Origin of the sequence: Fructobacillus sp. CRL 2054 (assembly GCF_028764065.1) — a bacterium.
Taxonomy (GTDB): domain Bacteria; phylum Bacillota; class Bacilli; order Lactobacillales; family Lactobacillaceae; genus Fructobacillus.
Genome location: NZ_JACOFN010000006.1, coordinates 1 through 57,510, shown reverse-complemented (window position 1 = coordinate 57,510; position 57,510 = coordinate 1). Strand labels below are relative to the sequence as shown.

The 57,510-nt window shown below is 44.7% G+C and carries 57 protein-coding genes (1 of these 57 only partly in view); 49 read left to right on the top strand and 8 right to left on the bottom strand.

The window, feature by feature from the left end; all coding sequences use genetic code 11:
• The 4 genes in view from aroC to aroE are tightly spaced (at most 23 nt apart) and all read right to left on the bottom strand, a layout consistent with a single transcriptional unit that may run on beyond the window.
• On the bottom strand, positions 1-588 hold the 5' portion of the coding sequence (aroC, locus tag H7198_RS03880) for a chorismate synthase (protein WP_274458471.1). The gene continues 582 nt to the left of window position 1, outside the view; 588 of the gene's 1,170 nt are visible here — the first part of the coding sequence; the start codon lies at positions 586-588; its stop codon lies off the left edge, out of view.
• Between the two features lie 23 nt (positions 589-611).
• Positions 612-2,051: an MFS transporter gene (locus H7198_RS03875; protein ID WP_274458470.1), complete on the bottom strand. Its 1,440-nt coding sequence runs from the start codon at positions 2,049-2,051 to the stop codon at positions 612-614.
• On the bottom strand, positions 2,051-2,815 hold the full coding sequence (aroD, locus tag H7198_RS03870) for a type I 3-dehydroquinate dehydratase (protein WP_274458469.1): 765 nt from the start codon (positions 2,813-2,815) through the stop codon (positions 2,051-2,053). Before aroD ends, H7198_RS03875 begins: the two co-directional genes overlap by 1 nt.
• Positions 2,812-3,693 carry a shikimate dehydrogenase gene (gene aroE, locus H7198_RS03865; RefSeq protein WP_274458468.1) on the bottom strand — a complete coding sequence of 294 codons (882 nt, stop codon included), beginning with the start codon at positions 3,691-3,693 and terminating at the stop codon, positions 2,812-2,814. The genes aroD and aroE overlap by 4 nt, the downstream gene beginning before the upstream one ends.
• A gap of 846 nt (positions 3,694-4,539) precedes the next feature.
• Here aroE and H7198_RS03860 point away from each other — a divergent pair.
• The 8 genes from H7198_RS03860 to H7198_RS03825 all read left to right on the top strand — a co-directional run bounded on the left by H7198_RS03860 (position 4,540) and on the right by H7198_RS03825 (position 12,045).
• On the top strand, positions 4,540-6,006 hold the full coding sequence (locus H7198_RS03860; RefSeq protein ID WP_274458466.1) for an anthranilate synthase component I family protein: 1,467 nt from the start codon (positions 4,540-4,542) through the stop codon (positions 6,004-6,006).
• On the top strand, positions 5,990-6,589 hold the full coding sequence (locus H7198_RS03855) for an anthranilate synthase component II (RefSeq protein WP_274458465.1): 600 nt from the start codon (positions 5,990-5,992) through the stop codon (positions 6,587-6,589). The genes H7198_RS03860 and H7198_RS03855 overlap by 17 nt, the downstream gene beginning before the upstream one ends.
• Entirely contained in the window at positions 6,586-7,587 is a 1,002-nt protein-coding gene (gene trpD, locus H7198_RS03850; RefSeq protein ID WP_274458464.1) for an anthranilate phosphoribosyltransferase, read from the top strand. The genes H7198_RS03855 and trpD overlap by 4 nt, the downstream gene beginning before the upstream one ends.
• Before the next feature lie 4 nt (positions 7,588-7,591).
• Positions 7,592-8,389 (top strand): indole-3-glycerol phosphate synthase TrpC, encoded by a 798-nt coding sequence (gene trpC, locus H7198_RS03845; RefSeq protein WP_274458463.1) that lies wholly within the window; start codon positions 7,592-7,594, stop codon positions 8,387-8,389.
• Positions 8,376-8,987, top strand: a complete 612-nt coding sequence (locus H7198_RS03840) for a phosphoribosylanthranilate isomerase (protein WP_274458462.1) — start codon at positions 8,376-8,378, stop codon at positions 8,985-8,987. Before trpC ends, H7198_RS03840 begins: the two co-directional genes overlap by 14 nt.
• Positions 8,977-10,173: a tryptophan synthase subunit beta gene (gene trpB / locus H7198_RS03835; RefSeq protein ID WP_441316742.1), complete on the top strand. Its 1,197-nt coding sequence runs from the start codon at positions 8,977-8,979 to the stop codon at positions 10,171-10,173. Before H7198_RS03840 ends, trpB begins: the two co-directional genes overlap by 11 nt.
• Entirely contained in the window at positions 10,166-10,942 is a 777-nt protein-coding gene (trpA, locus tag H7198_RS03830; protein ID WP_274458460.1) for a tryptophan synthase subunit alpha, read from the top strand. The genes trpB and trpA overlap by 8 nt, the downstream gene beginning before the upstream one ends.
• Before the next feature lie 305 nt (positions 10,943-11,247).
• Positions 11,248-12,045 carry a 2-keto-4-pentenoate hydratase gene (locus tag H7198_RS03825; protein WP_274458459.1) on the top strand — a complete coding sequence of 266 codons (798 nt, stop codon included), beginning with the start codon at positions 11,248-11,250 and terminating at the stop codon, positions 12,043-12,045.
• Positions 12,046-12,085: 40 nt separating this feature from the next.
• On the opposite strand, the gene H7198_RS03820 is transcribed toward H7198_RS03825, so the two are convergent.
• Positions 12,086-12,826, bottom strand: coding sequence for a sulfite exporter TauE/SafE family protein (locus tag H7198_RS03820; RefSeq protein WP_274458458.1), 741 nt, complete (start codon positions 12,824-12,826; stop codon positions 12,086-12,088).
• Positions 12,827-13,337: 511 nt separating this feature from the next.
• Positions 13,338-13,853, bottom strand: a complete 516-nt coding sequence (locus H7198_RS03815; RefSeq protein WP_091502367.1) for an NUDIX domain-containing protein — start codon at positions 13,851-13,853, stop codon at positions 13,338-13,340.
• Positions 13,854-13,991: 138 nt separating this feature from the next.
• On the opposite strand from H7198_RS03815, the gene tgt reads away from it, so the two are divergent.
• From tgt to H7198_RS03655, 32 genes are all read left to right on the top strand, one after another.
• Positions 13,992-15,209: a tRNA guanosine(34) transglycosylase Tgt gene (gene tgt, locus H7198_RS03810; RefSeq protein WP_274458457.1), complete on the top strand. Its 1,218-nt coding sequence runs from the start codon at positions 13,992-13,994 to the stop codon at positions 15,207-15,209.
• Between the two features lie 43 nt (positions 15,210-15,252).
• On the top strand, positions 15,253-15,582 hold the full coding sequence (gene yajC / locus H7198_RS03805) for a preprotein translocase subunit YajC (protein WP_276057344.1): 330 nt from the start codon (positions 15,253-15,255) through the stop codon (positions 15,580-15,582).
• Positions 15,583-15,828: 246 nt separating this feature from the next.
• Complete coding sequence (locus H7198_RS03800) at positions 15,829-17,565, top strand: ABC transporter ATP-binding protein (RefSeq protein ID WP_274458456.1); 1,737 nt, start codon at positions 15,829-15,831, stop codon at positions 17,563-17,565.
• Entirely contained in the window at positions 17,558-19,330 is a 1,773-nt protein-coding gene (locus H7198_RS03795; RefSeq protein WP_274458455.1) for an ABC transporter ATP-binding protein, read from the top strand. Before H7198_RS03800 ends, H7198_RS03795 begins: the two co-directional genes overlap by 8 nt.
• A gap of 83 nt (positions 19,331-19,413) precedes the next feature.
• Positions 19,414-20,649 (top strand): glycosyltransferase family 4 protein, encoded by a 1,236-nt coding sequence (locus H7198_RS03790; RefSeq protein WP_274458454.1) that lies wholly within the window; start codon positions 19,414-19,416, stop codon positions 20,647-20,649.
• A 1-nt stretch (position 20,650) separates the two neighbouring features.
• Complete coding sequence (locus H7198_RS03785) at positions 20,651-21,718, top strand: glycosyltransferase (RefSeq protein WP_274458453.1); 1,068 nt, start codon at positions 20,651-20,653, stop codon at positions 21,716-21,718.
• A gap of 15 nt (positions 21,719-21,733) precedes the next feature.
• Complete coding sequence (locus tag H7198_RS03780; protein WP_274458452.1) at positions 21,734-22,771, top strand: lysylphosphatidylglycerol synthase transmembrane domain-containing protein; 1,038 nt, start codon at positions 21,734-21,736, stop codon at positions 22,769-22,771.
• On the top strand, positions 22,764-23,018 hold the full coding sequence (locus H7198_RS03775; protein ID WP_091502378.1) for a DUF1797 family protein: 255 nt from the start codon (positions 22,764-22,766) through the stop codon (positions 23,016-23,018). Before H7198_RS03780 ends, H7198_RS03775 begins: the two co-directional genes overlap by 8 nt.
• Positions 23,019-23,058: 40 nt before the next feature.
• Positions 23,059-25,152 carry an LTA synthase family protein gene (locus H7198_RS03770; protein WP_274458451.1) on the top strand — a complete coding sequence of 698 codons (2,094 nt, stop codon included), beginning with the start codon at positions 23,059-23,061 and terminating at the stop codon, positions 25,150-25,152.
• Between the two features lie 102 nt (positions 25,153-25,254).
• Positions 25,255-27,267 (top strand): excinuclease ABC subunit UvrB, encoded by a 2,013-nt coding sequence (uvrB, locus tag H7198_RS03765; RefSeq protein ID WP_274458450.1) that lies wholly within the window; start codon positions 25,255-25,257, stop codon positions 27,265-27,267.
• A 61-nt stretch (positions 27,268-27,328) separates the two neighbouring features.
• The gene (gene uvrA / locus H7198_RS03760; RefSeq protein ID WP_274458449.1) at positions 27,329-30,205 is read left to right on the top strand and encodes an excinuclease ABC subunit UvrA; all 2,877 of its coding nucleotides are present in this window, start codon (positions 27,329-27,331) and stop codon (positions 30,203-30,205) included.
• 274 nt (positions 30,206-30,479) lie between these two features.
• A complete protein-coding gene (locus tag H7198_RS03755; RefSeq protein WP_274458448.1) occupies positions 30,480-31,013 on the top strand; it encodes a DUF2892 domain-containing protein in 534 nt (177 codons plus the stop codon).
• A gap of 326 nt (positions 31,014-31,339) precedes the next feature.
• Positions 31,340-32,659 (top strand): APC family permease, encoded by a 1,320-nt coding sequence (locus tag H7198_RS03750; protein ID WP_274458447.1) that lies wholly within the window; start codon positions 31,340-31,342, stop codon positions 32,657-32,659.
• A gap of 138 nt (positions 32,660-32,797) precedes the next feature.
• Complete coding sequence (locus H7198_RS03745; protein WP_274458446.1) at positions 32,798-33,439, top strand: peptidoglycan-binding protein; 642 nt, start codon at positions 32,798-32,800, stop codon at positions 33,437-33,439.
• Positions 33,440-33,547: 108 nt separating this feature from the next.
• Positions 33,548-34,099: a YqeG family HAD IIIA-type phosphatase gene (locus H7198_RS03740; protein WP_274458507.1), complete on the top strand. Its 552-nt coding sequence runs from the start codon at positions 33,548-33,550 to the stop codon at positions 34,097-34,099.
• Positions 34,100-34,106: 7 nt separating this feature from the next.
• Positions 34,107-35,273 carry a ribosome biogenesis GTPase YqeH gene (gene yqeH / locus H7198_RS03735; RefSeq protein WP_274458445.1) on the top strand — a complete coding sequence of 389 codons (1,167 nt, stop codon included), beginning with the start codon at positions 34,107-34,109 and terminating at the stop codon, positions 35,271-35,273.
• Positions 35,273-35,587, top strand: a complete 315-nt coding sequence (gene yhbY, locus H7198_RS03730; protein WP_274458444.1) for a ribosome assembly RNA-binding protein YhbY — start codon at positions 35,273-35,275, stop codon at positions 35,585-35,587. Before yqeH ends, yhbY begins: the two co-directional genes overlap by 1 nt.
• A gap of 12 nt (positions 35,588-35,599) precedes the next feature.
• Positions 35,600-36,190, top strand: a complete 591-nt coding sequence (gene yqeK / locus H7198_RS03725) for a bis(5'-nucleosyl)-tetraphosphatase (symmetrical) YqeK (RefSeq protein WP_274458443.1) — start codon at positions 35,600-35,602, stop codon at positions 36,188-36,190.
• An 11-nt stretch (positions 36,191-36,201) separates the two neighbouring features.
• Complete coding sequence (gene rsfS / locus H7198_RS03720; protein WP_274458442.1) at positions 36,202-36,567, top strand: ribosome silencing factor; 366 nt, start codon at positions 36,202-36,204, stop codon at positions 36,565-36,567.
• Positions 36,568-36,629: 62 nt separating this feature from the next.
• On the top strand, positions 36,630-37,388 hold the full coding sequence (locus H7198_RS03715; RefSeq protein ID WP_274458441.1) for a class I SAM-dependent methyltransferase: 759 nt from the start codon (positions 36,630-36,632) through the stop codon (positions 37,386-37,388).
• Positions 37,388-38,575, top strand: a complete 1,188-nt coding sequence (locus H7198_RS03710; protein ID WP_274458440.1) for a nucleotidyltransferase — start codon at positions 37,388-37,390, stop codon at positions 38,573-38,575. The genes H7198_RS03715 and H7198_RS03710 overlap by 1 nt, the downstream gene beginning before the upstream one ends.
• A gap of 3 nt (positions 38,576-38,578) precedes the next feature.
• On the top strand, positions 38,579-39,151 hold the full coding sequence (locus H7198_RS03705; protein ID WP_274458439.1) for a YceD family protein: 573 nt from the start codon (positions 38,579-38,581) through the stop codon (positions 39,149-39,151).
• Positions 39,152-39,256: 105 nt separating this feature from the next.
• A complete protein-coding gene (locus tag H7198_RS03700) occupies positions 39,257-39,946 on the top strand; it encodes a response regulator transcription factor (protein ID WP_274458438.1) in 690 nt (229 codons plus the stop codon).
• A 1-nt stretch (position 39,947) separates the two neighbouring features.
• Positions 39,948-41,081, top strand: a complete 1,134-nt coding sequence (locus tag H7198_RS03695; protein WP_274458437.1) for a sensor histidine kinase — start codon at positions 39,948-39,950, stop codon at positions 41,079-41,081.
• A 69-nt stretch (positions 41,082-41,150) separates the two neighbouring features.
• Complete coding sequence (gene yidC, locus H7198_RS03690; protein ID WP_274458436.1) at positions 41,151-42,101, top strand: membrane protein insertase YidC; 951 nt, start codon at positions 41,151-41,153, stop codon at positions 42,099-42,101.
• A gap of 27 nt (positions 42,102-42,128) precedes the next feature.
• A complete protein-coding gene (locus H7198_RS03685) occupies positions 42,129-42,902 on the top strand; it encodes a TrmH family RNA methyltransferase (RefSeq protein WP_091502403.1) in 774 nt (257 codons plus the stop codon).
• A 50-nt stretch (positions 42,903-42,952) separates the two neighbouring features.
• The gene (gene secG, locus H7198_RS03680; protein ID WP_091502405.1) at positions 42,953-43,189 is read left to right on the top strand and encodes a preprotein translocase subunit SecG; all 237 of its coding nucleotides are present in this window, start codon (positions 42,953-42,955) and stop codon (positions 43,187-43,189) included.
• Between the two features lie 71 nt (positions 43,190-43,260).
• The gene (gene rnr, locus H7198_RS03675) at positions 43,261-45,708 is read left to right on the top strand and encodes a ribonuclease R (RefSeq protein ID WP_274458435.1); all 2,448 of its coding nucleotides are present in this window, start codon (positions 43,261-43,263) and stop codon (positions 45,706-45,708) included.
• 25 nt (positions 45,709-45,733) lie between these two features.
• Positions 45,734-46,198, top strand: coding sequence for an SsrA-binding protein SmpB (gene smpB, locus H7198_RS03670; RefSeq protein WP_274458434.1), 465 nt, complete (start codon positions 45,734-45,736; stop codon positions 46,196-46,198).
• A 223-nt stretch (positions 46,199-46,421) separates the two neighbouring features.
• Positions 46,422-47,978, top strand: coding sequence for a ribonuclease Y (gene rny, locus H7198_RS03665; protein ID WP_274458433.1), 1,557 nt, complete (start codon positions 46,422-46,424; stop codon positions 47,976-47,978).
• A 117-nt stretch (positions 47,979-48,095) separates the two neighbouring features.
• Positions 48,096-48,470, top strand: a complete 375-nt coding sequence (locus tag H7198_RS03660) for a DUF948 domain-containing protein (RefSeq protein WP_274458432.1) — start codon at positions 48,096-48,098, stop codon at positions 48,468-48,470.
• 11 nt (positions 48,471-48,481) lie between these two features.
• Positions 48,482-48,781: a hypothetical protein gene (locus H7198_RS03655; RefSeq protein WP_274458431.1), complete on the top strand. Its 300-nt coding sequence runs from the start codon at positions 48,482-48,484 to the stop codon at positions 48,779-48,781.
• 64 nt (positions 48,782-48,845) lie between these two features.
• Here the strand turns inward: H7198_RS03655 and rnhC are convergent, their stop codons facing one another.
• Positions 48,846-49,811 (bottom strand): ribonuclease HIII, encoded by a 966-nt coding sequence (gene rnhC / locus H7198_RS03650; protein WP_274458430.1) that lies wholly within the window; start codon positions 49,809-49,811, stop codon positions 48,846-48,848.
• Between the two features lie 86 nt (positions 49,812-49,897).
• Between rnhC and H7198_RS03645 the strand changes: the two genes are divergently transcribed.
• The 4 genes from H7198_RS03645 to H7198_RS03630 all read left to right on the top strand — a co-directional run bounded on the left by H7198_RS03645 (position 49,898) and on the right by H7198_RS03630 (position 54,379).
• Positions 49,898-50,419, top strand: coding sequence for a CvpA family protein (locus H7198_RS03645; protein WP_274458429.1), 522 nt, complete (start codon positions 49,898-49,900; stop codon positions 50,417-50,419).
• Positions 50,420-50,434: 15 nt separating this feature from the next.
• On the top strand, positions 50,435-52,831 hold the full coding sequence (locus tag H7198_RS03640; protein WP_274458428.1) for an endonuclease MutS2: 2,397 nt from the start codon (positions 50,435-50,437) through the stop codon (positions 52,829-52,831).
• A 90-nt stretch (positions 52,832-52,921) separates the two neighbouring features.
• The gene (locus tag H7198_RS03635; RefSeq protein WP_274458427.1) at positions 52,922-53,272 is read left to right on the top strand and encodes a hypothetical protein; all 351 of its coding nucleotides are present in this window, start codon (positions 52,922-52,924) and stop codon (positions 53,270-53,272) included.
• Between the two features lie 12 nt (positions 53,273-53,284).
• Entirely contained in the window at positions 53,285-54,379 is a 1,095-nt protein-coding gene (locus tag H7198_RS03630) for a metaphase chromosome protein 1 (protein WP_274458426.1), read from the top strand.
• A 62-nt stretch (positions 54,380-54,441) separates the two neighbouring features.
• Here the strand turns inward: H7198_RS03630 and H7198_RS03625 are convergent, their stop codons facing one another.
• On the bottom strand, positions 54,442-54,762 hold the full coding sequence (locus tag H7198_RS03625) for a hypothetical protein (RefSeq protein WP_274458425.1): 321 nt from the start codon (positions 54,760-54,762) through the stop codon (positions 54,442-54,444).
• A gap of 300 nt (positions 54,763-55,062) precedes the next feature.
• On the opposite strand from H7198_RS03625, the gene gmk reads away from it, so the two are divergent.
• Genes gmk through H7198_RS03600 form a run of 5 tightly spaced genes read left to right on the top strand, consistent with a single transcriptional unit; the run spans position 55,063 to position 57,302 of the window.
• A complete protein-coding gene (gene gmk / locus H7198_RS03620) occupies positions 55,063-55,665 on the top strand; it encodes a guanylate kinase (RefSeq protein ID WP_091502427.1) in 603 nt (200 codons plus the stop codon).
• A gap of 12 nt (positions 55,666-55,677) precedes the next feature.
• Complete coding sequence (rpoZ, locus tag H7198_RS03615) at positions 55,678-55,893, top strand: DNA-directed RNA polymerase subunit omega (protein WP_091502429.1); 216 nt, start codon at positions 55,678-55,680, stop codon at positions 55,891-55,893.
• Between the two features lies 1 nt (position 55,894).
• Positions 55,895-56,470 (top strand): peptidylprolyl isomerase, encoded by a 576-nt coding sequence (locus H7198_RS03610; RefSeq protein WP_274458424.1) that lies wholly within the window; start codon positions 55,895-55,897, stop codon positions 56,468-56,470.
• Positions 56,471-56,520: 50 nt separating this feature from the next.
• The gene (locus H7198_RS03605; RefSeq protein WP_274458423.1) at positions 56,521-56,934 is read left to right on the top strand and encodes a CvfD/Ygs/GSP13 family RNA-binding post-transcriptional regulator; all 414 of its coding nucleotides are present in this window, start codon (positions 56,521-56,523) and stop codon (positions 56,932-56,934) included.
• On the top strand, positions 56,931-57,302 hold the full coding sequence (locus H7198_RS03600) for a hypothetical protein (protein ID WP_274458422.1): 372 nt from the start codon (positions 56,931-56,933) through the stop codon (positions 57,300-57,302). Before H7198_RS03605 ends, H7198_RS03600 begins: the two co-directional genes overlap by 4 nt.
• The last annotated feature ends 208 nt before the right edge of the window (positions 57,303-57,510 follow it).

Genomic DNA, 57,510 nt, shown 5'->3' with positions numbered 1-57,510 from the left:
GTTTTGGTCCAAGATGCGAAGGTCGTTTTCTTGGATACCCGCTTCGATGGTGTCAACGTTTGTTGAAAGGTCACCAGCAGCTTGGATACCACCGATTGATTCAACGTGTCCGACAATCTTGACGTCCAAGGCTTCCAAGACTTGCTTACAGATGTTTCCAATGGCCACACGCATGGCTGTTTCACGGGCTGATGAACGTTCTAAGACGTTACGCATGTCGCGGTGACCGTACTTCATACCACCGACGAGGTCGGCGTGACCAGGACGGGGACGTGAAACGGAACGCAAGGTATTTTCAGCGTTGGCTGGTGTGACCGGGTTCATGATCTTTGACCATTGGGCATGGTCACGGTTCCTAATGGTCAAAGCGATTGGTGAGCCCAAGGTTACACCGTGGCGAACACCACCGGTGATGATGACTTGGTCCTTTTCAATCTTTTGACGGTTACCACGACCGTAGCCACCCTGACGGGCCGCCAAGGCGTCGTTAATTTCATCGATGTCAAGGTGAAGGCCGGCGGGGATGCCAGTCAGAATTCCTGAAAGCTCAGGACCGTGTGATTCACCTGCTGTGTAGTAATTGATCATAATGTTTCCTCTTTTTAGTTTGATTAGTTCTTTTGTTTGGATGCTTGGTAGGCCTTTGATTCGTTCATCATGGCCTGCCAAATGGCTTGGTTGTATGGGACAAGTGCTTTGTTCTGGCTGTTCTTGGCAACCTTGTCGAGCACCTTTTGTTCTCGGGATAAATCTTCGACCGCGATGTCGTCTTGCTTCTTGAAGCGGATGACATCTTCGACCGCGTTGAAGCGTTGCTCAGATAAGCGAAGCAACTGCTTATCAATCCGGTCGATTTCCTTGCGGGCGTCCTTTAGTGACTGTGCTTCCTTTGGAAGGAGAGTGTAGACGACAAGGGCGATGGCTAAGGACATGAGGGCCATGGAAGAGTCGGCTAGGTTAATGTTGATGTTTGGATTTTTAATCAAAAGTCCGGTAATGATTGGCACCGTGAAGGAAGCCAGGGAACCGAAGATGAAGAAGGTTCCGGTCATCAACCCCTTGTTCTTAGCAGTTAATGAAAGCAAGCTGTTCAAAGCGATTTGCATCAAACCGCCGGCAGCTGAGAAACCGAAGACAAGGGCGGAGGTGTTAGCCACTGTTTCGTTTGAACTTACTGACAAAGTCACAATGGATAGGAGTGACAGGGTGTTCAACAATAGGAAGAGTTCTTTTTTAATGTTGAATCGGCGCAGGAGCGTCACGACTGTCAGCACTCCCGTGACCGATCCGATACTGTAAAGGGAGAGTAGGAAGTGGGCCACTGACTTGGAGAAGCCAACGCCCGTTGCGTAAATGGTAATCCACTGCGTGAACCAGATCATCACAGCCATTGATGAGAAACCGTAGAGGAGCAAGGATGTCATTAAGACGGCTTTGCGAATTCCATGGAGGGCAACTGATTGGTGGGCTTTCGTTTCGACTTTGGCCTGTTGAATCTTCTTGATTGGTAAGGTCCAAATGTTAATGAAGTTTAGAGCCAGGATGGCGGCAGGCACCATGAAAGAAAGACCGAACCAGAGATTGTTATCAGATAGGTAGAGAACAATCATTGGCAGGATGAACTCACCGGTTGAGATGAAGGCCTTTAGCAAAACCGTGTTCGAGGTACTCTTCTTGGAGATTTCCTCTAGCAGTGGGTAGGTTGCCGAATCCATGGCGGAGTTGGCAATACCGGCCAGAATCGTTAAGCCGTATGCCAAAGTCACCGAAGTGTTAATTGGCGTTAAGACCAAGAACAGGAAGTAAGTGGTAATCCCGATTAGAAGGGAAGTCTTACGGCCAAAGTGGTCGGAGATGAAACCCATTAAAAGGTAGGCAACTAAGCGACCGATTCCAATTCCCGATAGGACGAAGGAAGCAGCAGTTAAAGTGCTGGACCAGTTCTGAGCCAGTTGAAGTAAGTTCTGGGTCAGAATAATCATGCCAAAACCGTGAACCAGGTAGTTGGCGTATAACCCGGCTCGAAGCCGGTTAGTGGCTAGTGCGTTCATTAGCTGTCTCCTTCTAAGGTGTGTTGAATACCGCGCAGGTTATTGATTTCAATTTGACCTGGCGCTGATGCTTGTTCCTTGGTTAGGCAAGCAAAGGTAATGGCTGAGTGAGTGATGTGAGTAGCCACGCGGGTGACAGAACCAAGTTGGCCCATGGCCATAGTAACGATTGGTTCTTTGTACTTGCGTGCGGCCTGCTGACTAAAGGTCATGAGCTGAAGAACATCTTCTGTGGTGTGAGGCATCACGGCGACTTTTAAAACATCGGCCTTGGCTGCCTGCATCTTATTGAAGGTGTTCTCTAGCTGTTCAGTACTTGGTGTGTTGTTAAAGTCGTGGAAGGATGCGATGACAATTTTGTCGAGTTGATGGATGGCTTTGACTGCTTCTTCCACGATGCTTGCATCGCGGTTGATTTCAACGTCGACCATGTCGACGGGGAGTTCGGCCAAGCGCTTCAAGATACGTTCGTAGTCGGCAGGGCGAATCGTTTGTTTGCCACCCTCTTCCTTTGTTCGATAGGTTCCGATAATTGGTGTTTCAGGGAATGCTTGGCGAATGCTAGAAGAGATTTCCACTAGGGTTGCATCGTCTTGCCACTTTTCCAAGAAGTCCAAGCGCCATTCAACGATGTCGGGGTTGGCTTTTTGAATAGTAGGAAGTAACTTTGTGAGTTCATCTGGTGTGACCACCGTAATGGGTAGGGCAACCTTGGCTGCTCCGCGTCCAACTGCAATGTTTCGTGTATAAACTGCTTCTGTCATTTTTCCTTATCCTTTTCTGCCATGGCTTGTTCAACTAAATCGATGGGCATATCTTGTCCCGTCCAGAGTTTGAAGGCGGCCGCTCCTTGTTCAATCATCATGCCGAGCCCGTTGTAAACGTTTTTAACGCCGGCATCCTTGGCAACTTCCATTAACTTTGTTGTGCGTGGTGCGTAAACCGTGTCGTAAATCACGAGGTCTTCTTTCAACCAGCTTGGGTCTTCAACCAGTGACTTACCTTCCAAAGGCTTCATTCCAACACCAGTGGCATCGACGTAAATGTCCGCCCAATTCAGTGCTTCCTTGAAAGCATCTTCGTCTTCTAATGCAAAAGTCGAAGCGACTGCACCAGAGTTTTCGTTAATGCTTTTGGCAATGTCCTCGGCGTTTTCGAAGTGGCCGTCCTTACGGTTAGCGATGCGAATCTCGCTGGCACCTTCAATGGCTGACTGAGCAGCGATTGGAATGCCGGCGCCACCGGCACCAACAACCAACATCTTTTTACCAGCAACATCGTGCCCCTTCTTTTTAAGGTCGTTGACGAAACCGACACCGTCGGTTGTATATCCGGTTAAGACGCCGTCGTCGTTGACCACCGTGTTGACGGCACCAGTCATCTTTGCTGAAATGTCTAACTTATCGAGGTGGGGGATGATGGCCTGCTTGTTTGGCATGGAGACGTTTGATCCGCGCATGTCCAAAGTACGAATGGCTTTGACGCCATCGGCTAGTTGGTCACCGTCAATGTCAAAGGCTAAGTAAGCGTAGTTTAAGTTCAACGCTTCAAAAGCTGTGTTGTGCATGGTTGGTGACATGGAGTGGCGAATGGGGTATGCCATCAAGCCAATTAAAATTGTGTGTCCATCGATTCTTGTCATTTTATCTCCCTCGTAATTTCTCAAATAAAAAAGCCGACTAGGATTGACCTAGCCGGCTAATAAACGAGTTGGAAAGAATTCCGAAATAACATTTATCAATCGCTGACTAGGTGATGCACCTAGTCAGCCAAGTTAAATATGACCTTTACTACCTAGATGCGAACGTGTCGGCACGTCCGCATCTCATCCGGACGTGCTATCTAAAGTAATAAAAGCCGTAGTAACGGTTAATCGTGTTAACGTTGATTGATTTCATGTCCGGAATCCCTTTCCTTAAGTTGATTCTATTAAAACATGGAAATGAAAAGATTGCAAGAAAAAATTAGAGAATATCTCATTTTGATAGCGAATGTTGTTTTATTATTTCAATTTTTTTCGGACTTTATATGTAGAAAAGATACTTTTAGATTTTCGAAGTATTTTTAGAAGTAATCTTAATTAAAATATTCTCATCTTTTTCTTGACAGGTTCATAAATCCCAGTTAAGCTTAGAGCAATTAAATATTCGTCCAAACAAACCAAGGATGTGGAGATCAAGATTGTTGTGCACGCAAAGAGAGTTACCGATGCTGAGAAGGTAACCGAACGCAGGCAGTTAAATGGACCACGGAGGGTTCTGCTGAAAGAGTAATCAAGTACGCGAAACGTCGGGCATACGTCAGTTGCCGGGGATATGTTGGTATCTCGCTAAGGAGGATTTCGAATTCAACCAAGCTTTTTTTAGCTAGGCTCTTTTTCGAATCAATTAAGGTGGCACCGCGGAGAAAATCCGTCCTTAACAAAGCATGAACTGTTTTGTTTTGGACGGATTTTTTAATTTCTAAAAAATTACGCGAGGTGAACTTAGTGGACAATAACCAAATTAATCTAAAGCAAGAAAGCCAAGAGAATCCCAATCCCATCCTTCTTGTAAAAATCGAAGGGGCTGTCTATCAGCCTGATGTCATTATTCAGCAGTTGGCGCCAGAAGGGCAGCCAGCCATGGTCTTTGAAAAGGAGAACGTTTCAACACTAGTATTAAAGCCAAAAGAAATTCTGACTGCTCGACAGGGCAGGCTAATCAGAAAGAATACAGCCGGTGAGTTAATCGAAGAGGTTAGCCAGCCAGTTGAGTATCTAAAAAAGATTTACCAAGAAAATCAGCAAAGCTTTGATAAGACAAATGGTCAGCCAGACTTTCAAACCGGATTAATCGGTTACTTCTCCTATGACTTCGCCCGTTACGCTGATGAAGTTCGGTTGAAGGAAGTAGACGACCAGTTAGGGTTGGAGGACTTCGATCTCTTCTTGACGGACATCGTGGTGAACTTTGATCGAAATCAAGGAACCTTATACGTTAGCCAGGAGGTTAAATCAACGGACTCCAAAGAACAGGAAAATCAGCAAGCAGAATTGTTAGCTTATGGCCAGCAACTTCAAAGAATTTCATCCGAAGGTTTCAAACAGAATCATCAAGAAAAGGAAAAGTTGAATTTTACTCACCAATTTATCGTTTCTGAATTTGACCAACGGGTGAAAAAAGCCCAGGAACACATTGTGCAGGGTGATATCTTCCAGTTGATTCTATCGAATCCATTAACGGCGAAGAATGAGAAGCAAGACTTATTACTGAATCAGGTTGAAAATTCACGGTTGCAAGCAAAGAGTCCTTACCACGCTTACTTCCAAGATGGCGACTTCGCCTTTCTATCAGCCTCTCCGGAAACGCTAATTAAGAAAACCGGTGAGCAACTCTTCTCCTATCCATTGGCCGGTACGCGCAGGCGTGGGAAAGATGCCGAAGAAGAAGCGCGTTTTGAAAAGGAACTCCGAACGAGCGTGAAGGAACAGGCCGAACACAACATGTTGATTGACCTTGGCCGAAATGATTTGGGGCGGATTTCCAAGTTTGGGACAGTCGAAGTCACGGCCTATCAGAACTTATTGAAGTTTCCAAACGTGATGCACCTTGGTTCCGTTGTGGAAAGTCAGGCTTTGCCGGACTTAAATCCAATCGATGCCATCTTGGCAACTTTGCCAGCTGGAACCTTGTCTGGTGCACCTAAGATTTCAGCCATGACTATTATTAATGAGTTGGAAGGGCGCAAGCGCGGTTTGTACGGGGGCGGAATCGGAATGGTTGGCTTCGACGGCGACTTTGATCTCTGTATCGGCATTCGAACAGCCTATCAGAAGAAAGACCAATTAGTTTTGCATTCGGGTGCCGGCATTGTGGCCGATTCCGATGCGAAAGAAGAATATCAGGAATTTACCAACAAGGGTGCCTTGTTGATGAATTTGTTGAAGGGAGAGGCCGATGTTGCTGTTGATTGATAACTACGATTCGTTTACCTATAACCTCTATCAAGAAATCGGGAAGTTAACCGAGCAAGAAATTCGTGTCGTGAAAAACGATCAGGTAACGGAAGCTGATTTGAATAATCCTGAAGTAACGGGATTGATTCTATCGCCTGGGCCAGGGAGTCCTGAAAAGGCTGGTCGCATGAACGAGATGCTGGAAAAGGCTATTGGCCAGATGCCAGTCCTTGGGATTTGCCTAGGACACCAGGCCATCGGCCAGGTCTATGGCGGCAAGATAAGCTTGGCACCTTTGATGCATGGCCGGACGTCGATGGTTACAGTCGAATCGAAGGATGGGCAGACAAGCGGTATTTTTGCAGACTGCCCGGAGGAGTTTGTCGTCGGGCGTTACCATTCATTAATGATTGACCCAGAGACTTTACCAGATAATTTAGCGGTGACTGCTACTGCAGCGGACGGGACCATTCAAGCTGTCGCAGATGAAGAAAACCGGGTGTACGGACTAGAGTTCCACCCCGAATCCATCATGACCGACCAGGTCGTTGCAAAACAAATTTTTGAAAACTTTATTCAAATGACGGAGCGTACAAAATGATTACAACACTCAATGAAAAACTACAAAAGGGGCAGGACCTGTCCTTTGAAGAAAGCGAACAGGCGATTCAGGCCATTATGTCTGGCCAGGAAAGCGAAGTCGATATGGCGACTTTTCTAACGGCTTTAGCCGAAAAGGGTGAACAGCCGGTTGAAATCGCCGGGGCAGCTAATGCCATGCGAAAGATGGCGAAGCCTTTTACTAAGGTGGAAGGCGCTGTTGATATCGTTGGGACGGGTGGTGACCACTCGAATTCCTTCAACATCTCATCGACAACTTCTCTCGTATTGGCTAGCCTAGGTTACAACGTGGTCAAGCACGGTAACCGGGCGGCAACGTCTAAGTCCGGTGCCGCTGATGTATTGGAAGCCTTGGGAATTAATATTCATCAAGACCAATCAGCCAGTGAAGCCATGTTGAAAAAGCACCACTTTACCTTCCTTTTTGCACAGGATTACCATCCTGTCATGAAAGTGGTGGCACCGGTTCGATCCAGCTTAGAACGCCGAACAATCTTTAACTTGCTGGGACCTCTAGCTAACCCAGCTCGACCAGACAGCATGGTTCTCGGTGTAGCGGACGAAAAGCTCCTCCGCCCTCTGGCTGAAGTGTTGAAGGAGTTGGGGATGCAGCGGGCCAACGTTATCTTTGGAACGGACGGCTTGGATGAATCCTCCATCTCAGCGCCAACAAAGTTGTTGACGGTGCGAGACGGTCAGATTGACGAGCAAACGATTCAACCGGAAGACTTTGGATTAGAACGAGCCGATAAGGAAGAAATTATTGGTGGTACCGCTGCAGAAAACGCCGATATTACGTTATCGATTTTGAACGGTGAGCGTGGAGCCCGTCGCGATATTGTTGTCTTGAACGCCGGAATTGCGGTGAACGCAGCTAATCCAGAGTATTCAATTGAAGAAGGAATTCGCCAGGCAGAAGAAGCCATTGATTCCGGCGAGACTTTGGAATTGCTGAAGCGGATTGCAGAAGGAAACTAAGCTGATGATTTTAGACGATTTAGTAGCCGCAACGAAGAAGCGGATTGCAAAAGAAAAGCTGGAAAAGTCCGAAGAAGAGATGAAGGCAGCCATCGGTCCTGTGGATAAGAATGCACCGGAAGCCATTTATCAACAGTTTTTGCAGCCAGGCGCTCATATCATTGCTGAAGTGAAGAAGGCTTCACCATCAAAGGGTTTGATCGCCCAGAACTTTGACTACCAGGCGATTGCCAAGAGCTACGAAGAGGCTGGAGCGACGGCCATTTCTGTTTTGACTGAACCCGATTACTTCTTGGGGCAGCTTTCCTACTTGAACGAAATTGCAGCAAAGAATTCCCGTCCCATCTTACGGAAGGACTTCGTGGTCGACCCCTACATGATTTACCAGGCCAAAGTCGCTGGGGCGGGGATGGTGCTCTTGATTGTGGCCATTCTTAATCAAGAAGAATTGGAATCTTATCTGCAACTTGCCCATTCCTTAGGACTGGCTGTTTTAGTCGAAGCACATGATGAAGAAGAAATTGAACGGGCTTTGGCTGCTGGTGCCCGAATGATTGGTGTTAACAATCGAAACTTGAAGAACTTCACGGTTTCCTTTGATAACGCGAAGAACCTTCGTCACCTAGTTCCTGAAAATGTTGCGTTCATCGCTGAAAGCGGTGTTTCAGAACCCGAAGAGGTACAGCGACTGGCTGAACTGGGTGTGAACGGTGTTTTAATTGGCGAGGCCTTAATGAAGTCGACTAATAAGAAGGACTTTATTGAACGAACGAAGGGCGGAAAGGCCAATGACCAAGATTAAAATTTGTGGCTTGATGACTTCAGCTGATGCTCAATTGGTTAGCCAGGCTGGCGTTGATTATGCTGGTGTAGTCTTTGCAGAAGGACGGCACCAGGTTGATGAGGCAGCTGCGAAATTGATTCGACGGGAACTGTCAGATGAGATTCCCTTAGTTGGTGTATTCACGGATAGTCCGGTGGAAGAAATCATTGATTTATATAAGAAAGAAATCATTCAGATTGCCCAGTTGCACGGTCCAAGAAATCAAGAAGAAGTTTCCACTTTGAAGGAAGTAGGAATTCCAACGATTGGCGTTGCCCTGGGGGATGACCTGGAAGAACAACTAGCGGCTTATACAGGGGTTGGATACCTGATGGTCGATTCTGGAAAAGGTTCTGGAAAGACTCTCGACTGGCAGATGCTCCCGAAGAATTTTGAAGAACCAATCTTCTTAGCCGGAGGTTTAAGAAGAGATAACCTAAAAGAAGCGATTGAAACCGTTCAGCCCTACGCCGTTGACATTAGTTCGGGTAGTGAGACGAACGGGAAAAAAGATTTAGAAAAGATAAAGCAATTGGTGGCCATTGCTCACCAAAAAGGAGTATATGATGACAAATGAAAACGCGAAGGGCCGTTTTGGCCGCTTCGGTGGACAGTACGTTCCCGAAACCTTGATGCCTGAATTGAATAAGATGGCAGCTGCTTATGAAGAAGCGAAGAAGGATCCAGAATTCCAAAAGGAATACGCCGATTTGTTGGCTAACTATGCGAATCGTCCATCGATTCTTTACTACGCAAAGAACATGACCGAAGACCTGGGCGGTGCTCAAGTTTATCTGAAGCGTGAAGACTTAAACCATACCGGTGCCCACAAGATTAACAACGTAATTGGTCAGGTGCTCTTGGCTAAGCGCATGGGGAAGAAGCGCTTAATTGCCGAAACCGGCGCCGGACAACACGGTGTGGCGACAGCAACGATTGCGGCGCTCTTCGGCCTAGAATGTGAAGTCTTCATGGGAAAGGAAGATACAGACCGCCAGCAGCTGAACGTTTACCGTATGGAGTTACTTGGTGCCAAAGTCCACCCCGTGACATCCGGAACAATGACTCTGAAAGACGCAGTGAACGCGGCCTTGCAGGATTTTGCAGCCCATCCAGAAGAAACTTTCTACGTCATGGGATCGGCCACTGGCCCTCACCCATATCCAATGATGGTCCGTGATTTCCAATCAATCATCTCAGAAGAATCGAAAGCGCAAATCCTGAAGAAAACGGGAAAGTTACCTGATACGATTGTTGCCTGTGTTGGTGGTGGATCTAATGCTATTGGCTCCTTTGCTAACTTTATCGACGATGAAGGCGTGCAGCTGATTGGTGTGGAAGCGGCTGGAAAGGGCTTGCACAGTCAGGATACGGCCGCGACTTTGGAATTGGGACAAGTCGGTGTCTTCCACGGTATGAAGTCTGTCTTCTTACAAAACAAGTCGGGACAGATTAATCCGGTTTATTCAATTTCTGCCGGTTTGGACTACCCTGGTGTTGGACCAGAACACGCGGCCCTGGCTGAAACTAAGCGAGCAGAGTACGTCGGCATTACTGACGATGAAGCCGTTGCGGCCTTTGAATACATTGCCAAGCAAGAGGGAATCGTTGCTGCCATGGAAAGTTGCCACGCCATTGCCTACGTGCAAAAGTTGGCGCCAACCATGTCCAAGGACCAAGTAATTATCTGTACGGTTTCTGGTCGAGGTGACAAGGACGTTGCCGCGGTTGCTAAGTATCAAGGAGTTGAAATCAATGAGTAAAATACAAGACGCCCTCATGGGTAAGAAAAACTTTGTGGCCTTCGTGACGGCTAATGACCCCGATTTGGAGGCAACGGTTGAGAACGTGGTTGCCTTGGCAAAGGGTGGCGCGGATTTAGTTGAAATCGGCATTCCTTTTTCGGATCCGGTTGCCGACGGGCCGGTGATTCAGGCCGCCGATGTGCGTGCTTTGAAAGATCCAGATTTGCCAATTGAAAGAATCTTTGAAGCGGTTGGAAAAGTCCGTGAGAAAACCGATGTGCCCTTGGCTTTCCTGGTTTACTTCAATATTATTGTTCAGTACGGCTACGAACGCTTTGCCGCCGATTGTGCTAAGTACGGCATTGATGGCTTAATTATTCCGGATTTGCCAACGGAAGAGCAGGGAGAACTGCGACCATACACGGACGAAGAAAACATTGATTTGATTTCACTGGTGACCACTAATTCAGGTGAAAGAATTCCAATGATTGTCGAAAAGGCCCAGGGATTTGTTTACTTGGTTTCATCGCTTGGTGTCACTGGAGAACGTACGACTTTTGCAAAGAACTTGAAGGAAGTTGTGAGGGATGTGAAGCGGAATACGGAATTGCCCGTCTTTATTGGTTTTGGAATTCATAGTCCTGAACAAGCCAAGGAGATGGCAGCGATTGCCGATGGTGTCATTGTTGGTTCAGCATGTGTCGCCATCTGTGAGCAGTATGGTAAGGAAGCTGCGCCACATTTGGAAGCCTATGCCAAGGAAATGGTAGCTGCTATCCGTGGGTAAAAGAAGTGGGAATAACTGATTATTAAAAATAAATGATAATTTTCTATTGACTATCTCATTTAACGGTCTTATACTAATAAAAAAACAAAGGAGAAAGATTATGTTGAAATCAAATGTGAAGCAGACGAACCGTCAATTGAACATTATTGCAGCCATTATTATCACTTGATAATGCTGGCTACTTTTTACAATGCCAGTAGTTAAGATATTACTGGCGGATTTCTTCAATCTTTTTCGATTAGACGCCAGTGATGGCGTCTTTTTTATTTGAATAATACAGACTAACAATCAAAAGGAGAATTACCATGACAAAGACAGAATTGACAGCAGCAGAAAAGAACTTGGCTAACGCCCTTTACGAAGCATTCAAGACAGGCAAGGCCCTGGATGTTGCTGAGTGGCAAGACGTCGTCAAAGAAGACGACCGTTCATACTTGGTTCAAGATGAATTGTTGCGCTTGAAGAATGAAGACGTGGCCGGTTACAAGGTTTCCTTGACTAGTGAAGAAACGCAAAATATGTTTGATTCAAACGAACCCCTCTATGGTGCCCAAACTGGTTCACACTTTGTGAAGTCACCAGCGACTTTGAGTTTGTCAAAGGATTTGATGGATCCTTTGGCCGAAGTGGAATTGGTCTTCAAGGCCAAGGAAGATTTGAGCACTGATGATTCATTGGAGGACTTGGCCAAGAAGACGACGGTTGCTTCAGGTGTCGAAGTGCCTGACTGCCGTTTCTTGGACTGGTTCCCAACTTTGCCTAAGTACTTGGTGATGGCGGATGCTGCCGTTGGTGGCTTCGTCGTCTACGGTGAAGAAAAGGAAACGGCCAGCTTCAAGTTGGACGACCTTGCCCAGGTGACAACGACTCTTGAACACGACGGCGAAGAAGTGGCGACCGGTGCTTCAAGCGAAGTACTTGGTAACCCATTGAATTCTTTGCAGTGGTTGGTCAAGAAGTTGGCGAGTCAGGGCAAGACTTTGAAAGCCGGACAACGCGTCTCTGCCGGAACTTTCTTACTTCCTCCAAAGTTGACGGAAGGTACTTGGAAGGCCAGCTTTAACCATGGCTTCTCAGACGTCGAAGTTCGGGTGACAAAGTAAAAGGAAAAGCGCTCAAGTTAATTAGCTTGAGCGCTTTTTTTTAGAAGATTAAGTTCAATCCAAAGTAGATAATGACAATTCCTAGTAGTGGGGATAGGAACTTGTTTAGTTTCTTTTGATCGAAAAGTCGGAGAACGAGTGGGGTCAAAATCGATCCAATGATACCACCAATCATTAAGAAGAGACCGGCAGTCCAAGAAATTGGGGAACCGGCAACCAAATGGCTGATTAAACCAACAACGGCCAATACCCAAAGAATGTAGGTTGTGGTACCGGTTGCCTTAACAGCTGGCAGTCCAATAATGGAAAGACCGGCAACGGTGGCAGATCCTCCGGAAAGGCCACCGAACCCAACCATTATACCAGAAATGAAACCAAAGATGAGGGCAACCTTTGAATTCTTGGAAGGTTCCTTCTTTTTCTTCTTCGCAAAGACGTTCTTGTACAAAACGATGCAGCCCATCACGGTTAGTAGGATTCCAACAGCTCGTTGGTAAATGTGAGCGGGGATGAAGCGGGAGAGATAGGTTCCAATCAAGATACCGGGGATGGCTGCCAAAATCAAGCGGTTACCGATTCGAACCTCCACGTTTTTTAATTTGAGTTGGGTTAGGAAGCCAGAAAGGAGGGCGAAAACCGCAATAAAGAGTGAGGTTGGCACGGCCATTTCAGTTGACATGGCCATTGATGAGGTTAAGACACCAAGGTAAAAAGTCGCGCCGCCACCACCAATTAAGGTGACAAAGCAACCAATGATGAATCCGTAAAGAACGATGAGCATGATGATTTCCTTTTATTGATAATGATTTGTTAAATATTTAAAAAGAAAGGGTGATTATCGAATATTTAACGCAATGTTTTCATTATATATTTTGTCTGGAAAAAATTCTGATAAATTTAATGAAAAACTATCTGGAATTAAAAAGAAGAGACCAGAAAACGGTCTCTTCTTAGCTAGTGTGATAGTTGGAAAATCAAAGCATTTGAAACATGACTTAATTTGATAAAATGTGAAATTTTAAGGAAGAAATTTTAAGCAAACGATGATGAATAATCTTAAAATCTCGAATGGGACTAAACGAGTTAGCTCACTATTATTTGTAATCGAATGAAAATAGAATAGGAATTTAAGACAGTAACACTTGGAGTTTCTATCACAGGCTCTAGCAAGGTTATTGTAGCACATATTTTAAAATATTATTAATTATTTTAAATATTATACATAATATCAAAAAATGTATGAAAAGTTTAAGTTTAAATAGAAAAAACCAGCAAAAGCTGGCTTTCCATTTTTAATCATCATTCTTCGCTGCTTCACGTAACCAAGGCTGTTCGTTTTCTTCATTAATAGTTAGCACACGCTCCAAGGTATCTTGTGCGGCGGGCACAAACATCTTTGGACGGGGGTTAACGGGAACGAATTCAACGGACAAGGTTTCGGTACCGTCGGCCTTTAAGTGGTCGGCAGTTGCGCCTTCAACAAGCTTGACTTCAAAGCCCATTGAGATGGTTTCCTGAGCATCACCCCAAGAGTTCTTTGGGTTGACGTGGGTTGCCATTCCAAGCATTCGGACAACTTCAACGTCCAGGTTCGTTTCTTCCTTGAATTCACGGACAACGGCTTGCATTGGTGAGTCACCATATTCGAGGAAGCCACCGGGGAATCCATATCCAACTGCTGAATCGCCACGCTTTTCTAAGAGAATGGCATCGTGTGCTTCGTTCCAGAGCACGCCGAAAGCGGAGTTGAAAATCATGCCTTCGTGTCCGACTTTGGCACGCATACGAGCGATATAATTTTGTTCCATGGTTTTGTCCTTTCAATGGTACAATTTTTAATCTTCCAGTATCATAACGCGGATTTTTATAAGAAACAACTGAGAGCATAAAGTCCTTTCAGGGTCCGTGTTACAATGAAAGAAGTAAATCTAACAAGTAGGTGAATGATGACTGATAAGAAACCGGCCGTTTGGTACGAACATCTTCATACAGAAAAGCATACGGGTGCTCGTCGTGGCCGTTTGCACACTCCTCACGGTGTTTATGAAACACCAATGTTTATGCCCGTTGGAACCCAGGGGGCAGTCAAGGGTGTTAACACACGAACGCTAAAGGAAATTGGTTCACAATTTATTTTAGCCAATACTTACCACCTTTGGGTGCGCCCAGGCGATGAGCTGATTGCTCAGGCCGGTGGCCTTCATAAGTACATGGGCTGGGATCAGGCCATTTTGACTGATTCTGGGGGCTTCCAAGTCTTCTCACTTTCTGATGCACGTAAGCTGAAGGAAGAGGGGGTGACTTTTCAAAACCACGTGAACGGGGACAAGATGTTCTTGTCACCTGAAGTGGCCATGCGCATTCAGAACAACTTGGGTTCTGACGTGATGATGCAGTTGGATGAAGCCATTCCATACTTTGAAACATATGACTATGTGAAAGAATCTATGCAGCGTTCCTTGCGCTGGGCTGACCGTGCACAACAGTATCATAAGAAGACGGATACTCAAGCACTGTTTGGAATTGTCCAGGGTGCCGGATTCCGCGATTTGCGTACCGAATCAGCCAATGAATTGGTGAAGATGGACTTGCCTGGTTATGCCATTGGTGGTCTTTCCGTTGGAGAGTCAAAGAAGGAAATGAACCGTGTCTTGGACTTCACCATGCCACTACTTCCCGAAGACAAGCCTCGTTACTTGATGGGGGTTGCCGCACCGGATTCATTGATTGATGGTGTGATTCGCGGCGTTGACATGTTTGACTGTGTTTTGCCAACACGAATTGGTCGTAAGGGAACTTTGATGACCTCGAAGGGGCGTGTGGTGATTAAGAATTCCCGCTACAAGGATGACTTTTCACCAATTGATCCGGATTTGACCTATTATTCAGATAACCCAATTCGCAAGAACCAGTTTGGTAACTTGGCCCAATACGATTTGCCAAACTACTCACCTTATCAAAACCTATCTCGATCATACTTGCACCACCTCTTCAACGCTCATGAACGTTTGGGTGAGCAAATTGCTTCGGAACATAACTTACGTTACCTCCTTCATTTAATGGAAGAAATGCGTAAGGCGATTGAAGAAGACCGCTTGCTTGAATTCCGTGAGCAGGTTTTGGAAGAGTACGGATATAACAAAAAGAACGCCAGATTATTTTAAAATCTGGTACAATGTAACAAATCAATCATAAAGGAAAGTAATTATGCAAAACCTTATCTTGCCACTTATTCTTGTTGTTGTGATGGTCTTTTGGATGCAACGCACCCAAAAGAAGCAAGCAGCTAAGCAAGCTCAAATGAAGAACGAAATGAAGAAAGGTTCAGACGTTGTGACTATTGGTGGTTTGCACGCCAAGGTTGACCGTGTGAACGAAGAAGCCAAGACTGTTGATTTGGACTGTGAAGGCGTTATCTTGACTTTTGAATTGACAGCTATCCGTTCCGTTAAGAATGCGGAAACTGAAAAGTCAGCTGTTGAAGCAAAGCCAGAAGAACCAAAGGTCGAAGAATCTGACGAAAAGAAGGAAGACTAAGGTCAACCTTAACTTGTCCCACTTAGGTGTGGGACTTTTTCTTTTTTAATTGACGATTAGGACGGGCCGCTCTATTTGCCTGTCTCGTTCAATTCGTTTAACTTTATTCAAAGTAATGGTAAACTAATAGCAAAGATATACGGCACTGGGTGTTAATACCCGAAAAGGGAACGGGAGATGCACCTGTTCAAGGGACTCTTCTAGCGGAAGGGTCCTTTTTTGAAAAATGGAAAGTGTGAAAAACGGATGGAATTACTTTTAACATATGCAAAGCCATACGGGAAAAAGATTGCTGTGGCGGTGATATCGGTTACGCTGATGGCCTTGGCTACCTTGACGCAACCACAGTTCTTAGAAAAAATGATGACTGCCATTATTAAGGACCAGAGTGATTTGGTTCTGAAGAACGGTGCTTATTTGCTGGGCCTAGCTTTGGTTGGAATTGTGGCCGGCATTACTGGGACTTACTTTGCCTCGCAGGTTTCACAAGGGGTGGCTGCTGATATTCGACGTGCTGAATACGAAAAGATTCAGAACTTTTCTTTACAGCAGGTCCAATCCTATAGTTCCGCCAACTTGGTGGTTCGTTTAACTAATGACATTAACCAGGTTCAACAGCTAGTGATGCAGTTGCTGCAGATGGTGTTGCGGGTTCCGATTCTTCTGATTGGGGCCGTTATCCTGTCCATTTACACCATCCCATCGCTTTGGTGGGTTGTCGTTTTGATGATTGTTCTAATTGTGCTTTCTTCGCAACGTATTTTTGCCATGATGGGGGGCAGCTTTGCTAAGATTCAAAAGTTAATTGATAAAAACAATACCTTAGCTCAGGAAAACTTGGCCGGCGTTCGCGTTGTGAAGTCCTTTAATCAGCAGGGACAGGAAGAAGCCTCTTTTTCAGATAACACGCAGGAGTTGACGGAAGTTAACCGCCGGATAGGCTATCTTTTTAACATGATGTTCCCAATTTTCATGTTGCTTTCCTACGCCGCCATTGTTGCAGCCCTACTCTTTATTTCAACATCGATTATTTCTCATCCAGATCAGTTGGCGAAGATTACACCATTTATTACTTATTTGAATCAAATCTTGATGGCACTGTTGATGATGGGGATGATTTCGACTTTTGCTTCCCGTGGATTCGTTTCTTTGAAACGAATTTCTGCGGTGATGGCGGAAGAGACGGTCGAACATTCGGTCGACGAGCAATCTAAGGTGGGCAAAGATGATTTCTTGAAGCAGGATTTGAAGGTGGAAAATCTGTCATTTACTTACCCAAATGCGAAATCCGCCGTTTTGTCTGATATCTCCTTTAAGCTGCGCGCTGGTCAAACCTTAGGAATCGTCGGTTCGACTGGTTCCGGAAAGTCGACTTTGGCCTTATTGCTAGCGCGACTTTATCAAGGTGATGGTGGAAAAGTCCAGGTGGACGGACAAGATATCAACAGCATTGACGAAGAAAGTTGGCGCCAGGCCGTTTCAATCGTCATGCAAAAGCCAGTTCTCTTTTCAGGAAGCATTGCTTCGAACTTGAAGATGGGAAAGGCAGATGCTAGTGAATCCGAAATGCAGGAAGCGATTGAAGCTGCGCAGGCGGCTGAATTCGTGAATGCCTATCCGGATGGATTGAATCACGAAATTTCAGAACGTTCAGCTAATCTTTCTGGTGGACAAAAGCAGCGTTTGTCCTTGGCTCGTGCGCTGGTAAAGAAGCCACGCTTGTTAATCTTAGATGATGCTACTTCGGCTTTGGATGCTCGTTCTGAAAAGCAGGTGCAGGAAGTGCTTGCGAACGAGTTTGCCAAGACGACCAAGGTGATTATCGCCGAAAAAATTGCTTCGATTATTCGCGCTGACCAAATCATTGTTTTGGATGAAGGAAAAGTCGTCGGCGTTGGTTCGCACGAAGAGCTCCTAGAGAACAGTGACTTTTACCAAGAAATTTACCAAAGCCAGAAGGGAAAGGAGGGCGACCATGAATAAGCTAAGAGTAGCGGTAAGCTATTTTACAAACTATTTGAAACCTTATTGGAAGGGGCTGATTGTTGCAATCACTTTCGTATTGATTGGAACCTATGCGCAGATTAAGGCCCCTCTTTACCTGGGAAATGCAATTTCTGGGTTAACAAAGTATTTGACCGCCTCCTTTACCCCCGGTGGCCATGCCTCCTTGGCTGACTTTTATCAGGCAATTCTTGCCATGGTATTTTTCTACTTGCTCTCGGAAGCCGGTTTCGTGATTTCCGGTCTGATTACTTCCCGGGTCTCATCGGATTCCGTTGGGCAAATGCGAATGGGCCTTTTTTCAAACCTGCAAAAAAAGGCAATTCGTTACTTTGATTCCCATCAGGACGGTAAGATTTTGTCGCTCTTCACTTCTGATTTGGATAACGTCTTCAACGCGATGAACCAAGCGGTTTTTCAGGTGTTCTCACAGGGGGTGCTCTTCCTTGGAATCATCTGGATGATGTTATCCAAGTCTTTGACAATGGCCTTAGTAACGATGGCGCTTTCTCCAGTGGCCATTATCGTGGCACTGCTCATCGTCAATAAGGCGCGCAAGCAAATTGAAAAGCAACAGGCTGCTACCGGCGACTTGAATGGTTACATTAACGAGCAGTTGTCCGGTCAGGCGGTTTTGCTAGCGGAAGGTCGTCAGCAAGAATCCATTAAAGATTTTGAACCAATTAACGAACGTGTTCGTCACGCTACACAAAGGGGACAGTTTTATTCAGGATTACTTTCACCTTTGATGCAAGGTTTCTCACTTTTGAACCTAGCAATCGTGATTTTCTTTGGTTCTTGGTTAGTCCTACACAATGGGATGGATAAAGCATCGGGATTGGCTTTAATTGTTGTTTTCGTGACTTATTCACAGCAGTACTTCCAGCCAATCTCACAGTTGACGGCCATTTATAATCCGCTGCAGTTGGCCATTACAGGAGCCAACCGAATCACAGAGGTTGAAGCAAAGCCGAATGAAGTGAATACCGGTAAGAAAATGGCCGGTCCATTGACAGAAGGTGTTTCCTTGAAGCACGTGGATTTTGCATATCAACCTGATCGTCCAATTTTGAAGGACGTATCAATTGATGTGAAGAAGGGACAGATGGTTGCCCTGGTCGGGCCAACTGGTTCTGGAAAGACGACGGTGATGAACCTATTGAATCGCTTCTATGATTTAAATGGGGGTGAAATTACCTATGACGGGGTACCACTCAAAGACTATGATTTGGAATCGTTACGTAGTCGCGTAGGGATTGTCTTGCAAGAATCCGTGGTTTTCTCTAAGTCTATTCGAGATAACATTGCCTATGGAAAGCCGGATGCCAGCCAGGAAGAGGTTGAGTCAGCCGCCAAGCAAGCTAACATCCATGACTTTATCATGAGCCTGCCAGATGGTTATGATACGAAAGTCACTGGGGCAGACAACCTCTTTTCAACTGGGCAAAAGCAATTGCTATCGATTGCCCGTACAATCTTGACGAACCCATCCTTGCTGATTTTGGATGAGGCAACGGCCAACGTTGATACGGTGACCGAAGCTAAAATTCAGAAGGCCATGGAAAACGTCATGGCAAATCGAACTTCCTTTGTCATTGCCCACCGTTTAAAGACAATTCTGTCAGCTGATGTCATTGTGGTCTTGAAAGACGGTCGAGTGATTGAAAAGGGTTCACATGAAGAATTGCTGGCTGAAAAAGGCTTTTATTCAGAACTTTACTACAACCAAATGGTCTTTGAGTAAAACGGGTGCGTTTTGGCTGCATTCTTTAAAAATGGTATAATATTGGCATTACGCTTAGCGCTTGAACAAAATGGGAGCAAATCATGAAGATTGGCTTATTTACAGATACCTATTTTCCACAGGTTTCTGGAGTGGCAACATCAATTCAAACCTTAAAGGATGCTCTTGAGGAGCAGGGACACCAGGTCTACATTTTTACAACGACCGATCCGAAGGTGGATAAGCACGCAAAGGAAGAACATATCTACCGTTTTTCTTCCATGCCTTACTTTGGTTTTAAGGACCGTCGTTTGACTTTTCGTGGCTTAATTCAAGCGGTTGATATTGCCCGTGAATTAGACCTTGATATTGTGCATACACAAACCGAATTCTCATTGGGATTGATCGGAAAGTATGTTGCCCGTCGTTTGAAGATTCCGGCCATTCATACTTACCACACGATGTACGAAGACTACACGCACTACGTTGCGAAGGGCATGCTTTTAAAGCCCTCTGCTGTTTCCCATTTGGTAAAGGCCTACTTGAAGTCAATGGATGGCTGCATTGCGCCATCTGAACGTGTGAAGCAAAGCCTCCTTTCTTACGGCGTTGATGATATTCCAATTCCTGTTATTCCAACCGGGGTAGCGGTAAAGGAACTGGGTGATGGTAAGGAAGACCTACACGCAAAGTATGGGATTAAGCCGGGAACTCCGGTTGTTTTGTCCCTTGGCCGTTTGGCTTTTGAGAAAAACATTACCATGACGATTTCTGCCTTTTCAGAAATTCTCGAACAAATTCCAGAAGCCCGTTTGATTATTGCAGGGGATGGTCCTGCCCGTAAGTCCCTACAAGAACAAGTCGAGGACCTTGGTCTGCAAGATTCCATTACCTTTGTGGGGATGGTGGATCACGACCAGGTTGCGGATTACTACCGCTTGGCAACGGTCTTTGTTTCATCATCTGATTCTGAGACACAGGGACTGACTTTTATTGAGGCCTTGGCTTCAAACCGTCCCTTTGTTGCCATCCATTCACCTTATTTGGACCAATTGGTCACAAATCCAGCCATTGGAAAATTAGTGAACGATTATGATGAATTCATGGAAGCCGTCGTATCATACTTGAAGGGCCCAATGACTGAAGAAGACGAAGCAATTCGTAAGGCAGCGGTCAAGAACGTTGACGCTTCAACTTTTGCGACACGCGTTCATGCCTTCTATGAAGAAGTGATTCACGACTATAAAAAGAATGATGACCATGATGATTCAGATCAGCTAAATGATGATGAAATCGGTTATATTAAGCGACTCTTGCGAAACCCCTTTAGGAGAGACTGAGTTGAAAGTTCTGTTATACTTTGAAAACCAAAAAATGATTGCCCAATCTGGGATTGGCCGGGCATTGCGCCTGCAACAGGCGGCCCTCGGTCCAATCGCAGATGTCACGGTCACAACGGATCCCAAGTGTGACGACTATGATGTTTTGCACATTAACACCTATGGTGTAAAATCCATGCACATGGTGAAAAAAGCGCATAAGATGGGTAAAAAGGTGGTCTACCACGCCCACTCAACCTACGAGGATTTTCGTAACTCCTTCTTTGGTTCAAACTTATTAGCGCCGGCTTATAAAAAGTACCTGGTCGCTTTGTATAGACAGGCGGATACCTTAGTAACGCCCACGCCTTATTCCAAGTCACTGCTCGAAAACTATGGTTTAACACAGCCGATTTATCCAGTTTCCAACGGGATTGATTTGAAGAAGTACCAGCCGGATGAAGAAAAAATTCAGGCATATAAAGAATACTTTGATATCAAACCCGGGCAAAAGGTGGTCATGTCCGTTGGATTGTTTTTTGAACGCAAGGGGCTCTTCGACTTTGTTGAGCTGGCAAAGCGTCATCCTGAAATCACCTTTATTTGGTTTGGAAATACGAATCTTTTCATCGTACCTGGTAAGGTCCGCTACGTGATTGAGCACCATCCAGATAACCTCATTTTCCCAGGATACATTACGGGTGATATTATCCGTGGTGCCTACGCTGGCGCTGATTTGTTCTTGTACCCATCCTATGAAGAAACAGAGGGAATCGTTGTTTTGGAGGCCCTGGCCTCGAAGCAAAAACTGCTGGTACGTGATATCCCAGTTTATGATGGTTGGTTAGTTGACCAAGAGAACTGCTATAAGGCGAAGGACTTGGACGACTTTGATCAACAGATGGAATCAATTTTAGCTGGAGACCGTCCGGATTTGACCGAAGAAGGGTACCGAGTCGTTCAAGAACGGGATCTTCATCAAGTTGGTCACATCTTAGACGATGTTTACCGTGCAACCCTTGAGAATAAGAAACTTCCACTCAATGAGAACGGAACGGTTGCCGTCCGTTTGGCCGATCAAAAAGTCTAAGGAGTTCCTTACACTATGTCACGTCGAAATCAGATATCCGCCCTTGTCGTTCTTTTGATGACTGGGCTTGTTATTTACTACTTAGTTAACGAACTTTCCGGTCGTGGGAAGCAGTTAGAAGCGGCTTTGAAAGTCTTGGACTGGCGCTATCTCCTTGCTGCCTTCTTCATGATGGTTCTGTCTCTTCTTTTAGAGGCTTTTGCGACCCATGCTTTGCTTTCGAAGCAGGACCGGGAAGAAACTTCTTGGGGAACGTTAATCCGTGTGCCGCTGATGAACCAGTTGGGCGTTGGCTTAACCCCTTTTGCAACGGGTGGACAGCCTGCGCAGCTTTATGGTTTAACCCGTGGAAATATGCCAGCTTCTCGTGCACTTTCAGTGATTTTGATGAAGTTCTTGGTATACCAAATTGTGGTTGTTCTCTTCTTTATCGTCGGCTATTTTGCCGCTGAACAATTTATTTATGAGAATGTTAACCCGGCCTTTGCCACCTTTATTCCCTTTGCCATTGCCATTCACGCCATTGTGATTGTTGGTATTTTATTGGTGATGTTTTGGCCAGCACTTTCCTTGAAAGTCGTGGACCTGAGTGCTAAATTAGTTTCAGTGTTATACAAGGGGAAATCCCTTCATAACATTAAGGAAAACTCCAAGGAAAAGATTCGCTCTTTCCACGAAGAATCCAAGCGTGTGATTAAATCCACGCGTTCGTTGACGGTTGCCACAATCTACACGGGCTTGCAGTTGATTGCCTTGTACGTTGTGCCTTACTTCGTTATTCGAGCCTTTGGATACTCTTCCGCTAATCCTTGGATGATCATTGCCATGAACATTATGATTGTGATGGTGATTTCACTCTTCCCAATTCCTGGAGGAGTTGGGGGAGCCGAAATCTCCTTCCAATTGCTCTTTACGCCATTTGTTAAGAATCCGGCCACTTTGGTTTTGGTTATCTTGATTTGGCGACTGATCACTTACTACTTTGGTTTATTTGCTGGTATTTTAGCTTATGTAATTCCAACAAAGAAACAAAAAGAAGGAAATCATGCCTGAAGAAACCAGTCAGTTGCAGGACATTTTAAAGCGACTATTTGCCATGAAAAAGTCAAAGGATGGCCGTTATCAAAAACGCCGTTTTGATTTGTACGGTTTGGAGTTACTTCAGGTAACCTATGACCAGGAGAATCAGGAATGGGATGTTTTAGACCATCGATTGAAAAAACATTACCACTTCGATGATATTGATTTGGTAGCGATTGAAATCTACGATCTACTGCGAGATGTACAGTTGACCTTTTAAGGTCTCTTTTTATGAGGAATGAAAGATGTTTAATAAATCGATGCTAAAGAAAAAGGATGCTGATCAAAAACAGACGAAGTCTACTGCTTGGTGGTCTGGTCTAACCGGATTTTTCCTTTTAAACTTATTCTTAGTATGGCTGAAAACATACGTTAATTACTTCTTTAACTTTTCTTTGGGCGCATCAGGTCCGGTCCAACTCTTCTTGTTGGCCTTGAACCCAATTCCAACGGCAATTATTTTGCTAGGAATCGCTCTTTACTTCAGGGGGAAGGTTGCCTACTTCTTAGTTTGGCTCTTCAACTTGATTCAGAGTATTTGGCTCTTTGCTAACATGCTTTACTACCGGGAATTCTCGGACTTCCTGTCCTTTGGAATTATTGGTTCTGGATCATCGACAGGAAACAACCTAAGTAAGTCCATTGCAGCCATCATTAAGCCAACTGATTTCTTGGTTTACCTGGATTTGATTATTTTGGCCGTTTGCTTGCTCTTCAAGTTCTGGCCGATTAGTAAGAAGGGAATCACTAAGCGTTATGCCTTCTTAACAACCTGCTTTGGAATTGCTTTGATGTTTGTTGACTTTGGAATTGCCTCAGTGGACCGTTCCGGTTTGTTGACCCGTTCCTTTGATAACAATTACATTGTTAAGTACCTTGGTTTGAATGAATACGCAGCCTTTAACGCTTTCCAGACGAAGAAACAGTCTGATTCTCGTAAGGAAGCTTCTGCTAGTGATTTGAAGAAGGTACAGGCCTTTATTAATCAGAATAATATTCCGGCTAACGCTTCTTACTATGGCACGCAGAAGGGGAAGAACGTCTTCGTGATTCACCTGGAGTCTTTCCAGCAGTTCTTGATTGACTATAAGGTGGATGGTCAGGAAGTAACGCCAAACCTAAACGCTTTCTACCACGATCAAAACACGCTTTCATTTGATAACTTCTATAACCAAGTTGGTCAGGGAAAGACTTCTGATGCTGAAATGATGCAGGAAAACTCCCTTTACGGATTATCAACGGGTTCAGCCATGACCAAGTATGGAACGGCGAATACCTTTGAAGCCATGCCAGCCATCTTAGGTCAGCAGGGCTATACTTCTGCTGCCTTCCACGGCGATGTGCCAAGCTTCTGGAACCGTAACAACACCTACAAGTCCTTTGGTTATAACTACTTCTTCTCAAAGAACTACTATCCAAATTCAGAGAAGGCAAACTACTCCGTTGGATATGGTTTGAAGGATAAAATCTTCTTGAAGGATTCCGCTCAGTATATCGAACAGTTACCTCAGCCATTCTATGCAAAGTTGATTACGGTGACGAACCACTATCCATACTCATTGGATAAGGAAAACATTACCTTCCCAGCTACCCAAACTGGTGATTCAACCGTTGATGGTTATGTGCAGACTGCCCATTATCTTGACCAGTCATTCGGCGAGCTGATGAACTACCTGAAGAAGGCTGGTCTGTACGATAACTCAACCTTTGTTCTCTATGGTGATCACTATGGTATTTCCGAAAACCATAAGCCAGCCATTGCACAGCTCTTAGGTAAGAAGTCCGTCGATAATTATGATTTGGCTAACTTCCAGAAGGTGCCATTCATGATTCATGGCACTGGCTTGCAGGGTGGTATTAACCATACCTACGGTGGTGAAATCGATATGATGCCAACCTTGTTGCACCTTTTGGGGGTTTCAACGGATGGTATGACACTCTTTGGACACGACCTACTTTCTCCTCAGAACCAGCAGATTGTGGTCTTCCGAAACGGTGATTGGGTAACACCAACCTACACGAAGTACCGGAATGAGTACTACAATACCCAGACTGGTCAGCAGTTATCCATGACTGGTAACCCAGCCTTGAAGGCGACGGCTAAACGAGTGCAGAACTACGCGGATAAGTCTCTGTCATATTCTGATGAAGTGATTACCGGAGATCTTCTGCGCTTCGATAAGTCCCGTATGAACGCCTACACGGTTAACAAGTCTTCCTATGACTATCAAAAGGCAGCGGCTTTGAAGCTGTTGAAGCAGAATCAAAAGTCAAACCCAACTTCTGTATTGGCAAAGAACGGTGGTAAGTCGACAACGTCGGATTACGAAACGGATGCGCCAGAGTTGAAGTAATTGACTCTATAAATTAGAAAAAACGAGCAAATGTGTGATATAGAACATTTGTTCGTTTTTTGTTATACTAAAAATTAAGATTTAAACTTTTTGGAGGGCTCAATGGTAGAACCAAAGCGAACAGATGCGCACTTTGACGTCGTATCAAAGTATCAGCCAACCGGTGACCAGCCAAAGGCCATCAACAAATTAGTACAGGGTTTAAAAAATGGTGAAAAGGAGCAAATCTTGCTCGGTGCCACTGGTACCGGAAAGACTTTTACAATTTCAAACGTCATTGCCCAGAATAATAAGCCAACCTTGGTTTTGTCACATAACAAGACACTGGCCGGACAGCTTTACTCGGAGTTGAAGGAGTTCTTCCCCCACAATGCAGTGGAATACTTCGTTTCCTACTATGATTACTATCAGCCAGAAGCCTATGTGCCTTCCTCTGATACCTTCATCGAAAAGGATTCAGCAATTAACGATGAAATCGACCAATTACGTAACTCGGCGACGGCTTCGCTGTTTGAACGAAACGATACCATTGTTGTTGCCTCGGTCTCTTCCATCTTCGGTTTGGGTGATCCCCACCAGTATAAGAATCACGTGATTTCGCTCCGTGTCGGGAATGAATATGGCCGTAACCAGTTAATGCACGATTTGATTGACGTGCAGTTTACTCGTAACGACATTGACTTCCAGCGTGGAACTTTCCGAGTTCGTGGTGATGTGATTGAAATTTTCCCATCATCACAGGATGAGTTGGCTTTGCGAATTGAATTCTTTGGCGATGAAATTGATCGGATTCGCCAGATTAACGCCTTAACTGGACAAATTGTTTCGGAAAAGGATTACGTGGCGGTTTATCCTGCTAAGCACTTCATGACTGACGACGAGCGGATGAAGCAAGCCCTGGTCGGTATCCGTGAAGAAATGGATGAACGACTCAAGGAATTCGAAAAAGAAGGCAAGCTTTTGGAAGCGCAACGCCTTCGTCAGCGGACCGAGTACGACTTAGCTATGTTGCAGGAAATGGGCTTCACGCCGGGGATCGAAAACTACTCACGTTGGATGGACGGCCGTGAAAAGGGTGAAGCACCATACACGCTCTTGGATTTCTTCCCCGATGACTTTTTGATTGTCGTGGATGAAAGTCACGTGACCATGCCACAGGTTCGCGGTATGTACAACGGGGATAAGGCCCGTAAGCAGACCTTGGTCGATTACGGTTTCCGTTTACCATCGGCTTTGGACAACCGTCCCTTGAAGCTGCCTGAGTTTGAAAAGCACGTGAACCAAATTATCTACATGTCAGCCACACCGGGTGACTATGAATTAGAGCGTGTTCCTAAGAAGGACGTTGTCGAACAGATTATCCGACCAACTGGTTTGCTCGATCCAGAGGTGGAAGTTCGCCCAGTCATGGGACAAATCGATGACCTGGTTGGTGAAATTAATAAGCGTGTCGAGTTGGACGAACGTGTTTTCATCACGACTTTGACCAAGCGTATGTCGGAAGATTTGACCGACTACTTAAAAGACGTTGGAATTAAAGTCGCCTACCTGCACTCGGACATTAAGACCTTGGAGCGAACCAAGATTATTCGAGAATTGCGTTTAGGTAAATACGATGTTTTAGTTGGGATTAACCTGTTGCGTGAGGGAATTGATGTTCCTGAAACCTCCTTGGTGGCCATTTTGGATGCCGACAAGGAAGGGTTCTTGCGTAACCCCCGTTCCTTGATTCAAACCATTGGACGTGCTGCCCGTAACGCCCACGGACATGTTATTATGTACGCGGACAAGGTCACTCGTTCCATGAAGGAAGCCATGGATGAAACGGCCCGCCGTCGTGAAATCCAGATGGCCTACAATAAGGAACATGGGATTACGCCACAGACAATCAAGAAGGATATTCGCGACTTGATTCGGGCTGATAAGCCAGCCGAAGTGGCTGAGTCGGTTGATATGACCGAAGTCGACTTTGCAGACTTACCAAAGTCGGATCAGACCGATATCCTAGAGAACCTGGCTAACCAGATGAAGGCTGCCGCTAAGGAGCTCGACTTTGAAACGGCCGCTAAGGTTCGCGATAATATTATGAAACTAAAAAAGCAGGCTGGACGTTAATTCGTTGGCCTGAATCGAAAGAAAAAGCCCAGTATGGGCTTTTTAACAAGTAGAGGAAAAGATGGCAAAGAATAAAATTGAAATTCGTGGTGCTCGTGCCCACAATTTAAAGAACATCGACGTTGATATTCCAAAGGATGCGTTAACGGTCGTAACCGGACTCTCTGGTTCTGGAAAGTCCTCCTTGGCCTTCGATACTTTGTATGCCGAAGGTCAGCGTCGTTACGTTGAATCACTGTCAGCTTACGCCCGTCAGTTCTTAGGACAGATGGATAAGCCGGACGTGGATTCCATTGATGGATTATCTCCTGCCATTTCGATTGATCAGAAGACGACCTCGAACAACCCTCGTTCAACGGTGGGAACGGTCACAGAGATTGCGGATTACTTCCGTTTGCTCTTTGCCCGTGTGGGAAAGCCTGACGACCCCAAGGATGGCACGAAAATTATGCAAACCATCGACCAGATGGTGGATTACGTGCAGAAAACTTTGGATGAGGGGACCCGTTTACAGGTCTTTGCGCCAATCATCGAGCATAAGAAGGGGACCCACCAGAAGACTTTTGAGAAGATGCAAAAGCAGGGTTACCTCCGTGCCAAAGTCGATGGTGAAATCATCGAGTTAGATCAGCAGGATGACCTCGCCTTGGACCGGAACAAGTTTCACGATATTTCGGTTTTGGTTGACCGTGTGGTGATGCGAGAGGGTTCTCGTTCACGTCTCTTTGATTCAATCGAAGCGGCCACTGGCTTGGCAAACGGCTTGGTTGTTTTGGAACCGGTCGCCCGTGGTGATGAAGAGGTGCAGGAGCCAATCCGCATGTCCGACCACTACTTGGGTGAGTTAAAGGACTTTCGTCCTGGCCGTTTGGAACCACGTCTCTTTTCATTTAATGCTCCTGATGGTGCTTGTCCGGTTTGTCAGGGACTAGGTGCTAACCAGGAAGTTGATATTGATTTGGTGATTCCAGACGATACGCTTTCCTTGAAGGACGGCGCCATTGCCCCTTGGAACCCAATCTCATCAAACTACTATCCTGCCTTGTTGGAACAGTTCTGTGACCAGTTCGGCATTGATATGAATGTGCCATTCAAGGATTTGCCAAAGAAGGACCAGGAGATGGTGCTCTATGGTTCTGGTCAGAAGAACTTCCACTTCCACTTTAATTCTGACTTTGGTGGGGTCCGTGACGTGGACCAACCTTTTGAAGGGGTCATGAACAACATTGCCCGACGTTTTAAGGAAACCAATTCGGACTTCACCCGTGACGTCATGGCCCAATACATGACCAAACTGACTTGTCCAGCCTGTCACGGCTACCGTTTGAACAAGGCGGCCCTTTCAATTAAAGTCGCAGGTAAGAACATTGGTGACGTGGCGAACCTACCCGTTAACGATGAAATTGATTACTTTAACGGCATTACTTTGGGTCAGCAAGACGAAGAGATTGCCAAGCCAATTCTGAAGGAAATCAAGGACCGTCTCGGTTTCTTGCAATCCGTTGGTCTGGACTACCTGACTTTGTCACGGTCAGCGGCCACACTTTCCGGTGGGGAATCCCAGCGTATTCGTTTGGCCACCCAGATTGGGGCCAACTTGTCTGGTGTCCTCTATGTTTTGGATGAGCCTTCCATTGGGTTGCATCAGCGTGATAACGATAAGTTATTAGCTTCCATGCAGGCCATGCGTGACTTGGGTAATACCTTGGTTGTCGTTGAACACGACGAAGATACGATGAACGCCGCCGATTACTTAATCGATGTCGGCCCCGGTGCTGGAAGCCTTGGTGGTCAAATTATGGCCGCTGGAACCCCGGAAGATGTGAAGAAGAATCCGAAGTCTTTGACCGGACAGTATCTATCCGGTAAGAAGTTCATTCCGGTTCCTGATTCACGACGTAAGGGAAATGGCGAAGAAATTGTCATCCGCGGTGCCAAGGAAAATAACTTGAAGAACGTCACAGCCAAATTCCCACTGGCTGAATTCGTCGCCGTAACCGGTGTTTCGGGTTCTGGAAAGTCGACTTTGGTCAACATGATCTTGAAGCGGGCCTTGAAGCAGAAGCTGAACAAGAATTCTAATAAGCCTGGTGCCTACCGTAAGATTGAGGGTGTTGAAAACGTCGAACAAGTGGTCGACATCGACCAGTCACCAATCGGTCGTACGCCACGTTCGAACCCGGCTACTTACACGGGTGTCTTCGATGATATCCGTGCACTCTTTGCTGAAACCAACGAAGCTAAGCTCCGTGGTTACGCCAAGGGCCGCTTCTCCTTTAACACAAAGGGTGGTCGTTGTGAAAACTGTCGTGGGGATGGGGTCATCAAGATTGAGATGAACTTCCTACCTGACGTTTACGTGGCCTGTGAGGTTTGTCATGGTACCCGTTATAACTCCGAAACGCTGGAGGTTACCTATAAGGGTAAGACCATTTCAGATGTCTTGAACATGACCGCTGAAGAAGCCTTGGACTTCTTTGCACCAATTCCAAAGATTGCACGCCGTTTGCAGACGATTGTGGATGTCGGTTTGGGTTACGTGAAGTTGGGGCAGTCTGCCACGACTTTGTCTGGTGGTGAAGCCCAGCGTATGAAGTTGGCTTCTGAATTGCACCGTCGTACCAACGGTAAGACCATTTACATCCTGGACGAGCCAACGACTGGTTTGCACACCGATGACATTGAACGTTTGCTTGTTGTGCTGAACCGTTTGGTTGATTCTGGTAACACGATTGTTGTCATTGAACATAACCTGGATGTGATTAAGTCCGCCGACTGGATCATTGATCTTGGTCCTGAAGGTGGTGCCGGTGGTGGCCAAATTATCGCCACTGGAACGCCTGAAAAAGTCGCTAAGAGTAAGGACTCTTACACTGCTAAGTACCTAAAGCAAATCATGGAACGTGATATTGCACGGGCGAAGGCGGAGAAGAAATAAAGGAAAAACTAACCATCTGGTTAGTTTTTTTATATAAATTCAAAATAGATAAATTAAGAGTCCTTAAAATGCATTGAGTAACAATGTGTGGAAAAAATAAAATACCCCTGAAAAATAATGATAAAACGAATGATATTATTTTATAATTTTGCTTTTTTTGTATAAATTTAAACTTTATATCTAGCAAAGTAATGTTTTTAAATATATAAATTGTATATTTTTGATTGTGGTGTTATGCTAAAAACGATCTTTTATAGAAAGAGGAGTATTAATAATGGTTCAATCAGTTGATAAGTCAAATAACGATGCCTTTGCGGTAAGTTTGGTAACACCTTGGATTAAAGGGGAAATGTTTGTTGGGCAAGATGATTTTCTTAAAATTAAGATGCCTAACACTGTTTTCTTTGGTTTGATTCCTGCAGGACAAACAAAGGATAATTCACCATTGGCAAACGTATCAAACGTTTACACTTCACGTTCATACAAGTTGCTCAATATTATTATTGGACTTCTACTTGTCATTTTTGGATTCTCATCATTTGGTTCAGATGCTGGAACAGCTATCATCTTACTTGTGATTGGTGTTCTATTGATGGGAAGCGGAATTAAGACCGTATTCGCTTATGAACGTTCAGGTGTTGAAAAGCGTATTGAATTGCCTTTCTTCGAAGCTAATCACGCTGAAGAATTTGAAGAAGAAGTTGTAAGTCGTATTGCAGCATTCCAAGATGATCGTAATGTACGTAAGCACAGCGAATCAAACGCTCAAACGATTACTGATGCAATCCGTGAATCACACAAAGATTAATTAATTTTTTATTGAAGTTTTTCGTAACTTTGATAAATAAAGAGGCACTAACGATTAAGTTAGCGCCTCTTTTTAATTGGAAAATAAATTCATTGTTTTGAAATCACTCTTTGTAAAATACTTTTTATTGTTGTTTCTATTCAAATTTTAGAATGTGAAAAATAAAAATATTTAAGTGATTTTGACATGAAAAAGCAATTTTTATTGAGTGAAACAATCTTTTACTTTGCTCACAAATTCTTATACAAAAGCTTTCTACACATTAACATTAAAATCATGTTAAAATGAAATCTATTGAAATCTGTGCAGAAAAAGGAGGTCGCAGAATGGAAAAAGAAGAATTAAACCGGGGGTTCGGTCTCTGGTCCTCACTCGCGTTAGTAATTGGGACCATTATTGGATCCGGAATTTTCTTTAAGCAAGGATCAGTGTTACAAACGGCTGGTTCAACATCCTCGGCCTTACTTGCTTGGTTGGCTGGTGGTGTTTTGACTTTGACGGCGGGGATGACCGTTGCTGAAGTTGGGTCACAAATGGCCGAAACGGGTGGTATTTACATCTACCTGACAAAGCTTTATGGAAAGACAGTCGGTTACTTGGCTGGCTGGATGCAGGTTATCTTCTATGGACCTGCTATGATGGGTGCAATTTCAGCTTACCTTGGTTTGCTTTGTGCCTCATTGTTTGGAATTGACAAGATGTGGTCAGTACCAATGGGAATGGTTGGATTAGGCTTCATTGGCTTGATTAACTCATTGCCAAACAAGAACTCAGCATCCTTCCAGGTTTTGACCACAACCATTAAGTTGTTGCCAATTGTTGCTTTGATCATTTACGGTTTATTCTTTGGTAAGGAAGACGCCTTGTCACAAACTGTTTCAACTGCCATGCAAACAACTGGTGGCGGCTTCGGAGTTGCTGTTTTGTCAACACTCTTTGCCTATGATGGTTGGGTTACTTTGGCCAACATTTCTGGTGAAATTCGCAATCCACAAAAGACGATGCCAAAGGCAATTGTTTATGGAATCTTGATTGTTATTGTGGCCTTTGTTGGTGTGTCATACGGTACTTACCGTGCTTTGCCAGCCGACAAGATTGTGTCACTTGGTTCATCAGCTACTGTCCACGTTGCTGAACAAGCCTTTGGGCTTTGGGGTGGTCGAATTCTTTCGGTTGCCATCTTGATTTCATTGCTTGGTACATTGAATGGAAAAGTCGTTTCATTCCCACGTGTGCTTTTTGCTATGGCACGTAAGGGTGACTTCCCATTCGCTAAGACTTTTGCAAAGTTGAACCCTAAGTCAAAGACGCCAAACAATGCTATCTGGTTCTTGATTTTGATTGGTTACGCCATGATGTGGTTGACTGATCCAAACCAATTGACTGATTACGCTGTTTTCATTACTTTCTTGTTTTATATTTTGGCATTCATTGGCGCTTTCAAGCTTCGTAAAGAAGATCCAGAAGGGAAGCACCGAGACTTCTCAATGCCTCTCTACCCAGTGATTCCAATCATTGCCATCCTTGGTTCTATCTACGTTGAAGTGTCAGAATTAACCAACGATTTGCATGGAGTGTTGGTTTCCGTTATAATCGTATTATTGGGTTGGCCAGTATATTACTGGTTGAATAAGAAAAATAGATAAAGAACACCACACAAGCACCCGCTACTCGCGGTTGTTGAACGGATATACAACGGAGGTTTGATTACTTTATCCCTTGGTTAAACGGGTGAAATTCCGAGTTTAATCTTCAGATAATATTTATCAGGGATACTGTAAGACATGATGTTTAATAAAATTTTACTTACAAGTATTGCGGTTGCCGGTCTTGCATTGACAGCTGTCAACCAACAATTTAATAGTTCTAAATCCACGACCGACCAAGCCGTTAAGGTATCTGGCTCTGTCAATGGTAAGACAGTTAAAACTGCTGTTTCATCATTGGATAACATTAAGAGCTTAGAAACTACGGCAGCCGGTCAAGAAGTAGCTGCTGATACTGATACATCTTCCCAAGATACATCAGATCAGACGACAGATACTTCCAGCCAAGCAGCAGCTGATACGTCTTCTGCGTCATCAAGCCAAGCTACTACGACTGCGGTAAGCACCCAATCAAGCACTACAACGACTTCAACGGCTACACCAGCCGCTACAACGACTTCAACGTCAACTTCTTCTGATGCTTCCGGTGATATTAACTGGTTGATCCAACGTGAATCTGGCGGAAATGTTAACGCTCAAAACGGTTCTTTCTACGGAATCGGACAATTGTCTCCATCAGCATATGCTACTTATGCTCCTGGTCAAGACTACCATGGTAACTACGCTGTTCAATTACAGGCAATGCAAGGTTATATTGCAGGCCGTTATGGTTCAGTTGCAAATGCCATTGCACATTTCCAATCAAACGGTTGGTACTAATCCAAAGGTTTGAATGATTTAAAAGACCCCTTTCGGGGGTCTTTTTTTGTCCCAGAAGAAGCCTGTTTTCGTGTATAATAGGGCTTAAATCATAAAGTGAGTAGAAAAATGGTCCTGAACTTCTTAAAACCCACATACTGTGTACAATCTGTTTACGATTTATCAGTTAATGAATTAAAAAAACACCATATTAAAGCTGTGTTAACCGATCTGGATAACACGCTTTTAGCCTGGAATAATCCAAAGGGTACACCGGAATTGCACGAGTGGCTGAAGGAAACAAAGGCAGCGGGTATCGACGTGATTGTGGTGTCAAACAATACCTGGGACCGTGTCAAGAAGGCGGTTGGGGATTTAGACGTTGATTATACGGCTTGGTCATTAAAGCCACTGCCCCGCGGTATCTTGAAGGTGATGCATGAACGTGGCCTAAAGAAAGATGAAGTTCTGATGGTTGGCGATCAAATGTTGACCGACGTTTGGGCTTCTCACTTAGCCGGTGTAAAATCAGTATTGGTAGAACGTTTAATTGAGTCTGACATGTGGCAAACATGGGTCAACCGTTTTATTGAAAATCAGGCCAAAAAAATTATCTATAGAAAAAAAGGCCTCGTTTTTTATGATTCATTAACGAAGGCTGTTGAAGCAAAGAAAGATTAAGGTCTTCATGGAAGAAGAAAAGAAGCAAGTTATCGCAACAAAGGAAGAAGTAGAAGAAGCCTTGCAAGAGGGTCTCTACTGTATCGGTTGTGGTGCTTTAATGCAGGTAACTGATAAAGAAGAAGCTGGTTATCTACCAATGTCTGCCTTACAGAAGCAGTTGGAGTCAGAGCAATTGCTCTGCCAGCGTTGCTTCCGTCTGCGTCACTACAATGAAATTCAACCGGTTTCATTAACCGATGATGATTTCATTAAGCTCTTGCACCAAGTTTCGGAAGCTAAGGCACTGATTGTCTACGTGTTGGACCTATTTGATTTTTCAGGTTCTACGATTCCTGGATTGCCACGTTTCGTTGGACAAGATAACCCCATTTACGTGGTAGGAAACAAGGTTGACCTCCTTCCCAAGTCTTTGAAGGAACATAAGATTAAGGATTGGGTTCGTGGCCAATTGAAGGAACAGGGGATTAAGCCGGTTGACGTGGATTTGACATCAGCGGCCCATCCAGCCAACCTGGACATGATTTTGGATAAGATTGATGACCTTCGTGAAGGTCGCGACGTTTACGTTGTCGGTACAACAAACGTTGGTAAGTCAACTTTGATTAACCAAATCATCAAGTCGAAGACAGGGGTCCAGGAGTTGATTACGACCTCTCGATTCCCAGGAACAACTTTGGACCAAATCGCCATTCCTTTGGATGACGGTCAATCTTTGATTGATACGCCAGGAATTATTAAGGCGGATCAATATGCTCATCAAGTTTCGGATAAGGACTTGAAGTACGTTTTGCCAAAGAATGAGATTAAGGCCCGTACTTACCAGTTGAACGATGAACAGACTATTTTTATTGGTGGGCTTGCCCGCTTTGACTTGGTATCCGGCTTGAAGGATTCTAAGACATCCGCAACATTTTACTTTGAAAATAATTTGAATTTGCACCGAACTAAGATGATTGGCGCAGACGACTTTTATGAAAAACACCAGGGTGGCCTTTTGGCACCCGTACCAAAGAATACAGAAGCTGGCCTTGTTGGTCATGAATTTAGGACGAAGACGACGGCCGATTTGGTCTTTGCTGGTCTTGGCTTCATTACCATCCCAGCGGGTGTGACCGTTAAGGCTTATGCGCCAGCGGCAGTTTCAGTGTTCTTAAGAAAGGCAATGATTTAATGCAATTAACTGGAAAGCAAAAGCGCTACTTGCGTTCACAAGCAAACAAAATGACACCAGTCTTTTCAATCGGAAAGGCCGGGGTTTCAGAAGATTGGCTCTTGGAAGTCGAAAAGGCTTTGGCCAAGCGTGAGTTGATGAAGGTCAACCTTCAACAGGGGGCTGAAGTATCAGCCAAGGAGCTGGCTGCCTTCATCGAAGACAACTCATCCATTACTGTTGCACAGGTAATTGGAAAGACAGTTCTTTTGTATCAAGAAGCAAAGGAAGCGAAGTACATGAAGTACTCACTTGAAGTAAGCAAATTAGCTTAAGGAGTGATGAACATGACAGCGGTGAATGAAAAAGAATTGGCAGCACTATCAAAGCAGGTTGGCAAGAATTTGTCCAAGCATCGTTTTGAACACTGCTTACGAGTTTCAGACTATGCAGTCAAGTTAGCAAAGCAAAATGGGGTCGATGTGAATCAGGCGGCAATTGCCGGATTAGTTCACGACTATGCCAAGGAAGTGTCAAAGAAGGATTTCTTAAAGAAGATTGAAAAGTCTGGCTTGAATCCTGATTTGAAAAACTGGGGCAACGCCGTATGGCACGGTGTCGTTGGCGCCGAATTCATTAAGGATGAGTTGGGTATTGATGATCCCACGATTTTGCAAGCGGTTCGTTTGCACACAACTGGTGGTACTCACAAAGAAATGACGGGCTTAGATAAGGTGGTCTTTATGGCCGATTATCTTGAAAAAGGTCGGGACTTTCCAGGTGTCGAAGAAGCACGTCAAATTACGGATAAGTCCTTGGACCAAGGTGTCTTCTACCAGTTAGCACACACGCTTTTATTCTTAGCAGCAAAAGAAAAAGTGATTTATCCCAAGACATTTGAGGCCTACAACGATTGGGCAATGTACTTGAAGGATTAAAAGGAGAATTTATGGTTGAACAAACAAATACAGCACTGTTGAAGACGGTGTTGAATGCCATTGATAATAAGCGTGGCGAAAACATCTCAGCTTTGGATATGCAAGGTGTCTCACTCTTGGCTGATTACTTTGTTTTGGCGTCAGCTGGCTCAACCCGACAGGTTCAAGCCATCGCTAACGAAGTGAAGGAAGACGTTGTAAAGGCTGGTTTTGAAATCGGACATATCGAAGGTTTGGAGCAAGCACACTGGGTTGTTTTGGATCTTGGTGACGTTATCGTTCACATTTTTGATGAAGAGTCCCGTGACTTTTACCACCTCGATAAGCTCTGGTTTGACGCCAAGTCATTGGATGTTGAATCATTCTTAAACGAATAAATGCAATGGGGCCATTTGGAAGTGATTTCCAGGTGGCCCTTTCTATGGAAAGGGAGGTCAGCATGGCCGAAGAAGAACAACCTTATCAAACCTTTGCCTCACTTTACGATGAGCTCTTTGATGGTGAACTCTACCTCGACTGGGCTGACTTTGTAAAAGCAAATATTCCAGCTGGAAAAGTCTTGGACCTTGGTGGCGGAGCTGGCCGTTTAGCTGTTTTACTGGCCAAAGAAGGCTATCGAGTCGACTTGCTGGATATTTCAGCTCCAATGCTTTCCTTAGCACAGGAGCACGCGCAGGAAGCCGATGTTGATTTGCGTCTCTTGCAAGCAGATATTCGTGATTTCTCGGATTGGGAAGAACGCTATCCGACCATTGTTTCCTTTGCGGATACCTTGAATTACCTTCCTGGGCCAGTGGACTTTGAAGCTGGTATTCGACAAGCTTACGAACACTTGGAAGCTGGCGGAACCTTTCTCTTTGACGTCATCACGCCAAAGATGGTTAATGTTGACTATGATAACTTTTGTTACAATAACGATGAAGACCCTGAAAAGATTTTCATGTGGACCTCTTTCTATGGGGAAGAGGAGAATTCAGTCGATCACGATTTGAAGTTCTTCTTATACGATGAAAAGCTGGACGCATTTAAGATGGTCCGGGAAGTGCATCATGAACAGACCTATCCGATGGCTGAGTATTTGGCCGTATTAGAGCGGGTTGGTTTCAAGAACATTCAGGTTTCAGCGGACTTTGGCCGTAAACAAGCAGACGAAGAAGATACCCGCTGGTTCTTTAGCTGCCAAAAAGGAGAAAAGTGATGAAAGCCGTTGGTATAATTGCTGAATATAATCCCTTTCACAACGGGCATGCCTACCATTTGCAGGAAGCAAAACGTGTGACTGGGGCAGACGTAGCTGTTGTTGTTATGTCTGGTAATTTTGTGCAGCGTGGCGAACCAGCTATTTTGGATAAGTGGGAACGAACAAAGTTAGCGCTACACCATGGGGCTGATGTTGTCATTGAGTTGCCTGTCTTTGATGCGGTTCAACCCGGTCATCTCTTTGCCCAAGGTGCCGTGCGTATTTTGTCGGCGCTGGGTGTTAAAGACCTTGTCTTTGGGTCGGAACATCCGGACGTGGACTTCATGACTTTGGCAAAGCAGGCCGAAGAGATTCAGTCGGAAGGAAAGTACACCGACCGGACGCAGACATACGCTTCAGCCTATGCAGCCGAGCTAGAGGAAAAGACTGGTTTCAAGTTGGAAGACCCCAACGATATTTTGGCCTTTTCATATGCAAAGGCTGTTTTGAGCCTAGATGTTGAAATGGATTTGCATCCAATCGGACGTTTGCAAGCGGCTTACCATGACCAAACGATTGATGAGGACCAAGATATTGCCTCGGCTTCATCGATTCGCTTAGCCCTTCATAAGGGTAAGTGGGATAAGGTTGAAAAGGTAGTCCCAGCAGACACCTTGAAGGCCTTGCAGGAAAAACCGAATTCGCTTGGCTTTGAAAAGCCATTCTTTGAGCTATTGCGTTACCGATTGTTAACCGATACGGTGGGACAATTGGGTCAGGTTTACCAGATGGCCGAGGGATTGGAGTACCGTTTAGCTGGTGTCGCTTCTGCCAAAGAGGCACCACAGTCCTACCAGTCCTTTATTCGGGCCGTGAAGTCAAAGCGTTATACCTTTGCTCGTATGCAGCGCACAATGTTGTATACGTTGTTAAACATAAAAGTCGATCAGATGCAGGCGGCGATGGCGGATTCCTACATTCGCTTGCTCGGATTTACTGATGAAGGTCAGGCTTACTTATCTGAAGTAAAGCGCAAGGCTCGTTTGCCAATTATTTCCCGTGTCGATCAGGGTTTGGCAAAGGCCAACCTTCGTTTAGATTATAAGGCGGGAATGATTTGGCAGCTCTTAGCTGATCAGTCCGCTAGCCAAGAGGGACAGGATTTAGCTCGTCGTCCCATTCACTACATCAAGGAAAAGGAGTAATTCATGAAGTTTCCTAAGCAACAGTTACAAAAGTACCGAAACGAAGCGTTGAAGTTTGAGGAAACGCTCGATTTGAACGAGCTAATTAAAGAACGTTTTTCTGATTTAATTATTTCGGCTAAGCCAGTCAAGGTGACAGGAACCGTTCAAATGGATGATCAGGACGATTATTTGTTGATTGCTTCTTTCCATGCTGATTTGATTTTGCCATCTTCCCGTTCATTGGAACCCGTTCCATGGTCAACGGATATGGCGATTCAAGAAACCTATGTGGAAGACCCTAAGCGAATTGAAAAGTTTGACGAAGACGAACCGGTTTTCCCACTTGTCAACAATGCCGTTGATTTAGATGCTGCCGTTTTGGATAACTTAGTGGCAGCCCTTCCTTCTCAGGTTTTGACCGAAGAGGAAGCAGCAGGTGCGCCTTTGCCAGAGGGAAAAGACTGGCAAGTGATTTCTGAAGCAGAGTTCATGCAAGAACATCCAGAAGAAGCAGCGGAGGGTGATCAAGCAGCCGAGAAGGATGCAAAATTAGACCCACGCCTTGCAAAATTAGATGAATTTTTTAAAAAATGAGATAATTAACAATCCTATGGTAGAATAGGATTAAAATAAATTTCATTTATATATGGTGACTAACTGTAAATCCGCAGTTAGCTTAAAAAGCCAATGGAGAAGATTATGAGTCGTATTTTAATTGTAGAAGATGAAGAAAATTTGGCAAAGTTCGTCAAATTAGAGTTGGAACACGAAGGTTACCAGGTTGACACGGTATTAAACGGTCGTGAAGGTCTGGATAAGGCTTTGGAAGAAGATTTTGATTTGATTCTTTTGGACTTGATGTTGCCTGAATTGAACGGTTTCGAAGTGGCCCGTCGTTTGCGTGAAGTCAAGAAGACACCAATCATTATGATGACAGCCCGTGATTCAGTCATTGACCGTGTTTCAGGTTTGGACTACGGTGCTGATGATTACGTGGTGAAGCCATTCGCCATTGAAGAACTTTTGGCACGTGTTCGTTCATTGATGCGTCGTATTGACATCGAGAAGGAACCTGCTTCATCTGCTTTGAACGTTATTTCATTCAAGAATTTGAAGTTGGAAAAGGAAAACCGTACGGTTCGTCGTGATGATGAAATCATCTCATTGACGAAGCGTGAGTACGACCTTTTGCTCATCTTGCTTGAAAACATTGATGTTGTTCAACCTCGTGAAAAGCTACTAAAGAAGGTTTGGGGTCAGGAAACAAAGATTGAAACAAACGTTGTTGATGTCTACATCCGTTACCTACGTAACAAGTTAGACGATCCTGAATCAAAGACTTCTTATATTCAAACAGTCCGTGGTACGGGCTACGTTATGCGGAGCTGAGATGGTTAAAAAGAACGAAAACAATCAAAAAAACTCACCGTTTAAAACAAGCCAGGCCATCTTGACCTTTGGGTTAACGGTGGGTTTTTTGCTCATTGCCTGTGGAATCTTCCTTGGCTTAATGGTGGTGCAGGGACCGGAATTAACTAAGACGGTTTTTGCTGCTGTTGGCCACTGGTGGTGGTCCTTCTTGATTTTTTCACTGGTCGGTATTTTACTGCTGGCCTTTTTGCTGGCTCAACTCTTTGTGTGGCCAATGAAAAAATTAGCCAAAGTGATGCGGACTTTTGAAGAAGATCCCTTAACGAAGGAACGAGTAGAGCCAGTTGGCTATAACCAAGAGTTAAACGATTTGGGTATTGTCTTAAATGACACGATGACTCAGGTGCAGAACTTAATTCAGTCACAGCAAGATTTCGTGTCGGATGTTTCCCATGAATTGCGAACACCCGTTGCCATTGTAAAAGGCCATTTGAATTTACTGGAGCGTTGGGGAAAAGATGACCCTGAGGTTTTGGATGATTCACTTTCTTCATCGCTGGCTGAAATCAAACGAATGGAAGTGTTGGTAAATGAGATGCTCCAGTTGACCCGTGCTGAAAAGCTGACGGTTAATTCGGAACAGGACCGTACCGCAGTTTGGCCAGTGGTTGACCGTGTTTACCACGATTTCCAAATTCTACACCCAGATTTCACTTGGTCCTTTGATAACAGCTTGAGTAAAGAGTCCGAGGTGGCCATTCGTCCAGACCACCTGGAACAAATGCTAATTATTTTAATTGATAACGCTTTGAAGTATTCAACTGACCGTAAGGAAGTTCACTTGGCTTTGGCGCAGGCGGGGGCTTGGATTGAAATTGGCGTGCAGGACTTTGGCCAGGGAATTGCGGCCGAAGATTTGGACCGCGTCTTTGACCGCTTCTATCGGGTTGATAAGGCTCGTGTTCACCAGCCAGGTGGAAATGGACTAGGATTATCAATCGTTAAAAAGATGGTTGCGGCCTACGGCGGTCAGGTTCAAGTGGAATCTGCTCTTGGATCTGGTTCTTCTTTCCGTTTGCGTTTCCCAATGGTTAAAAAATTAACGATTGCTGAAAATGAGCAAGAAGACGAAGAGAAAAGTGCGGAAGAATAAGGCGAATCTTGCTATAATAGTACAGATTGCAAAAAATTACTAAGAATTAAAGAGCTTTTAGGAGCAAAAATGAAACAGTTGAAACGCTATGCCACAGTGTTAGTGGTACTATTTGACATTTACCTTTTCACAGGTGGTTATGGAGTTCACGGCCGAATTTACAAGTTGGTTGCTAAGCCAATTGCCAACCTTTTGTTAGACCTTTCAAATGCCATTGGCGGTGTGAATGCCATTGGTTGGGCGATTATCCTTTTGACGGTTATTTTCCGTTTGATTTTGTTGCCAATCATGGTTAACCAGTCAAAGAACACGACCATCTCACAGTTGAAGATGCAAAAGTTACGTCCTGAATTCGAAAAGGTTCAAGCCGCTACAAAGGCTGCCAAGACACAGCAGGAACAGCAAGCAGCATCAATGGCTTCCATGGCTTTGTACCGTGAAAACGGTGTTTCTATTACGGGTGGTGTTTCATGGTTGACGATGGCCCTTCAAATGCCAATCTTTTCAGGTTTGTATTTGGCCATCATGCATGCCAACGGTTTGAAGACGGCAACCTTCTTTGGTTTTGAATTATCATCACCACAGATTCTCTTCTCAGCCATTGTTTTGATTATCTATGTTGGTCAAGCTTACCTGTCACAACTCCACGTACCTGAAGCTCAAAAGAAGCAGATGGGCATGTTGATGTGGATGATGCCCATCATGATTGCTGGATTCACCTTCGTTTCTTCAGGTGCCTTGGGACTTTACTTCATGGTCGGTGGAATCTTTGTTTTGATTCAATCACTGATTAACCACCTCTACTATGATAAGCTTAAGGCGCAGGTGGATAAGGACTTTGTCATCAAGAAGACGGCTGATGAACTATTGAAGCAGACGATGCCAACTGCTGGACCAGCGCAAACGGCGCAAAACACGAACCGTGTTCGTCCAGAAGATCTCCGTCCACGTGATGTAACGGAAGAAAGTAACGAATCTGCAGGGCGTAACGCCGGTAAGCAGCATCGTTCAAACGACTAATTAGGTCGAATTAAAGAAGGAAGTATTATGGAACGCATTTTATCAAAGCAAAATAACAAGGTGAAAGCCTGGGCTAAGTTAGCCACAAAGAAGGGCCGCCTTGAGCAAAAGACTTATTTGCTTGACGGCTGGCACTTGGTTCAAGAAGCCATCAATGCCAAGGCAAAGTTCCACGCCATCATGGCGACTGAAGAACAAATGGAAGCCCACTTGGCTGATGTTCCTCACGGTGTCCCAGCCTTTGAAATTTCAAAGGAAGTGGCCGCACATATCGCTGGTTCAAAGACACCACAAGGTATCTTTGCGGAAGTGACTTTGCCAGAAAAAACCTTTGACCCAACCTATGTTCACGATGGTCTCTGGTTGTTCTTGGATGCTATCCAAGATCCAGGTAACGTTGGAACTTTGGTTCGTACTGCCGATGCAGCTGGCTTCAAGGGTGTTGTCCTTGGAACTGGAACGGCTGATTTGTATGCTCCCAAAGTCGTTCGTGCCATGCAAGGTTCAAACTTCCACTTGGAAGTCTTGCAAGGTGATTTGAACGAATGGATTGATGCCTTCGAAGATAATGACTTGCCAGTTTATGGTTCTGAATTAAACGAAGAAGCCAAGCCATATCAAGATATTCACGGTTTGTCAGCCGGTGCCTTAATTGTTGGAAACGAAGGACAGGGTCTTGATCCTGAATTAGCCAAGAAGACAACAGCTAACCTTTACATTCCTTTGCTTGGTTCTGCTGAATCATTGAACGTTGCCGTTGCCGGTGGTGTTTTGATGTTCCGCCTTTCTCTTGGAAACTAAGACGAAATTTGCTATACTAGGTAATATGAATTGCGAGTGGAGGCGTCTTTGTGACTAATTTTTTAACCATTCTCTTGTTAGTTGTTGGTTTCTTACTGATTGTGTCAGTAATGATGCAGCCTAGCAAACAACAGGATGCACTATCAGCTTTGTCTGGTGGGGCAACCGACTTATTTACAGAACGAAAGTCTCGCGGCTTCGAAGCTGTCATGCGTCGTGTTACGGCGGTACTTGGCACAATTTGGTTCATCATCGCATTAATCTTGATGTACTTAGCCGCTCATTAATTAATAAAGGTCAGTTTACTTTTTTGTAGACTGATTTTTTATTAGCATTTTTTAGAAAGATTCATAGATTTATGGAAACAAAACAATTAAAAGAACAACTACAGGGATTCTTAAAAGCCAATCCTAAGCAGGCCTTTTCTGTCCAAAACTTGGCCGATGGATTGCGTTTAGAAGGTGCTTCTGGATATCGTCAGGTACTGGGAGTACTAGAAAACTTGGCAGATAACCAAATTATCAAAAAGATCGACAAGGACAGCTACCAGTTCCAAGGGCAAAAGGGTGACATTGTCGGTGAGTTTAAAGCAAACGACAAGGGCTTTGGCTTTGTTCGTTACGATGAAAACCTACCTGATTACTTCGTTGGTCCAGATAACACCATGCAGGCCATGCAGGGGGACACGGTTCGCGTTTCAATGGTGAAACCAGCCCAGTCTGCTGACCGTGGACCCGAAGGAAAAGTCGAAGAAATCCTGGAACACGCCTATACGCGTTTAGTCGGTGTTTATACATCTGGTTCAACCTACCAGGGAATGCTTGGTCAAATTCGCTTGTCTGATAAGAAGGCCGCGTCTTTCCAAGTTGTGATTGATTCGTCAACGGCTGAAGAAGATTTGCACGATGGACAAGTGGTTGTTGCCGAAGTTCAGTCATATGCTGATGCCATCCATCCTAAGCAACTGGTTGCCACGGTGACTCAGGTATTGGGTTACGAAAACGAACCCGGCATGGACATTATGCAAATCGTTGAAAACAAGAAGGTACCCAACCACTTCCCAGCCGATGTTATGGCTGAAGCGGATGCTATTCCAAACGAAGTATTGCCATCCGAATGGGAAGGCCGTCAGGATATTACGGACCAGCCATTGGTTACCATTGATGGTGCTGATACGAAGGATATCGATGATGCCGTTGTTGTTTGGAAGTTAGACAATGGTAACTACCACTTGGGTGTTCACATTGCCGATGTATCCCACTACGTGAAGCCTGGTTCAGCCATTGATACCGAAGCCTATAACCGCGGAACTTCTGTTTACTTGACGGACCGTGTTATTCCAATGCTGCCACAGAAGCTTTCAAACGGAATTGCTTCCTTGAATCCTGGTGTAACCCGTTTGGCCATGTCGGTTGAAATGGAAATTAATCAGCAGGGTGAGGTGGTGAAGCACCGTTTGGCACAGTCTGTCATCGAGTCACACGCCCGTATGACTTATGATAAAGTCAATGAAATCCTTGCCGGTGACCCAGCTGCCCGTGAAGAATATTCCGGCTTAGCCGATATGTTCGACATGATGGGTGAGTTGCACCAAATCTTAGCTAAGAAGCGTGAAAAGCGTGGAGCTATCGAATTTGATACGCCAGAAGCATCCATCGTGGTGGATGAAAATGGTAAGGCCATTGATGTCGTGGTCCGTGAACGTGGAACCGCTGAACGAATGATTGAGTCCTTCATGTTGTCAGCCAACGAAACAGTGGCTGAGCACTTTGACACAAAGAAAGTACCTTTCCTTTACCGTATTCACGAAACGCCAGATGAAGAACGTGCCAAGTCCTTCTTTGAATTTGCCAGTGCTTTGGGTTACCCAGTCAAGGGTGACCCCGCCAATGTAACACCAATCATGTTGCAGACTTTGATGAAGAAGGTCAAGGACGATCCAGCCGAGCAGATGATTTCAACGATGATGCTCCGTGCGATGAAGCAGGCCAAGTATTCACCAGAACCACTGGGACACTTTGGCTTGGGTGCTAAGTACTATACCCACTTTACGTCACCAATTCGTCGTTACCCCGATTTGACGGTTCACCGTTTGATTCGTTGGTATACGGAACACGGCTACGGTGTTGAAGCACAGGAAAAGTATGCTTCTTCCCTTGGCCAAATTGGTGTTGATACCTCAACCCGTGAGCGTCGCGCCATCGATACGGAACGCCTTGTTGACGCCATGAAGAAGGCCGAATACATGGAAGACAAGGTTGGTAACGAATACGAAGGTGTTGTGAACGCCGCCTTGAAGTTTGGACTCTTTATTTCATTGGACAACACGGTTGAAGGTTTGGTTCACATTTCAAACTTGACTGATGATCACTATGATTACGATGAAAAGCATGCCGCCTTAATTGGTCGCTCAAAGCACCACATCTTCCAAATCGGTCAGAAGTTCAAGATTAAGGTTATCCGTGCTTCTAAGAAGGATTCAACGGTGGACTTCATGTTGGTTAACCCTGAAGAGGCACCAACAACTGATATTAAAGTGCCACAACCAAACCGTGGTAAGTTTGGACGAGATAATAAGCGCGGTCGTGACAACAAGGGCAATGGTAACCGACACGGTGGAAACGGCCATGGCGGTCGTTCCAACCATGGTAATGGGAAGCCAGGACAAGGTCGTGATGGACAAAAGCGTGGAAATGGTCAATTAAACGGCCGCTCTAACAACAACCAGGGACGACCACAGCAGAAGGCTAACCAGGCGAAGTCTGGTGCTAATCACAAGCATCCCTTTTCCATGAAGCAGAAGTAAGTTAAGTTTTTGAAAGGTGTGGCCAATGGCAAAGAAAAAAGTACAACAAAACGATGCCTTGGCGACGAACCGAAAGGCTCGATTTAACTATGCCATCGAAGAGACTTTTGAAGCGGGGATGGTGTTAACCGGAACTGAGATTAAGTCTGTTCGAGCAGGGCAAATCACGATTGGGGATGGTTTTGTGACCATTCATGATGGGCAAGCCTATTTAACCAATGTTCACATTGCGAATTACGAGCAGGGGAACCAGTTCAACGTTGACCCGCTGCGTTCGCGTGTTCTGCTTTTACATAAGAAGCAGATTCAACACTTGTCTGCATTGGTAAAAGAATCCGGTGTAACGGTGGTACCTTTGAAGGTTTACATGAAGAAGGGCTTTGCCAAAGTCTTGATTGGTGTCGGCCGTGGTAAGAAACAATACGACAAGCGTCAGTCCATTAAGAAACGTGATATTGAACGTGATTTGAACCGACAATTTAAGCGATAAAAAAGAGCCCAGTAGTGGGCTCTTTTTTCTAAAGTAGAACGAGCTGAATTGACTTTATTAAAAAGTTTTTACTTGTCAGAATTGAATTGAAAAGGGGATAAGAACGGCTTTCAGTTGGAATTATCTGTGCTATTTTTAATTCTAGTCTAATTGACCCAAGGTAAAAATTTGTCTATACTAGACATGTGAATTGAAAACAATTTACAACTGAAAGGAAAAGAATATGCTGACGATTATTATCTCAGCACTCTTTGCTCTTTTAATCGGCTTAGCTGGTGGTTATGTCACGAAGAAGATTGTTGATCAAGTTCGTGTCAATAACGCTAAGCAGATTGCAACAAACATTTTAAAACAAGCAAATGACGAAGCCAAAAGTATTAAAAAATCTGCCGAAGTGGATGCTAAGGGCTATGCCCAAGAGTACCGCCGTCAGGTAGAAGATTCCTTGTCTAATCGACAAAAGCGGGTGGAAGACCAAGAAACCCGTGTTCAGGATCGCATTGATACTTTGGATAAAAAAGATGCAACATTGAACGAACGTGATGCTTCCTTGATTAAGAAGGAAGGAAAGTTACAGGCTCGTTTGGATGCTGCTACTAAAAAAGACCAAGAGGCCGACCAAAAGTTGGCTGAACAAGAAGCCAAGCTGGAAGAAATTGGTCAGCTGAACAAGGACCAAGCGCAGGAAATCATTCTTAATACGGCAAAGGCACAACTTGAAAAAGAACGTGCTAACTTGATTCAGGAATATGAACAAGATGCTAAGAATGAGGGTGAAAAGCGTGCCCGCAACATGATTGTGGAAGCCATCCAGCGTTCTGCAGCCGATTCCGTTTCTGATGTGACGGTTTCTGTTGTAAACTTGCCTAGCGAAGACATGAAGGGCCGTATCATCGGCCGTGAGGGTCGTAATATCCGTACAATTGAATCCTTGACAGGGATTGATTTGATTATCGATGATACCCCTGAATCTGTCGTTCTTTCTGGTTTTGATCCACTTCGCCGACAGATTGCTAAAAACGCACTGGAAGCTTTGATTTCCGATGGACGGATTAATCCTGCGAAGATTGAAGAAGCAGTCGAAAAGGCCCGTCGTCAGATGGATGAAAACATTCGCCAAAAGGGTGAATCCGCGGTCTTTGAATTAGGAATTCGCGGGCTTCATCCAGATCTAATTAAGTTAATTGGTCGAATGAATTACCGTACGTCTTATGGTCAAAACGTACTACAACACTCAATTGAAGTTGCTAAGCTAACCGGCTTAATGGCTTCTGAGTTTAAAATGGATGTCGCACAAGCAAAGCGTGCCGGCCTCTTACACGATATTGGAAAAGCAGTCGATGCCGAAGTTGAAGGATCTCACGTTGAACTCGGTGTTCGTCTTGCTGAAAAGTATCATGAAAAGCCAAATGTTATTAATGCTATCGCTGCCCACCACGGCGATATCGAACCAACCTCACCATTGGCTGAATTGGTCACGGCAGCGGATGCTATTTCTGCTGCTCGACCTGGTGCCCGTTCTGAATCGCTTGAAAACTACGTTCAACGATTAACAGATTTGGAGCACATTGCCAGTGATTACAGCGGTGTTAAATCTGCTTACGCTATTCAAGCGGGACGAGAAGTTCGTGTGATTGTTGAACCTGATCAGGTTTCTGACATTCAAGCAACTGTCTTGGCCCACGATATTAAGGCGGAAGTCGAAGACCGACTCGAATATCCGGGACACGTCAAGGTGACCGTTGTTCGTGAAACACGAGCCGTTGATTATGCTCGATAAAAAAGTCCCCCTCGGGGGCTTTTTTCTTTGACTTTGATTACCACTGTTAAAGATATTTTAATTTGTTACAATAGAAATGATTAATACTTAGTAATTTAAGTACAGATAGGAGAGATTATGACTGTTGGACAAATATCACTACTAATCTTTGCTTTGGCCTTTTTGCTTTTGGTCGTCGCAATTACGGTTTTCTTACTCCGTTTGACTCGTACCGTTTCAATTCTAACGACTGATTTGGATACGATTGCTCGTTCATCAAATGAATTGGTGGCCAATACGAACTTACTTGTTGATGATATCAACGATAAGATGGCAACGTTGAACGTTACGGTACAGGCTGCTGCCGATTTATCTGAAACAATTTCAGACTTGAACCGTTCAGTACGTAATACCTCATCATCAGTATCAGGGTTTGGAACAGCCACAAAGACTGGTTTGACTCTAGTATTATCAAAGCTATTTGGCAAGAAGTCTTCTAAGAAGGCAAAGTAAGGGGATTAGACATGAAAGCAACAACAAAGTTTCTCGCTGGATTCTTGTTTGCAATGGGGGCATCAGCAGCATACAAGGTTGCCAAGTCCGAACAAAAACAAGAAGAATTAAAGAATAAGTTGAATCACGTGCAGGGTCAGGTTCAAGACATGGTGGAAAAGGCAACGGAAGCTGTCTCACCATACGTTGAAAAGGCTAAGGTTTCCTATCAAGAATCACGTGATGCTTTGACTGATTCGGTTTCAGCCCAAGATGAAGCAGCACAACCTGACATCGAGATTGAAGAAAAAGATCTTGATTTGCAAAAGTAAACATAAAAAAGCATTGAACAGCTGATTGGTTGTTCAATGCTTTTTTGATTAGTTGAAGTTTTACTTAACGAAGGGCTTCCGCTTTTTTTGTATTCGCAAAGTGTAGTTTTGCAAAGTGGCTGAGGTCCTTACCCTGATTCATTAGCTGCGCTGCCTTACGGTCGGCTTCTTTTCCCGCACCAATTGGTAAAGTCATACCGGCCTCCTGGCTAAGTTCCTTCATCGTTTGTAGCTCAACGTAGCGAGCGAGGACGGAGGCTGCCGCCACGGCAACGTGTTCGGACTCACCCTTTGTAATGAAGTAGGTGGGAACCGTTGGTTTTTTCTGACGGTTTTTATCCAAGTAACGGTAATAGGAGGAGCCTTGCACAAATTGATCAACCAGGATAGCATCTGGTTGATCACTGGGTGCTAACTTTGCTAGTACTTGATTGTGTGTGAAGTTATGGGAAAGGGCCTTCATGGCGACGACGTTTTGGCCACTTTGCTGCTTTTGGTTATAAAAGTCGGGTGTTAGGTTCACGATGTGGTAGGGCAGGTTTTCGATGATATAGGGCGCGAGTTCTTTAATCTTATCGTCTGTTAAAGTTTTTGAATCCGCAAAGCCTAGTTTTCGGAGTTCTGCTACTTTATCGCGGGGAACGTATACAGCCGCAGTGGTCAAAGGACCAAAGTAGGCACCGGCACCGACTTCATCGGAACCGATAACACCCCAGTCGGCAAAGCCGGCCGGCAGTTTCGTGCGGGGCTTTTTGCTATGTGAGGTTGTTTTAGTTGAGAGCACTGGTTTACTTTCCTTTTTTGAAGAACTGACAGTTTTTTTGCTTTCGTATTGCTTAAAGTGAACGGCTTCTCTTTCAGGTTCCTGTCCTTGGAAGAGAACTTTACCCGACTTATAGGCGGTAATCGTGACACCGTTTTTTTTAGCCTGAAAGAGACTGTATGGTGGGGCCTTTTTAAGCAGCTGATCCGCATAGGTTGATTTTGCTTGCTTAAGGCCTTCTTTTGTCAATAAAATCACAGTTTGCATGCCTTAATTATAGCAGTTTTAATGGTATAATTGACCTTATTCAAGGCAGGCTATTTAGTCTGCCTGCTTTTGAGGAGGACAAGCCCATGGTACTTATGTCGATTGCCATTTTATTCTTAATTGTCATGACACACTCGGGCTATCGCACTGGCTTTGTTATGACCCTAACCCGCGTTGTTCTCTGGGGATTGATTCTCTACGTTGCCACGGTGTTGTCAAAGCCGCTGTCGACGGTTTTCTCCGGTTGGATTTCGGGTCAGTTTGCCCGACCATCTGTTCCAACTGCCTGGGCTAACGACGGATCAAGCTTCCTGGCCTCAGGCTTGGCCTTCGTGGTGATTATGATTATTGGATCCTTTATTGGACATTTCCTATTGCGTTCCATTCACTTTGTCCGCCGTTTACCATTCCTAGGTAAAGTCGATGGCTTACTGGGTGCTTTGCTGGAATTGGCCTTTGGCTTGGTTTTGACTTTTTTCTGCTTACAAGTCTTGTCAGTCATTCCAAACGCTTGGTTACAAGGACAGTTTACGGAAAATCACTACTTGAGTGATTACCTGGACCAGTTCCCAATTATTTCAAATCAGATTTATCAGTGGTGGTTATAAACTTAACGAGGTATCATGAATCAAAAAGTATTACAAACACTCGAATATAACAAGGTAAAGGATGAACTTTTACCATTCATTCAGACGGCACAGGGAAAGAAGACGGTTGAAGCTTTACAGCCATCGTCTGACTATGACCAAGTCGCTGAATGGTTACAAGAAACAGCCGAAGCTGCCATGGTGGAACGTTTGCACGGGGGGATGGCACTCCCTGACTTGACTGATATTCAGGAACAAGTGCGACGTTTGCAAATTCAGGCATCCTTGAATGGAGCTGAAATCGTTGCTTTAGCCAAAGTCTTGAAGGCGACCGCTGCCATTGCCCATTTTTTTGAGCGAATTCAGGCCGATGACATGCAGGACTCAGTCCCACGTTTGCAGGGCAAGGTTGATCAGTTGGTTTTGCTTCCTGAATTGACGAAGAAGGTCCAAGAGACCGTCGATGATAACGGCCGTGTCTTGGACTCTGCATCCTCTGCTTTAGCCTCCTTCCGTCGCCAAATGGCGGGGAAGGAAGATGCCATTAAGCAACGTTTGGCGAACTACACCCGTGGTAAGTCCGCACGTTACTTGTCTGAGACCATTGTGACAAAGCGTGCTGACCGCTATGTATTACCGGTCAAAGTCGAGTACCGCCATCAGATTCCGGGTATCGTTCATGACCAAAGTCAATCTGGCCAGACTTATTACATTGAGCCACAAGCCGTTGTAGAATTGGCAAACGAGCTCTCCGAGGTGCGCGTCTTGGCGCTAGCTGAAGAAGACCGTGTATTGGCCGAATTATCCGTTCTGCTTTCTGAGCATTTAGAAGATCTGACGCAGAATGCTAATGTTTTGGGCCAGTTAGACTTTATCAACGCCAAGGCCCGTTTGGCTAAGGCACAAAACGCCATGGCGCCCGAGCTTTCAAAGAAAAAGGTCGTGGCTTTGAACCAGGCTTGGCACCCTTTGATTGGTGAGAAGAAGTCGGTAAAGAACGATATCTCGCTTGGCCAGGACTATGAAACCTTGATTATCACCGGACCAAACACCGGTGGTAAAACCATTACCATTAAGACGCTGGGCTTGTTGCAATTGTTAGCGCAGTCTGGACTCTTTATCACAGTCGGTCGTCCCTCAACGGTGACGGTTTTTGATGATATCTTTGCCGATATTGGGGATGAACAGTCGATTGAGCAGAACTTATCCACATTCTCCTCCCACATGGAAAACATTAAGGGAATTTTGTCTCGAACAGATGAAAACTCCTTGGTCATCTTCGATGAATTGGGTGCGGGAACTGATCCTGCCGAAGGTGCGGCATTGGCCATGGCCATCTTGGACCGGACAAAAGCCTTGGGTGCACGGACGATTGCTACGACCCACTACCCAGAGCTGAAGTTATATGGGAACGAGCGTTCTGGTACCGAGAATGCTTCGATGGTCTTTGATGTGCAGACGCTTCAACCAACTTACCAGTTGTTAATTGGCGTTCCAGGACAGTCAAACGCTTTGGCGATTGCTGCCCGTCTCGGCTTTGACCAGGAGATTTTGGCGGATGCCAAAACGATGGTCAACCCCGAGGACCAACAGCTAAACGATATGATCAAAGACTTGGTTGACCAACGACAGGAAGCCAAGGAAGAACGCGCACAGCTGGCTACTGAGCGGAAGGACTTTGAACAAGCTAAAAATGAGTTGGATGAAAAGACGCTCAAGCTTGAAAAGGACCAGGCCCGAGTCATGATGGACGCTAAGAAGCAGGCCAACGAGCTTGTTTCAAAGACTAAGCATGAAGCGGAAAAGTTGATTAAAGAAATTCGTTCCGAACGTTTGGCCGGTGGACAGCAGGCTAAGTTGTCTGAACAGGATTTGCAGAAACAGAAGCAGGCCATCGCGGCTTTGCAGCAATCTGACAAGTTGGAGAAGAACAAGGTTCTTCAGAAGGCAAAGCGCGTCAAAGAGTTGAAGCCTGGTGATGAGGTCGTTGTTTCGTCCTACAACCAGCAGGGAACATTGGTTAAGAAGCATAAGAATGACCAATGGGAAGTTCAAATGGGCATCTTGAAGATGTTGGTTGATGAAGATGATTTGAAGAAGACGGAAGCAACCGCTAAGGCTCAGCAGGAAAAGAAGCAGAAGAAACGTCAGAAGGTTAGCACGACGGCTACGGCCGGTCATACTGGTCGGGTGCAGGCGAAGTTGGACTTGCGTGGCGTTCGTTATGAAGCAGCCTTGCACGAGTTGGACCGTTACCTAGATTCCGTTGTTTTAGGAAACCTTTCTTCCGTGGAAATCATTCATGGAAAGGGTTCAGGTGCACTTCGTCAAGGAGTCACTCAGTTCTTACGTTCTGACCGACGTGTCAAGGAGTTCCACTTTGCATCGGCAAACGCCGGTGGGGATGGGGCTACGATTGTAACCTTGCGCTAATGACTTTATGAAATAATTGAACTATAGTTGTCTTAGATAATAGATAATTCATGAAATAAATTTGAGGGCCTACGCCCCAAAAGGAGAACGATGGCAGAGAAGAAATATCCAGCCGGACAATACCTATCCGCTTTGTTCGGATACGCTCGCGACTTTAACTACAACCACTTGGTTTTTGAAGTGAACCGCTTTAAGGTGTCGGTTTCATTGCAGCGCCGTTCCAATACCTATGGAAATGCTGATTTGTTCTATTCATCAGCTGAGCCTAAGGCCTTTGCTCCAGTGCTATCAGCGATTAACCAAGCAATCGAGATTGCCGAATTAGAGGGCGACCGTCAGGCAACAGTGAAAACACCTGATTTGACACGCGAAGATCAAATTTTCCAGTTTAAGCTCAAGGAATTTGGCCACGGCAAGTATTTGCTAGACTTAAGTATTTAAGGAGGAGTTTCTATGAAGCAGGGAAAATCAGCACAAATTAAGAAGGTTAAGAAGCAAAAGAGCTTGCAAAAGTTCCAACAAAAAACAAAGTTATCCCCATTCGATTACAACGAATTTGCTGGATTTCTACGCGCCCGCTTCTTCTTGACCAAGCAGCACAGCTATCAGAAGGCAACCTTTGAAGTGGCTTCCTTCTTCTTGGATGATTTGATTGCCACGATGGTTCAGCAGAATTTCTCAGACTTCACATCCGATAAGCACGTGATTGTGAAGATGAACGAAGTGATGCAAGCAGCATTGGTACAGTCAGCTGACCGTGACTGGCGTTACTTCATCTTGTTAACGCCTGTTTTGTACGATATCCAGGCCTTCTTAGCTAAGGAAGCTTCTGTTTCGGACCGTTTCTCTGTACAAACAACATCATTCGATCCAAACTTCTGGCGGATGATTGTTCGTACGGTTTTGGCCGTGAACTACTTCCGCTTTCAAGGTCAAGACGTTGCTAAAGTCATGTCAGACGGCAATGCCATTGATGACTTGCAATTCAAGTTCTTGAGTCAAGACGAAAAGGACGATAATTTTGACCTCGAAACGATTGCAGAAGTCTACAAGGGCTTGAAGGTAACGGAGCCTAAGTTGGATGGCAAAGATGCCGAACCAAAGGGTGAGAAGTTATCTGCTGAAGCAATCGACGAAGAAGTTTCCTTTGGTAAGCGAATGGTTGAGACTTTCCAGAAGACAGCCATTAAGGATGTTGTTTCTGAACAAGAAGTTCAAATGTTACTTGCCTTCCACAAGGGATTGGCTGAAAAGTACAACGTGACTCACCGTGAATGGACCAACGATTTGTTGACGACCTTTGCAAAGAAGGATTTGATGGATTATTGGCAGCCTGAATGGGATTCACTCGATGGATTGGGTGGTGAAATTGCTCAGTACATCAAGTTCTTGGATAAGAAGAAGGCGGTTGATACGATTCGTATCGCTGCGCTTGAGTCTTGTGGATTAGACCATTACGTTGATATTAAGGCTGTTAATACATTATTAGCTGCAATGCCAATGAAGGAAGTGGAAGCACTTCTAACTGAGCCAAAGCGTGCAGAATAGTTTGTTAAATGTAAAAAGACCAGTTACGTCATGTAACTGGTCTTTTTAATTTAATTCTGAACTTACCCGATGTGGCGAAGAAGTTCAGGTGAAAGGTGGTGGCACTGGTTTGTATGGACATCTTCAATTAATAGAGAACCGGCACGATCTTGAAAAAGAACGCCGTAGAAGTCTTGAATGTCTTCTTGTTCAAAACCATAGTTCATTTGAACAGCGGTTGGAGTGCCAGCGTTAATGGCATCTTCCAGTCGATTAATCAAGACGGTCGTTGATTGTTGTTCTTTTAAGGGAACAAGGGCGAAGTGCTCCTTCATTTTATTCCAGGCTTGTTTAATCTGGTTGAATCGATTGAATTGTGGTTGGGCTGAAAGCTTAGCTTGCATCAGACGCCTCCTCTTTATCTCTGTGACTTAAGTATACGAACAACTGTTCGTAAAATCAAGGAGAAAGAATGGTTAAATTTTGTATAAGACGAGAAAAAACGTCTTGAAGGCCTATAATTCAACGTTTTTAAAAAGGAAACAAACTTTCTTTCTGTTCCCTTTTTATTCGCATAGCAAAAATTAATAGCAGAAATCACTGTTCAGTCAAAGTGGTTCGCCCGTACTTCTTTCGTTGAATTTCAACCTTTTTCCTGGTAAACTACTACTATTAGATACTAAATACGATAAAGAGGAAGCACAATGACTGAACGTGGCTTGTTAATTGTCTTATCAGGGCCTTCTGGTGTTGGTAAAGGAACAGTTCGAAAGGCAATTTTTGAAGACGATGCAGTAGATTTTCGTTATTCCATTTCTGCAACAACTCGTAAGCCCCGCCCTGGGGAAGAAAACGGTAAGGATTATTTCTTTGTTTCTCGTGAAGAGTTCGAAGACAAGATTCAAGCTGGAGACATGCTAGAATATGCGGAGTACGTAGGAAACTACTACGGAACGCCACGGTCGTTCATTGAAGAAACGCTCGCTTCTGGGCGAGATGTTTTCCTTGAAATTGATGTGCAAGGTGCCTTGCAAGTGAAAGCCAAGATGCCGGAAGGTGTATACATCTTCTTGACTCCACCTGATATTAAGAACCTGCGTCAACGATTAATTGGTCGTGGTACTGACTCTGCTGAAGTAATCGAAAAGCGTGTTGCTGCAGCTCGAGATGAATTAAAGAAGATGATTAACTATAACTATGCTGTTGAAAACGACGTAGTAGCCCATGCAGTTGATCGAATTAAAGCAATTATTACAGCCGAACGCCTTCGGGTGTCACGTGTCTTGGAACAAATTGCGGAACAGTAAAAGGAGAACACAATGTTACTTTATCCATCAGTTGATAAGTTGCTCGAAAAGGTTGACTCACGTTACAAGTTGATTGCTTTGGCATCAAAGCGTGCCCGTGAATTGGATGCTGGTATGCCAGCTACCCAAGTAAAGTTCAACTCTGTTAAGTCAGTTGGACAAGCACTTGAAGAAATCGAAGAAGGCGACGTGGTTATCAACCCCGTTGTTCAAGACTCAGAGGATTAAAATGACAGATTTTCCACAGCTCAATGTAGGGCCAAACGATGTTCGAGCAACTTTGAAGACGAATTATGGTGACATTGCCTTGGCTTTGTTCCCTGATCAGGCTCCTAAAGCTGTTGAAAACTTCTTGACCCATGCTAAGAACGGCTACTACGATAATGTTCTTTTTCATCGTGTAATCAACGATTTTATGATTCAAACTGGCGATCCGGAAGGAACCGGTCGTGGCGGCGAGAGTATTTGGGGTAAGCCATTTAAGGACGAATTCTCAAAAGAACTCTTTAACATTCGTGGCGCATTATCCATGGCGAATGCTGGACCAGCAACAAACGGGTCACAGTTCTTTATTGTTCAAAACAAGCATTTTCCAAAGCAAATGAAGCCATACCTTGGCCGTTATGCGGAAGAAATTGCTAAAGTCTATCAAGAACAAGGTGGTACACCTTGGCTTGACGGAAAGCATACAGTATTTGGTCAAGTTGTTGATGGCATGGATGTCGTTGATAAGATTGCTTCTGCGAAAGCAGACCGAGCTGATCGTCCTTTAGAGGACATTGTGATTGAAAAAGTAGTCCTCTAACCTTTTGGTGGGGACTTTTTTACTACAAAAAACATGGAAGGGTTAACCTGATGAACTATAAAATTGGACAAAAGGTTACGGGTACCGTAACTGGAATTCAACCTTATGGCGCCTTTGTTAAGTTAGACGAGGATACGCAGGGATTAATTCACATCTCCGAATTGAAATCGGGCGTTGTTAAGAATTTATCGGATGAATTGTCTGTTGGTCAAAAAGTCTCAGCGATTGTATTGGATATCGATCAATATAGTCAAAAAATCTCACTTTCGGTTCGTCAGTTACCATTGATGAGTTTGGCACACACGCCAATTATCAAAAATAATAATGTTAAGCGACGCTTTTGGACAAACTACCATTTGGACTTTGGTTTCGAACCAATTGCTTTAGCAATGCCGGGCTGGATGGCTGAGGCTTCAAAACGCTTGCATCTAGATGACCAACAAAAGGGAGAGAAGATAAAATGACAACTGTAGCAGCAACAGTAATTGCTTATCAAGATAATCTTCCATACTTCTTAGTAGAGGAAAAGAATGATCATGACGAATTTTTGGTTGTGAAAGTTCACCAGCACCATGAACAAACGTCGTTGGGGATGATTTTGAAGTCTTTTGCTGATTTAGGGGTAAAAGATTTCGATTCTTGGCGTTTAGGTGAGCTTGCCACAATTCAACTGGACGATAATGAGCAAGCACCACTGTATTCTTTTCACGTAGTTGATTTCGAAGACGTTCATCGAAAGCTTCCGGGAGGACTGGTTTTTAAGTCTGGTGATGAGATTCGCAACCTATTGACGACTATTCAGCCATCAACCTTTACGTCTTTCGACGAATAAGAGTATTAAATAACTGCCTCAATATAGAAAAACTCCCTGAATAAACAAACGTTTATTCAGGGAGTTTTTGTCTCATTCGTATTTAGAATATTCGTTAATTTTCTTCGAAAAAAGCATTGACCGAACGGGTCAATGCCGGTATACTAATTATTGTTCCTTGCGAGGGACAAGCGGTTATCAAGTTTTGCTTGATAATCACCAGCAAAAC

What these genes read in the sequence shown, in the direction of transcription:
- H7198_RS03875 (WP_274458470.1), bottom strand. Translation starts at nt 2,051, where the DNA reads ATGAACGCACTAGCCACTAACCGGCTTCGAGCCGGGTTATACGCCAAC.
- aroD (WP_274458469.1), bottom strand. Translation starts at nt 2,815, where the DNA reads ATGACAGAAGCAGTTTATACACGAAACATTGCAGTTGGACGCGGAGCA.
- aroE (WP_274458468.1), bottom strand. Translation starts at nt 3,693, where the DNA reads ATGACAAGAATCGATGGACACACAATTTTAATTGGCTTGATGGCATAC.
- H7198_RS03855 (WP_274458465.1), top strand. Translation starts at nt 5,990, where the DNA reads ATGTTGCTGTTGATTGATAACTACGATTCGTTTACCTATAACCTCTAT.
- trpD (WP_274458464.1), top strand. Translation starts at nt 6,586, where the DNA reads ATGATTACAACACTCAATGAAAAACTACAAAAGGGGCAGGACCTGTCC.
- trpC (WP_274458463.1), top strand. Translation starts at nt 7,592, where the DNA reads ATGATTTTAGACGATTTAGTAGCCGCAACGAAGAAGCGGATTGCAAAA.
- H7198_RS03840 (WP_274458462.1), top strand. Translation starts at nt 8,376, where the DNA reads ATGACCAAGATTAAAATTTGTGGCTTGATGACTTCAGCTGATGCTCAA.
- trpB (WP_441316742.1), top strand. Translation starts at nt 8,977, where the DNA reads ATGACAAATGAAAACGCGAAGGGCCGTTTTGGCCGCTTCGGTGGACAG.
- trpA (WP_274458460.1), top strand. Translation starts at nt 10,166, where the DNA reads ATGAGTAAAATACAAGACGCCCTCATGGGTAAGAAAAACTTTGTGGCC.
- H7198_RS03825 (WP_274458459.1), top strand. Translation starts at nt 11,248, where the DNA reads ATGACAAAGACAGAATTGACAGCAGCAGAAAAGAACTTGGCTAACGCC.
- H7198_RS03820 (WP_274458458.1), bottom strand. Translation starts at nt 12,826, where the DNA reads ATGCTCATCGTTCTTTACGGATTCATCATTGGTTGCTTTGTCACCTTA.
- H7198_RS03815 (WP_091502367.1), bottom strand. Translation starts at nt 13,853, where the DNA reads ATGGAACAAAATTATATCGCTCGTATGCGTGCCAAAGTCGGACACGAA.
- tgt (WP_274458457.1), top strand. Translation starts at nt 13,992, where the DNA reads ATGACTGATAAGAAACCGGCCGTTTGGTACGAACATCTTCATACAGAA.
- yajC (WP_276057344.1), top strand. Translation starts at nt 15,253, where the DNA reads ATGCAAAACCTTATCTTGCCACTTATTCTTGTTGTTGTGATGGTCTTT.
- H7198_RS03800 (WP_274458456.1), top strand. Translation starts at nt 15,829, where the DNA reads ATGGAATTACTTTTAACATATGCAAAGCCATACGGGAAAAAGATTGCT.
- H7198_RS03795 (WP_274458455.1), top strand. Translation starts at nt 17,558, where the DNA reads ATGAATAAGCTAAGAGTAGCGGTAAGCTATTTTACAAACTATTTGAAA.
- H7198_RS03790 (WP_274458454.1), top strand. Translation starts at nt 19,414, where the DNA reads ATGAAGATTGGCTTATTTACAGATACCTATTTTCCACAGGTTTCTGGA.
- H7198_RS03780 (WP_274458452.1), top strand. Translation starts at nt 21,734, where the DNA reads ATGTCACGTCGAAATCAGATATCCGCCCTTGTCGTTCTTTTGATGACT.
- H7198_RS03775 (WP_091502378.1), top strand. Translation starts at nt 22,764, where the DNA reads ATGCCTGAAGAAACCAGTCAGTTGCAGGACATTTTAAAGCGACTATTT.
- H7198_RS03770 (WP_274458451.1), top strand. Translation starts at nt 23,059, where the DNA reads ATGCTAAAGAAAAAGGATGCTGATCAAAAACAGACGAAGTCTACTGCT.
- uvrB (WP_274458450.1), top strand. Translation starts at nt 25,255, where the DNA reads ATGGTAGAACCAAAGCGAACAGATGCGCACTTTGACGTCGTATCAAAG.
- uvrA (WP_274458449.1), top strand. Translation starts at nt 27,329, where the DNA reads ATGGCAAAGAATAAAATTGAAATTCGTGGTGCTCGTGCCCACAATTTA.
- H7198_RS03755 (WP_274458448.1), top strand. Translation starts at nt 30,480, where the DNA reads ATGGTTCAATCAGTTGATAAGTCAAATAACGATGCCTTTGCGGTAAGT.
- H7198_RS03750 (WP_274458447.1), top strand. Translation starts at nt 31,340, where the DNA reads ATGGAAAAAGAAGAATTAAACCGGGGGTTCGGTCTCTGGTCCTCACTC.
- H7198_RS03745 (WP_274458446.1), top strand. Translation starts at nt 32,798, where the DNA reads ATGATGTTTAATAAAATTTTACTTACAAGTATTGCGGTTGCCGGTCTT.
- H7198_RS03740 (WP_274458507.1), top strand. Translation starts at nt 33,548, where the DNA reads ATGGTCCTGAACTTCTTAAAACCCACATACTGTGTACAATCTGTTTAC.
- yqeH (WP_274458445.1), top strand. Translation starts at nt 34,107, where the DNA reads ATGGAAGAAGAAAAGAAGCAAGTTATCGCAACAAAGGAAGAAGTAGAA.
- yhbY (WP_274458444.1), top strand. Translation starts at nt 35,273, where the DNA reads ATGCAATTAACTGGAAAGCAAAAGCGCTACTTGCGTTCACAAGCAAAC.
- yqeK (WP_274458443.1), top strand. Translation starts at nt 35,600, where the DNA reads ATGACAGCGGTGAATGAAAAAGAATTGGCAGCACTATCAAAGCAGGTT.
- rsfS (WP_274458442.1), top strand. Translation starts at nt 36,202, where the DNA reads ATGGTTGAACAAACAAATACAGCACTGTTGAAGACGGTGTTGAATGCC.
- H7198_RS03715 (WP_274458441.1), top strand. Translation starts at nt 36,630, where the DNA reads ATGGCCGAAGAAGAACAACCTTATCAAACCTTTGCCTCACTTTACGAT.
- H7198_RS03710 (WP_274458440.1), top strand. Translation starts at nt 37,388, where the DNA reads ATGAAAGCCGTTGGTATAATTGCTGAATATAATCCCTTTCACAACGGG.
- H7198_RS03705 (WP_274458439.1), top strand. Translation starts at nt 38,579, where the DNA reads ATGAAGTTTCCTAAGCAACAGTTACAAAAGTACCGAAACGAAGCGTTG.
- H7198_RS03700 (WP_274458438.1), top strand. Translation starts at nt 39,257, where the DNA reads ATGAGTCGTATTTTAATTGTAGAAGATGAAGAAAATTTGGCAAAGTTC.
- H7198_RS03695 (WP_274458437.1), top strand. Translation starts at nt 39,948, where the DNA reads ATGGTTAAAAAGAACGAAAACAATCAAAAAAACTCACCGTTTAAAACA.
- yidC (WP_274458436.1), top strand. Translation starts at nt 41,151, where the DNA reads ATGAAACAGTTGAAACGCTATGCCACAGTGTTAGTGGTACTATTTGAC.
- H7198_RS03685 (WP_091502403.1), top strand. Translation starts at nt 42,129, where the DNA reads ATGGAACGCATTTTATCAAAGCAAAATAACAAGGTGAAAGCCTGGGCT.
- rnr (WP_274458435.1), top strand. Translation starts at nt 43,261, where the DNA reads ATGGAAACAAAACAATTAAAAGAACAACTACAGGGATTCTTAAAAGCC.
- smpB (WP_274458434.1), top strand. Translation starts at nt 45,734, where the DNA reads ATGGCAAAGAAAAAAGTACAACAAAACGATGCCTTGGCGACGAACCGA.
- rny (WP_274458433.1), top strand. Translation starts at nt 46,422, where the DNA reads ATGCTGACGATTATTATCTCAGCACTCTTTGCTCTTTTAATCGGCTTA.
- H7198_RS03660 (WP_274458432.1), top strand. Translation starts at nt 48,096, where the DNA reads ATGACTGTTGGACAAATATCACTACTAATCTTTGCTTTGGCCTTTTTG.
- H7198_RS03655 (WP_274458431.1), top strand. Translation starts at nt 48,482, where the DNA reads ATGAAAGCAACAACAAAGTTTCTCGCTGGATTCTTGTTTGCAATGGGG.
- rnhC (WP_274458430.1), bottom strand. Translation starts at nt 49,811, where the DNA reads ATGCAAACTGTGATTTTATTGACAAAAGAAGGCCTTAAGCAAGCAAAA.
- H7198_RS03645 (WP_274458429.1), top strand. Translation starts at nt 49,898, where the DNA reads ATGGTACTTATGTCGATTGCCATTTTATTCTTAATTGTCATGACACAC.
- H7198_RS03640 (WP_274458428.1), top strand. Translation starts at nt 50,435, where the DNA reads ATGAATCAAAAAGTATTACAAACACTCGAATATAACAAGGTAAAGGAT.
- H7198_RS03635 (WP_274458427.1), top strand. Translation starts at nt 52,922, where the DNA reads ATGGCAGAGAAGAAATATCCAGCCGGACAATACCTATCCGCTTTGTTC.
- H7198_RS03630 (WP_274458426.1), top strand. Translation starts at nt 53,285, where the DNA reads ATGAAGCAGGGAAAATCAGCACAAATTAAGAAGGTTAAGAAGCAAAAG.
- H7198_RS03625 (WP_274458425.1), bottom strand. Translation starts at nt 54,762, where the DNA reads ATGCAAGCTAAGCTTTCAGCCCAACCACAATTCAATCGATTCAACCAG.
- gmk (WP_091502427.1), top strand. Translation starts at nt 55,063, where the DNA reads ATGACTGAACGTGGCTTGTTAATTGTCTTATCAGGGCCTTCTGGTGTT.
- rpoZ (WP_091502429.1), top strand. Translation starts at nt 55,678, where the DNA reads ATGTTACTTTATCCATCAGTTGATAAGTTGCTCGAAAAGGTTGACTCA.
- H7198_RS03610 (WP_274458424.1), top strand. Translation starts at nt 55,895, where the DNA reads ATGACAGATTTTCCACAGCTCAATGTAGGGCCAAACGATGTTCGAGCA.
- H7198_RS03605 (WP_274458423.1), top strand. Translation starts at nt 56,521, where the DNA reads ATGAACTATAAAATTGGACAAAAGGTTACGGGTACCGTAACTGGAATT.
- H7198_RS03600 (WP_274458422.1), top strand. Translation starts at nt 56,931, where the DNA reads ATGACAACTGTAGCAGCAACAGTAATTGCTTATCAAGATAATCTTCCA.